A 55,401-nucleotide genomic window follows, 5' to 3' on the forward strand; every position below is an offset into this window, starting at 1 on the left:
TATGCCGGGGGATATTTATTACATCACAACACTGCTGCGGGTATGTGCCTGAAGAACCCGTGAAGCGGTCTGTGTCATGGTATCGTTGATTTCATCGAGCCAGTGATGAACCTGTTTTGCGGATAACTGCAGCGACGGGCAGTCCCGGTCCTTCTGGTTGTTCTCTTCCAGCAACAGCACCAGTTCGGTATCCAGCAGGGACTGGATCATATCAATCCACAGGCCGATTTGCTGATTCAGTGGTTTTCCGGCCGGAGAGGTGATGCAATAGCGGTTGAGCCGTTCACTCCCGGTATACTGAAAATCATCCCGCAGTGCCATCCGTTCTGCCAGCGTGGCGGTTTCAGGTGCGGGCAGCGGGGTACCGAGGCAGGTAAACGCATAACTGTCTTCCCTGGTAAACAGACTGTCATTCAGCCTGATCCGCTTTTCCTCATAATGCATCAGCATTTCGCGCAGCAGGGCGCTGACCGCAAAAAAGTGATCAGTTTTATGAAACTGGCTGCCGTTAAGATAAGGGGCACTCAGTTCCCGGCGCAGGGCCTGTTCATCTTCTTCGGGAGAGGAGATAAAACGTCTGCGGGATTTCTGTGTTTTGAACCAGCGGCGCCAGCGGTGGCGCGACAGATACAGCAGCAGACTGAGCAGCAGCAGATAATAAAGTGAGTCTAAAAGTTCGTCCTGCATAAGCGCCTTCCCAAGCAAAAATCAGAGTTCACGACGGATAAACGATACTGTTTCAGGATCGGCAATCCGCTGATAGTCCTTTGTGTTCAGAATAATGGAGCATTCCAGGCTGCCGGCATTAAAGGCCAGCTCACTGAAACGCTCAAATAACATCGGGTCGGCAACAAGACGGAGATCAGGGTGGAAGCTGAACGGCGGGATAGCACCGAACACACACTGTGTCAGTTCAGCTGTCTCTGCAGGGCTGGCGAGAGAGGCGCGGGTACCGCCGGTTTTTTTTGCCAGTGCCTGTAAATCCGCCTGCTGATCAGAAGGCAGAATCGCAAGGACATACTGACGGACACCGTTTCCCTTGACGTGACAAACCAGTGCTTTGGCGCCCTGGCCGTGGTGTGTGCCGCGCACTCTGGCGACTTCTTCGGTTTTCCCGGCGGAAGCATGATGTACCACGCTGTAGCGGGCATGATGTTCATCCAGCCGGGCTGTCAGTTTCTCAAAAATCGGGTTCATATCACTCACAGTCTCTGCATTTGTTGCCAATATCCTGCCTATTATAGAAGGTTAAGGCAACAAAAACAGCGGACAAAAAAGGATTTCCCCCGCTTTCGGATTAACGGTGACGGGAACGCAGTTTTTCAATAACAGCGGCCAGATCCAGATCGGCATCCTGGAGCAGCACCAGCAGGTGATAGAGCAGATCCGCAGATTCCGAGGTCAGTTCCGCTTTATCGCGGACAGTGGCGGCCAGTGCGGTTTCCACGCCTTCTTCACCCACCTTCTGCGCGATACGTTTGGTCCCGGCGGCATAAAGTTGTGCCGTGTAAGAGCTGTCAGGATCAGCGGTTTTGCGGGATTTTATGACAGATTCCAGTTCATACAGAAATCCCTGTGCAGTTTGTGCGGGAGCAAAACAGCTGTTGGTACCCTGATGGCAGGTCGGGCCGATCGGGGTGACCAGCGCGAGCAGTGTGTCGTTGTCGCAATCTTTAAACAGGTCTTCCAGGTTAAGGAAATGCCCGGACGATTCCCCTTTGGTCCACAGCCGCTGTTTGGTGCGGGAATAAAACGTCACGCGTTTTTCGCTGATCGTTTTGTCCAGTGCCCCGCGGTTCATGTAGCCCAGCATCAGCACATCACCGGAGACGGCGTGCTGTACAATAACCGGCAGCAGACCGCCGGTTTTCTGCCAGTCCAGTTGTGCGATTTCCTGTTCCGTGAGCATCGTGTGTTACTCCTGTATTCTGACAACGATCCCGTCGCGGGCAAGTCCGCGTTTCAGGTCGCCGATATTAATAATCTGTTTGTGGAAGACGGAGGCGGCAAGCGCGCCGTCCACACCGGCCTGTAAAAAGGCATCACGGAAGTGATCCGGATGACCGGCACCGCCCGAGGCAATCAGCGGTACCTGACACACTTCACGCACTTTTTTCAGTTGCTCCAGGTCATAACCGTTGCGCACGCCGTCCTGGTTCATCATATTGAGGACGATCTCCCCGGCGCCGCGCTGCTGCACTTCCTGCACCCAGCCGAGGGTATTTCGGGAGGTGGCGATGGTGCGTTTTTCATCACCGGTAAACTGATAGACCTGATAGTTTCCGCTTTCCGCATCGTGCCAGGTATCGATTCCGACGACAATGCACTGCACGCCGAAGCGGTCAGCCAGCCGGGTGATAAGTGACGGGTCACTCAGCGCCGGGGAGTTTACGGAGATTTTATCCGCCCCGAAACTGAGGATCGCGGCAGCATCTTCGGTACTGCGGATCCCGCCTGCCACACAGAACGGAATATCAATCACTTCCGCGACTTTGGCGACCCAGCTTTTATCCACCACACGGCCGTCAGAGGAGGCGGTGATATCGTAAAATACCAGCTCATCCGCGCCTTCTTCGGCATAACGGCGGGCGAGGGGAACGATGTCGCCGATGATTTCGTGATTACGGAACTGAACCCCCTTAACCACCTGTCCGTCACGGACGTCCAGGCAGGGAATTATGCGTTTTGCCAGCATGCGATAGCCTCCGGTAATGTCATTTTGCCGTCGAGCAGCGCCCGGCCGACGATCACGCCCGCCACACCGGTGGCAGTCAGCGGGGCGATATCGCTCAGCCCGCCGATACCGCCGGATGCCTGAAAGGCAATCTCCGGGAACGCGGCACAGATTTCCTGATAGAGCGCCACATTGGAGCCCGCCAGGGTACCGTCTTTTGAGATATCGGTACATAACACGTGGCGCAGTCCGGCAGAGGCGAAATCGCGGATCACGTCTTCGATGGTCTGCTCTGACTCTTCCTGCCAGCCGCTGACCGCCACCCGTTTTTTACCGTCTGCGCCGATGCGCACATCCAGCGCCAGCACGATGCGTTCTGCTCCCCAACGGGCAAACCAGCGTTTTACGTCTTCCGGGGATGTGATCGCCGTGGAGCCGACCACCACGCGGGCGGCACCGGCATCAAGCAGGGCAGCAACATCCTCTTCAGTACGGATCCCGCCGCCGATCTGTACCGGCACACTCACACCCGCCAGCAGTGTTTTCAGCAACGGGATCTGGCGTTTCGCCGGGTCTTTGGCACCGGTTAAATCGACGAGGTGCAGCAGTTGCGCCCCTTCGCGCTCATAAGCCTGTAAACGGCTGAGCGGATCCGCGCCGTAATCGCGCTGTTTTGCATAATCGCCCTGGTGAAGGCGCACTACCTGTCCGTCAATTAAATCCAGTGCGGGAATGATCATGACGATTTCATCTCCAGAAAATTTTTAATCAGTGTGATGCCGGTTTTGCCTGAACGCTCCGGGTGGAACTGCACGCCGTAAAAATTATCGCGGCAGAGAACGCTGCTGAATGCCTCACCGTACGTGGTGGCGGCAGCCGTGGCTTCACTGACGGGGCAGGCGTAACTGTGGACAAAGTAAAAATAGCTCTGCGGCGCGATATCACGGAACAGCGGCAGATCGGCAGTAAATTCCACGGTATTCCAGCCCATGTGCGGCACCGGCAGACCGTCCGGTGTCATTTTTTGTACCGGGGTATCGATCAGGCCGAGCAGATCAATATTGCCTTCTTCGCTGGTGGTGCCGAGCAGCTGCATGCCGAGGCAAATCCCCAGCACCGGCTGGGTCAGGGAACGGATGGTACTCACCAGCCCGCGCGCGGTCAGATTTTCCATTGCTGCCCCCGCTGTTCCGACCCCCGGCAGAAAGACTTTATCTGCCTGACGGATAAGGTCAGGGTCGGCGGTGACCAGCGGCTGATATCCCAGACGCTCAACCGCGTAGCGGACGGAGGCGATATTGGCACAGCCGGTATCGGTGATCACGATGCGCATCACAGCACCCCTTTTGAACTCGGCAGAACATTACCTTCCACGCGGATGGCCTGGCGCAGTGTCCGTCCGAACACTTTAAACAGGCTTTCGGCTCTGTGGTGATCGTTCTTCCCTTTGGTTTTCAGGTGTAACGTGCAGCCCATGGTGTAAGAGAGTGAGCGGAAGAAGTGCTCAATCATCTCAGTGCTCAGGTCACCGACACGCTGATATTTAAAATCGGCTTTGTATTCCAGGTGCGGACGACCGGAGATATCCAGGGCGCAGCGGGCAAGACATTCATCCATCGGCAGGGTAAAACCGAAACGGGTGATGCCGCGCTTATCACCGAGTGCCAGTTTCAGGGCTTCGCCCAGTGCCAGCCCGGTATCTTCCACGGAGTGGTGATCATCAATCACCAGGTCGCCGCTGACCTGAATATTGAGGCGGAAACCGCCATGGGTGGCAATCTGATCCAGCATGTGGTCGAAAAAGCCGACCCCGGTGCGGATGGTGCTGCCGCCTTCGCGGTCGAGCCATACTTCGGTGATAATATCGGTCTCTTTGGTTTTGCGCTCCACGCGGCTGTAGCGGTCACGGCGGGTCAGCTGCTCTGCGATACTGTTCCAGTCAGTGCCCGGCTGACCGTAACGCAGCCCGGTAATCCCCATGTTTTCCGCGAGCTGAATATCGGTTTCGCGATCGCCGATCACATAGCTGTTTTGCGTGTCGATCACGCCCGGCAGCAGGTATTTTTCCACCAGCGTGATTTTCGGTTTGCGGCAGTTGCAGTTATCCGCCGGTTTGTGCGGACAAATCAGCACCTCATCAAAGGTAATGCCCTGAGAGGTGAAAATCTGCATCATCAGCTGGTGCGGTGCCTCGAAATCCGCCTGCGGGAAGCTGTCAGTACCCAGTCCGTCCTGGTTGGTGACCATCACAAAGCGGTATCCGGCTTCTTTCAGCTTCAGCAGCGCGGGGATCACATCCGGCTCAAAAGCCAGTTTGTCTAATCTGTCCACCTGAAAGTCCACCGGGGGTTCGGTGATCAGGGTGCCGTCGCGGTCAATAAATAAAACGTTCTGTGTCATGGTATCCGTTGTCCTCAGATTATGGCATTTCAGGCGCAGCGATAGCGGCGATCACCCGCAGGCATTCTGCCCGGGTGCCGACAGTAATGCGCAGACAGTTTTCCAGCCCGCGTTGTTTGCGCTGGTCACGCAAAATAATTCCCTCATCCCACAGACTGCGAAAAACCCGTTCCGCATCACGGAAACGCACCAGAATGTAGTTGGTTTTGCTCGGGAAAACGGTTTCCGTCAGCGGCAGTTTTTGCAGTTCATCACACAGCATCTGCCGGTTGCGGCAGATTTCGCTGACGCGCGCCTGCATGACGGCAATGCCTTCCGGCAGCAGGGCTTCGGCAGCAATGGCAGCCACCGGGGATGACAGCGGATACGGTGCGATCACTTTCATCAGCACATTAATAATGTCCGCAGAGGCCAGAGTGAAGCCGCAGCGCAGTCCGGCGAGGGCAAACGCTTTGGAGAGCGTGCGCAGGATCACCAGGTTCGGGTATTCTTTCAGCCACGATGCCACGCTGAACTCCGGGCAGAACTCGATATACGCCTCATCGACCACAATCAGCGCCCGGTTATCCACGATATCAAACAGATAACGAAGATCCTGTTCGCGGATCGGGTTACCGGTCGGGTTGTTCGGGTGGCAAACATAAATCACTTTCACGCCGCTGAGACTGGCGGCAATGCTGTCCAGATCCAGCTGCCAGCCATCCAGTGACGGCACCACTTTCTGCGCGATACCAAAGGTTTCCGCGCTGACACTGTACATGCCGTAGGTCGGCGGGCAGAACAGCACCGCATCTTTGCCCGGCTCGCAGAAAGCGCGGATCAGTAATTCAATGCTTTCATCTGCGCCGCGTCCCGCGATAACCTGCTCCGGACTGACACCGGCGTAAGCCGCATAGCGGTTGATCACGTCCGCCGGCTGGCATTCCGGATAGCGGTTCAGGTTGCGATCCGTAAAGGTGAAATCCGGTGCCTGCGGGTATTCGTTGGCGTTCAGCCAGACATCCCCGTTACCGCCGAGGCGGCGTGCCGACTGATACGGTGTCAGTAATTGCACATTTTCGCGGGCCAGTGCCATCGCGCTGAATGGTTTGTTCATCCGTTGTTCTCCTCCGCTTTCAGGGCATTCATCCGCAGTGTCACGGCATTTTTGTGCGCGGTGAGCAGTTCCGCCGCCGCCAGGGTTTCAATCGCGTCTGCCAGACCGGATAACCCGGCCGGGGTCAGCTTCTGCACGGTCATCCGTTTCATAAAATCCGCCAGTCCGAGGCTGGAATAGGTCGAGGTATAACCGTAAGTCGGCAGGACGTGGTTGGTACCGGAGGCATAATCACCCGCCGATTCCGGCGACCAGTCACCGAGGAACACGGAACCGGCGCTGTTAATGGCAGGCAGCAGGGCATCCGGGTCGCGGGTCTGGATAATTAAGTGCTCCGGGCCGTACTGGTTGCTGATTGCCACACAGGTGTCCAGGTCGCGGGCAATAATAATGCGGCTGGCGGACAGGGCCTGACGGGCAATCTCTTTGCGTGATAATAATTCCAGCTGTGAATTGGTTTCCGCCACCACACGCTGTGCCATCCCTTCATCCGGGGTGACCAGCACCACCTGAGAATCCGGGCCGTGTTCGGCCTGGGAGAGCAGGTCGGCAGCGACAAAGGCCGGGTTGGCACCGCTGTCGGCGATCACCAGCACTTCGGAAGGTCCGGCAGGCATATCAATGGCAGCGCCGCCGATAGTCTGGCTGACCTGACGTTTTGCTTCGGTCACATAGGCATTACCCGGCCCGAAAATTTTGTCGGTGGCGGGAATGGTTTCTGTACCGAATGCCATCGCGGCAATTGCCTGGGCACCGCCGACCTGATAAATGGTTTCTACACCGCAAAGTTGTGCGGCATATAAAATTTCATCCGCCACCGGCGGCGGTGAGCAGAGGATGATCCGGCGGCAACCGGCGATTTTTGCCGGAACAGCCAGCATCAGGACAGTGGAAATCAGCGGCGCGCTGCCGCCCGGGATATACAGCCCGACACTGTCCACCGGACGGGTCACCAGCTGGCAGCTGACGCCGGGCTGGGTTTCCACATCAATCACATCGGGGATCTGCGCTTCGTGAAAGCGGGTGATATTGGCTTTCGCGGTTGCCATGGCGGACTTCAGCGAATCCGGCAGACGGTCAGCGGCGGCGGCAATCTCCGCCGCACTGATTTGCAGTTCTGTCACCTGTGTTTTGTCAAAGCGGGCACTCAGCGCGCGCAGGGCGTCATCACCGTTTTCACGTACGTCACAGATGATGTCACTGACCACGCGGCTGATATCACCGGATGCTGCCATCGCCGGGCGCATCAGGGCGTCCGTCTGCTGCTGTGTATCAAGGTTTTCCCAGCGGATTAAAGTATTAAAAGTCATTGCGGTCATTGTCATCACTCCATCATTTTTTCAATCGGCAGAACCAGAATGGAGCTGCAACCCAGGGCTTTCAGTTTTTCCATGGTTTCCCAGAACAGGGTTTCGCTGCTGACCATGTGCATTGCCACCAGATCCGGCTCACCGGCCAGCGGCAGCAGGGTCGGACGCTCTGCGCCCGGGAGCAGGGCGATCACGTCGTCCAGACGTTCTGACGGGGCGTGCATCATGATGTATTTGGATTCACGCGCCTGGATCACGCCCTGGATACGGGTCATCATTCTGTCGATAAGCTGTTGTTTGGCAGGCGGCATGTCACCGTCGCGCTGAATAAGGCAGGCTTTGGAGCGGTAAATCACTTCCACTTCGCGCAGACCGTTGGCTTCCAGCGTGGCACCGGTGGAGACCAGGTCACAGATAGCATCAGCCAGCCCGGCGCGCGGTGCCACTTCCACCGAGCCGTTAAGCAGACAGGATTTAAAGCGGATACCTTTCTGATCGAGATAACGTTTGAGCAGGAACGGGTAGGAGGTCGCGATACGGCTGTCCTGAAGACATTCCGCGCCGTTGTAGCTGAAATCCACCGGGGCGGCGAGCGAGAGGCGGCAGGTGCCGAAATCCAGGCGGCGCAGCGTAAAGTAGCGCGGGTTTTGTCCCTGTGCCTGACGGCTTAATAACTCTTCTTCCAGGACGTTTTCGCCGATGATACCGAGGTCAACCACGCCGTCCATCACCAGGCCGGGAATATCGTCATCACGGACCCGCAGGATATCAATCGGCATATTCTCCGCGTAAGCAATCAGGCGCTGCTGTTGTAAGTTGATTTTTATGCCGCAGCGCGCGAGCAACTCGCGGGAATCTTCACTTAAGCGACCTGACTTCTGAATGGCTATCCGTAAGCGCGTTTTATCTAACATTTTGATTATCCTTTAATTTTGTAATTCTTTAGGTACAAAAAAACCCCCGGAAAAAAGATTCTTCCGGGGGTTCTCTTTTAGCACGCATGCCACCGGAAGCTCTGAACGTCTTCCGGCACCAATCGCCTGAAAGACTAGTCAGGGTGATGGTGGTGGTGATGGCTGAACTGGATGCGTGTCATGATAATCTCTCGTCGTTTATCTGCTTGTTGCTATCACGGATAATGTTGTCATGATGGTGATAACGATGTTTATAAATTGCTTGTCTTTCAACCTATAGAACTCATCCGGACTTTGCAACTCTTTTTTGCAAAGAAAACATAAATTAAGATAATTATATGAAATAAAAGAAAAAATAAGCCACAGAGAGGTCATGCACGATGAAAACAGTTTCTATCGCGGGGCTGGGCTGGCTGGGAATGCCGCTGGCACTGCATCTTGCGGATATCGGTATCCGTGTCAAAGGCACCAAAACCACGCCGGACGGCACAGAGGCGGCAAGGATGTGCGGTATTGAGTGTTATATGCTGAATCTGACGCCGGAACCGGAATGTAATGCGGATGATCTGGATGAATTTTTGCAGACAGATATTCTGGTGATCACCCTGCCGGCATCAAGAACGGCGGGCGGCGGTTATTTGTATGTGAAGGCGGTGCAGAATCTGGTGGATCTGGCAGCGGCACGCGGTGTGTCACGGGTGATTTTTACCGGTTCAACAGCCGTTTACGGTAATCAGACCGGTAAGCTGACAGAAAACTCGCCGGTCGATCCGGTGACGGAATCGGGCAAAGCAATCGCGGAGATTGAGCACTGGCTGAATGAACTGCCGGGTGTGTCAGCGGATATTCTGCGTCTGGCCGGGCTGGTGGGGGAATCCCGTCATGCAGGGCGTTTCCTGGCGGGAAAAACGGCGGTGAAAGGGGCGAATCAGCCGGTCAATCTGGTACATCAGGATGATGTGATTGCAGCGATCCGCCTGCTGATCCAGCGTCCGCACGGCGGCCATCTGTATAACCTGTGTGCACCGCAGCATCCGTCACGGGCTGAATTTTATCCGGATATGTCCCGTCAGATTAATTTGCTGCCGCCGGTGTTCAGAGAAGAAGATATTACTGAAGGGAAAGAGATTGACGGCAGCCGCATCTGCCGGGAACTGGGCTTTGAGTATCAGTACCCTGATCCCGGCCGGATGCCGATGACGGAGTAAGTGTTAACTGACCGGCAGTGCCACGATATCGCGGTACGCCGGGCGGGTTTCAATCCGTGCAAACCAGCGCTCGATATGCGGGAAGTCCGGTCGGTCATGACACACTTCCCGCCACGGATAGAGCAGCGGTGCCAGTGCCATATCTGCGATACTGAACGTATCACCGGCGATATAATCACGCTGTGCAAGGTCGTCATTGAGCATGGCAATCAGACGGTTCAGGGATTGTTTCAGCTCCGCAACCCGCACCGGATCGCGCTGCTCTGCCGGAGTTCTGACCAGCAGTCCCATCATCGCTTTGATATACGGGAACAGACTGCCGTCTGACCAGTACATCCATTGTGCCGCCCTGGCGCGGAATTCCGCATTATGCGGCAGCAGTGTGCCGTCATCATACTTATCCGCCAGATAGCTGAGAATGGCATTGGATTCCCAGAGAATAAATTCACCGTCCTGATAGGTCGGAATGGTTTTATTCGGGTTCATGGCGAGGTATTCCGGGGTATCGAGGCCGCCGAACGGCCCGCCCGCATCTTTCTGCTGATAAGTCAGCCCCAGTTCAGTCAGACACCACAAGACTTTCTTGACGTTAGACGAGTTTTTTCTGCCCCAGACGGTTATCATAGTGACTCCTGTTGATAGATATGCGATGACGTGTGCGTATTGTCGGTTATTTTGTGTCATGAAGTGTAAATTTTTACACGAAATCCCCGTAACAGGAAGAATCGCGTTAAAGTGTCATTGGCTTACCATTCATGAAATGAATATAGTATTCATTATCACAGAGTTATCACTCTTATTTTTGTCACGTTGTACCGGGTTTAAAGAGGGAAGAGTAATGCAGACAGTAATCAGTTCACGGGTAACCGGTTTAATCGGCGGGCTTGCTTTCGGATTTTTAAGCATCGGCCACGCATTTGCGGAGGAAACACCGGTTGCACCGCAGGTGGATGCAAAAGCGTATGTGCTGATGGACTACAACAGCGGGAAAATCCTGGCATCCGCAAATGCGGATGAGCGCCTTGACCCGGCGTCACTGACAAAAATCATGAGCAGTTATGTGGTCGGACAGGCGATTAAAGCCGGAAAAGTGACACCGGATGATATCGTCACCGTCGGCATCAATGCCTGGGCAACCGGTAACCCGGTGCTGAAAGGCTCTTCCCTGATGTTCCTGAAACCGGATGACCGCGTAAAATTAATCGATCTGAACAAAGGTATGGTTATTCAGTCCGGCAATGACGCCAGTATTGCGCTGGCGGAATATGTGGCAGGCAGCCAGGAAACCTTTGTTTCGCAGATGAACAGTTACGCCAAACAGATTGGCCTGACAAATACCCATTTTAAAACGGTTCACGGGCTGGATTCCGAAGGGCAGTACAGTACCGCCAAAGACATGGCGCTGCTGACTCAGGCGCTGATCACCGATGTGCCGGATGAATATGTTATTCATAAAGAGAAAGAATTTACCTTCAATAAGATCCGTCAGCCGAACCGCAACCGCCTGCTGTGGAGCACTAATCTCAATGTGGACGGTGTGAAAACCGGGCATACCAGCGGTGCGGGGCATAATCTGGTGGCTTCCGCGACAGACGGCCCGATGCGTCTGATTTCTGTGGTGCTGGGCGTACCGAGTGACCGGGTCCGCTTTGCCGAAAGCGAAAAAATTCTCTCCTGGGGCTTCCGTTTCTTTGAAACTGTGGCACCGGTGAAAGCGGATACGCCGCTGACCACCGAGCGCGTTTGGTTCGGGGATATTTCAGAAGTGCCGCTGGGCGCGGAAAAAGACATTTATGTCACCATCCCGAAAGGCAAACTCAAAGATCTGAAAGCCACTTTTGAGCTGGACAGCACCACGCTGGAAGCGCCGCTGGCGAAAAACCAGGTGGTCGGGAAAATCAACTTTATCCTTGATGACAAAGTTGTTGAACAGCGCCCGCTGGTGGTTCAGCAGCAGGTTGAGGAAGCCGGTTTCTTCGGTCGCATCTGGGATTATATTGTCCGCTTCTTTGCCGGACTGTGGCATTCCGTCTTCGGTTAAGCCGCCTGTATTTATAAGGTTATTCCCCTTTCAGGCGGCAATTTATCATGTTGTCTGCTGAATTACCCTGTTGAAATCCGTATAAGATCCGATATTACATCCTGATATCGGATTTTTTTATAAAAAAGGACCGGTATTTTTACACACCGGCCAATAAAGGATTAAAGATATGGGGACAATTGTGTTTATCGCGCTGGTCATTGCCGCAGCCGGAATTGTGTGGATCCGGCGGGTATATCTCCGGATAAACTGCCTTCAGGCTCCGATCACCGAAGCTTATGCGGCGATTGACGGCATGCTGCATCAGCGGGCGGAGAGGATCGGTCAGCTGGTGGATATGACGGAAAAAGCAGGTATTCAGGATGCAACGCTGTTTTATTCCCGGCAGGATGCCTATCTGCGCTATACAGAGGCGGCGACACTGGATGAAAGTGTCAGTGCCGCAAATGATATCAGCAGTGTTTTTTATCATATTATGACGCTGACAGAGACATTTCCGGCACTGATTGCGGATCCGCAGTTTGTCCGCATTCAGCTGGGGATCTGTGATATTGAGGATGCCCTGAATCCGGGCATCCGCGCCTTTAATGAAGCGGTACTTCAGTACAATATTGCAGTTCAGCATTATCCGGACACCCTGGTGGCCGGGCTGTTCGGGTTCGGACCCAAAACACTTCTGCTGATGTCCTGATATGAAAAACCCCCGCAATCTGCATTGCGGGGGTTTTTTGACTGTCCGGGGACCGGGGTTAATCAGTCACACGGGATCACTTTGATTGCCAGGCCGCCCTGTGAGGTTTCGCGGTATTTGGCATTCATATCTTTACCGGTTTCATACATGGTTTCGATAACTTTATCGAGACAAACGCGCGGTTCGCTGACGCGGCGCAGCGCCATACGGGCGGCGTTGACCGACTGAACAGCGGCAATAGCGTTACGCTCGATACACGGTACCTGTACCTGCCCGGCGACCGGGTCACAGGTCAGGCCGAGGTTGTGTTCCATCGCGATCTCCGCCGCGATAAAGACCTGCATCGGGCTGCCGCCCAGCAGTTCGGTCAGACCGGCTGCCGCCATGGAACAGGCAACACCGACTTCACCCTGACAACCCACTTCCGCACCGGAAATAGAGGCGTTCATTTTGTACAGTGAACCGATCACGCTGGAGACCAGGAAATAGCGGGTATAGGCGTTTTCATTCACCGGACGGATGAATTTATCGTAATACGACAGCACTGCCGGGATGATCCCGCAGGCACCGTTGGTTGGTGCGGTAACAACACGGCCGCCGGCGGCGTTTTCTTCGTTAACGGCGAGGGCAAACATGTTGATCCAGTCAACAACCTGCATCGGGTCAGTGGAGGTGTTATCACTGGTGACCAGCTGACGGCGCAGTGCAGCGGCACGGCGTGGCACACGCAGCGGCCCCGGCAGCAGACCTTCGGTGTTTACACCGCGCTCAATACCGGCTTTCATCACGTCCCATACTGCCGCCAGGTGAGCAGAAAGCTCTTCTTTACTGCGCAGAGCCAGTTCGTTCTGCATCACCAGAGCCGACAGAGACAGGCCGGTTTCGTTACAGTGTTTTTGCAGATCAGCGGCATACTGATACGGATAAGGCACTTTGGTTTCGCTGTCCGCAGCCTGGCCAAAATGTTCCTCATCAACGATAAAGCCGCCGCCGACGGAGTAATAGGTTTTCTTGTACAGTAATTCATCACCGGCGAATGCGCTGATAGACATGCCGTTTTCATGCAGCGGCAGGTTTTCTTTATGGAAGTTCATCCCGTTATCGCGCGGGAAATCCACTTCATGGCGTTGGTTTGCCAGCAAAAGGCGTTCACGTTCTTCAACATCCCTGATAAAGCCCGGTATCGCGTCAATATCAACAGAATCCGGCAGGTTGCCCGCAAGACCCATAATGATGGCGATATCTGTCGCGTGACCTTTCCCTGTCAGAGACAGAGAGCCGTACACATCAACCTGAATGCGGGTGGTTTTTTCCAGCAGTCCGGCCGCGATAAGGTCATCAGCGAACTGTTTACCTGCTTTCATCGGACCGACGGTGTGAGAACTCGACGGACCAATACCAATTTTGAAGATGTCAAATACACTGACCATATTGCTCGCCCCCTATGTTAAGGCGTGGATTAATAGTGTCGTGAAGATTCACGAAGCCGTTACTTTTCAGTTCCGGCTGATTATTGTTGTTGCTGTTGCCCGCCGGAGAGGGCAACAGTCATTTATTTATTAACCAAAAAACAGCTGATACAGATTGTAGAACACCGCTGAAATTGCAATGAGACCCATCACAACCACAAACAGATTACTCAGGTGACCGGCATATTTGCGCATCGCAGGCACTTTGCGGATGGCATACATCGGCATGATAAACAGCAGCATAGCGATGATCGGGCCGCCCAGGGTTTCAATCATTCCCAGAATGCTCGGGTCTAATGTGGCAACAATCCAGGTGGTTACCAGCATAAACAGTGCAGTCAGTTTATTCAGTTTAGACGGTGCAATGCTTTTGCCTTTGGCGCGTAATGCTTTGTTAACCAGACCGTTAAAGCCTTCACGGGCGCCCAGGTAGTGACCCAGGAATGATTTGGTGATAGCAATAAACGCGATGAATGGTGCGATATAGGCAATCATCGGGTTCCGGAAGTGGTTAGCCAGGTAAGACAGAATAGAGATGTTCTGATCTTTCGCTTCCTGCAGGTTCTGCGGGGAGAGGCTCAGCACGCAGCTGAACACAAAGAACATCACAGTCAGTACCATCATAATGTGGGCGTAAGCCAGAATGCGGGAGCATTTTTTCTCCGCATTTTCGCCGTACTCTTCACGCTTGGCGACAGCAAAGGCAGAGATAATCGGGGAATGGTTAAAGGAGAACACCATTACCGGAATCGCCAGCCACAGTGTTATCAGCAGACCATGACCGGTGACACTGGCCGTATTGCTGTTAAAAGTGAGGGTATCGAATACCGCTGTACTCCAGTGCGGGATCAGATACAGCGCCAGTACCATCAGAACCGCCACAAACGGGAACACCAGCACGCTCATTGCTTTGACAATCGCGGCTTCACCGAAGCGGACAATACACATAATCCCGATAATCAGTACCAGGGAGAGAATAATGCGCGGCGGAGCCGTCATATGCATCTGGTTAACGATAAAGCTTTCCACGGTGTTGGTAATCGCCACACTGTAGACCAGCAGAATCGGGTAAATCGCAAAGAAATAGAGCAGGGTGATCAGACCACCGGCTCTGGAACCGAAATGCTCTTCCACCACTTCGGTAATATCTTCGCCCGGATTTTTACCGGACAGCACGAAGCGGCACATGCCGCGGTGTGCGAAAAAGGTCATCGGAAAGGCCAGCACGGCCATGATGATAAGCGGGATCAGCCCGCCGATACCGGCGTTAATCGGCAGAAACAGCACGCCTGCGCCGATAGCGGTACCGTACAGTCCGAGCATCCAGACAGTATCGGACTTACGCCATTTGCGATAATCATTGCTGGTGTCAGTCTTGCTGACCACAACCTGCGGTTGTGTTGTATCCATAGAAGTCTCCAAAATGTACAACAATAACAACAATTAAAATTTTGCACGCTGACCTGTGCATTTATTCGTCTCTGAAATAGGGTCTATGTACGTAACCAGATAAAAAATAAGTAAAGCTAAAAAGTCACCCGTAATTGCTTACCGGTAAAAATAATAAACAGCAGCGACCTGATATCTGTAATGGATAAATAAAGGTCTCTGCAGTCATTCATATTCAAAAGTACCTGAAATTGATAACTCTCTTTCTGATGGTGAAAATATACTGTTTTTCAGTGGAAAACACCGTGATCATAGTCTCAAATGCTATAAATCACAGTAAAACAGGCTCTGTTGCAAAATTTGATAAAATTGTTAACCCGGGTTTACGGAATGGGGCATGCCGAAACAACATATGACGTTAAATGCAGTTTAATAATGTCGTTATTTTTTATTTTTTATTTAAAAAAATTAATTTATTCATATATTAATAAATGTATCAGCTGCATAATACGATCTTGTTTCAGAATATAAGCAGGCTGGTTTTTTTCCGGATAAAAACCCTTTTACAAACAGGGTTTTTATTTCCAGTCGATTGTTTTAAATGAAAAAATATCGTTTAAATTCCGACGTTGATAATGCCGTGTATGTGACGAAAATCAGACAGTATAAAATATGGCGTTATATAATGAGTATATTGTCTGTACCGGATGATTAGAATAATTATTTTAATCGCGAATTAAGTAATCTGAGTGATACTGATGACAGATAAAACAGAAATGTTAAATAAATACCAGAATAATATTCTGCGGACAAAAATAGTACTGCCGCCAGTGAAAATGTGGTCTGAAAAAGAACAGCAGTACCGGCGATAATTAAGTCCGGATAAAAAAATACCGGCGCACAGGCCGGCATCGCATCAATATCAACAGAACCCGGCAGGCTACCCGCCGGAGAGGGCAACAGTCGTGTATTTATTAACCAAAAAACAGCTGGTACAGGTTATAAAATACCGCTGAAATGGCAATGAGACCGATCACAACCACAAACAGGTTGCTCAGGTGACCGGCATATTTGCGCATCGCAGGGACTTTGCGGATAGCGTACATCGGCATGATAAACAGCAGCATAGCGATGATCGGGCCGCCCAGGGTTTCAATCATCCCCAGAATGCTCGGGTCTAAGGTGGCAACAATCCAGGAGGTGACCAGCATAAACAGCGCAGTCAGTTTATTCAGCTTAGACGGTGCAATGCTTTTGCCCCTGGTGCGCAGTGCTTTGTTAACCAGACCGTTAAAGCCTTCACGGGCACCCATGTAGTGACCCAGAAATGCGTTGGTGATAGCAATAAACGCCACTAACGGCGCGATATAGGCAATCATCGGATTATGGAAGTAGTTCGCCAGGTAAGACAGAATAGAGATGTTCTGATCTTTTGCTTCCTGCAGGTTCTGCGGGGAGAGGCTCAGCACGCAACTGAATACAAAGAACATTACGGTCAGCACCATCATGATGTGAGCGCATGCCAGAATGCGTGAGCATTTTTTCTCTGCATTGTCGCCATATTCCTGACGTTTTGCGACACTGAATGCGGAAATAATCGGTGAATGGTTGAACGAAAATACCATCACCGGAATCGCCAGCCACAGGGTCACCATCAGACCGCGTCCGGTATCTCCGGCAGAGTGACTGCTGAAAGAGAACGTATCAAATATCGCGGTATTCCAGTGCGGTATCAGATACAGCGCCAGTACCATCAGAACCGCCACAAACGGGAACACCAGCACACTCATTGCTTTGACAATCGCGGCTTCACCGAAGCGGATAATACACATAATCCCCACAATCAGTACCAGTGACAGAATAATGCGCGGCGGAGCTGTCATATGCATCTGGTTAACGATAAAGCTTTCCACGGTGTTGGTGATAGCCACACTGTAAACCAGCAGGATCGGGTAAATCGCAAAGAAATAGAGCAGGGTGATAAGGTTCCCGGCTTTGGCGCCGAAATGCTCTTCCACCACTTCGGTAATATCTTCACCCGGATTTTTACCGGACAAGATAAAGCGGCACATACCGCGATGCGCGAAAAAGGTCATCGGGAAGGCCAGCAGAGCCATGATGATCAGCGGGAGCAGCCCGCCGATACCGGCATTAATCGGCAGAAACAGGATACCGGCCCCAATGGCTGTACCGTACAGTCCGAGCATCCAGACGGTATCGGATTTACGCCATTTGCGGTAATCATTGCTGGTGTCAGTTTTGCTGACCGCAACCTGCGGGTGTGTTGTTTCCATAGATGTCTCCAAAATTTGCAACAATAACAACGAAAAAATGCACGGTGAGCTGTGCACGAAATGTGTTTCTGAGGCAGGGTCTATGTACGCAACCGGATAAAAATAAGTAAAACGGGAAAATTACCTGTAATTGCTTACTGGTAAAAATAATAAACAGCGGTGGCCTGATATCTGCGGTGGATAAATAAAAGCCTTTGCATTAATTCATATTCAAAAGAATCCGAGATTGGTGATTGTCTTTTTGTATTGAAAATATACTATTTTATAGTGAAAAGCACTGTGATCTTCATCTCATTTGCTATAAATAACATTAAAACTGGTTGTGTTGCAATATTTAATAATGTTGTTAATCCGTTTTTACGGAATGGGGAATGCCAAAACAGCATGGTTGTTCAGATGTTCTGCAATAATGTTATTTTCACCTTTTTTTATTTAAACAAATTTATTTATTCAGATGTGAATTAGTATATATATTGCACAATACCACATTGTTACAAAACAGAGATAAACCGGGTTATCACCGAAAAAAAACCATTTAAGAAATGCGGTTTTCCACATTAATTATTGTTTTTTAAAGTTAAATTATTTTTTCGTTGAGTGTTCGGTGATTGAGGGGTATGCAGGAAATCCGGCAGCATAAAACAGGCATACATATAATAGCCACATTGTGTGTTCGGAATAATTAAAATAATTTTTTTAATCGCGAATTAAGTGGTCTGAGTGATATTGATGAAGGATAAAACAGAAATGTTAAATAAATACCTAAATAATATTCTGTGAACAAAAAATAATGCTGTCAGCAGCGAAAAGTGCGATTTAAAAAATCGCCGGTAATCGCCGTCATTAAACAGAGATAAAAAAATACCGGCACACCGGCCGGTATTTCAGAATTTATTTTTTGTACAGGTTATTCCTGCACCCAGCCTTTGCGGATAGGCATGGCAAAGCAGTGCCGGTAGAGCGCCTGCAACCGGTTTTGCAGTGCCGGACCGAACAGGCTCCAGATCAGCTCTGTCAGCGCACAGGAAATCAGTACCGTGATAAAGGCACCCAGCATATCCACCGGCCAGTGAACGCCGAGAAAAACCCGCGACCAGGCAACAATCAGTGCCGGGATCATCAGCAGCAATCCTGCACGGACATTGCACCAGAACAGGCAGCCCAGCGCGAAGGTAAACACAATAATGCCGTGATTGCTCGGGAACGAGGCAGTTGGTGCGTGATCAAGGAAACTGTGGCCGAACGGTTCGGCAAACGGACGGGCATGCGGCCAGAGTGCGCCGATAACCCAGGAGGCGGCAAAACCGATCAGCAGCGCAATGGCACTTTTGCAGACAGCGCGGCGGCGCCGGGCCATATTTTCAGGCGCTCCCCGCAGCCAGAGCCCTGCGGCAACAACCGGAAACAGCAGAACCAGATATTTTGCCGCAAACGTGGCGGCAATAATCATAGTATGAGACGTTTCCGGCGTGGCATTGAGCAGAAGAAAAAGCGAATGATTCAGATTTTCCAGCACAGCAGACTCCTTAAAAACACACCCGTATATATCCGGTAATAAAATGACGGGTCAGGGTAGCCGTCTTGTGCATCAAGGTAAAGTAAAAATATCTTGGTTAATCGTGCTATTACGTAACATTGCAGAAAACTGACAAAATCTGAAATAACAACAGGCGGGATAAACAGCAGGCAATAAAAAACCCGATAGTTAAAACCAAATTGGTGACTATCGGGCTTCCTCAATCTTGGGGATATTCAAAGAAAAGCAGTGGCACTTATTCAGACTGCGCCCCGGTAAGAAAGTTCGAAAAAAGATTCAAAAAAATGAAAATAATTTTTTGATGTTGAAAATCAGCGGGATAGAGAGGAATAAATAAGCCGCTTCCCGGGCGGGAAACGGCCGGATAGCTTAGCTGAACAGGCCGAGGTTGGCTTTTGCGTAAGCTTCGAAATCAGTGCAGCCGCCGATGTGCTTTTCATCGATAAAAATCTGAGGAACTGTTTCAACCGGTTTGCCGACAGTGACAGATAAATCTTCTTTGCTGATACCTTCAGCGTGAATATCAATATAGCGATAGTCGAAGTCATCACGCTCATTTTTCAGTTTTTCTGCGAGTTCTTTCGCACGAACGCAATAAGGACAACCCGGACGACCAAAAATAACGGTATACATGAAAAGCTCCTTCATTTATCAGTAACACCGGAAGTGGTGCTTTAATGGGATAAATTATGCCTGTATCATAACGGATAGAAAAGAATGTTGTGACGATTTGTGCGGTAGTCCGCACCAATGGTTCAGTGACTATCCGCAGTGCGGACATAAAGACAGAATCACAGAGGATTATATGACCAGAAAGCAGCCGCGACAAATGCGTTCATTAGGGGATATGCCGCGCCCGGTAATTATCTGTGAGGTCATCGGTGTGATATTACTGGTGCTGGTCTATCTGATGGTGAATGATTTTATTTCGCTGCCGGGCTTTATGAGCAGCAAAAATGCCCTGATGCTGATGACGTTTGCCGGTCTGGGGTGTCTGGTACCGGCGGCAATCAATATTGTCTGGCGGGCGATCAGCGCCATGCCGTCCGCAGGGATTGACAGCAAAAGCGGGGCGGACAAAAAGACCCGGCAGAATAAAAATGAAAAAAAGCAATAAAACGTTATTCCCCTTCACGTTTTTCAGCTAAGATCCGTTATTGGTCTGCGGGTGACGGTTTTCCCCGCTGTACTTTTGTTTTTCCGGTTAAAAGGCTTCAGGTTCATGATCATTCCCGATCTCACGATATTACGCACATGGCTGGATCAGCTGAAACTCTCCTGTTTTGAGTGTGATTCCTGCCGGGCACTGCATCTGCCGCATATGCAAAATGTGGACGGTGTGTTTGATGCCAAAATTGATATCCTTGACGATATGCTGGTGTTCTCGGCGCTGGCGGAAGTCCGCCCGACCGCGATTGTCCCGCTGATTGCCAATCTGAGCCAGATCAACGCCAGTTCGCTGCTGGTCAAAACCTTTATGGATATTCAGGATTCCGCCATGCCGAAGCTGGTGGTCTGTTACTCACTGCCGCTCAGTGCCGGGCTGACATTTGAGCAGTTCTCACTCGCCCTGCAACTGATGGAAGAGCAGGTCGGCGCAGTGATTTTTGAGCTGTTCAGTAACAATATGCTGTTTGATCCGAATGATGCGGAACCGGAAGATGAAGAAAACTTCCGCGCTGATTCTGTTCCTTCTCCGGTGATCCACTGATTATCCGCACCACTTTCGATATCCGGGACACCATCATGCATTGCCCTCAGTATTCCGCCGGCCGCTGCCGCTCCTGTCAGTGGCTTGAAAAACCCTATATTCAGCAGATTGATGATAAAGAGCAGGATCTCCGCGTGCTGCTCTCGCCGTTTGCTGTACAAAACCGGCTGCCGCCGGTCCGCAGCGCGGAAACCGCGTTCAGAAATAAAGCCAAGATGGTGGTCAGCGGCAGTGTGGAGCGCCCGGTGTTCGGGATCGTGACAGATAACGAACCGGTCGATTTATCGGATTGTCCGCTCTATCCGCCGCATTTTGCGGAAGTGTTTGCTGCGCTGAAACCCTTTATCGCCCGTGCCGGACTCACGCCGTACAATGTGGAACGCCGCCGGGGTGAACTGAAATTCCTGCTGCTGACCGAAAGTCGTGCCAGCGGTAAAATGATGCTGCGCTTTGTGCTGCGATCAGAGAAAAAAGTGGCACAGTTACAGGCGGCACTGCCGTATCTGCAGGCACAACTGCCGCAGTTATCGGTGATTTCCGCTAATATCCAGCCGGTCGCGATGGCAATTCTGGAAGGCGAGCAGGAAATTATTTTTACCCCGGATGAGGTGCTGGAAGAGACTTTCAACGGCATTCCGCTCTATATCCGTCCGCACAGCTTTTTCCAGACCAATCCGGCTGTTGCCGCACAGTTGTATCATACTGCCGGACAGTGGGTGCGTGAATTGGGTATCACCCGTTTATGGGATCTGTTTTGCGGCGCGGGGGGATTCGGCCTGCATTGTGCGGATAAATCCACACAGCTGACCGGGATTGAGATCAGCCCGGAGGCGATTGCCTGTGCCACCCGCTCGGCGGAAAAAATGGGACTGGAGAATGTCACCTTTCAGGCGCTGGATTCCGCGCAGTTTGCCCTTGCCAGATCCGCCGTACCGGAGCTGGTGCTGGTGAACCCGCCGCGCCGGGGGATCGGTAAAGCGTTGTGCGATTACCTGAATACCATGGCACCGGAGACGATTATCTATTCCAGCTGCAATGCGCAAAGCCTGGCACAGGACCTGGCGCATCTCACGCAGTATCAGCCGCAGCGCGTGCAGCTGTTTGATATGTTCCCGCATACCGCACATTATGAAGTGCTGGTGCTGCTGATCCGGAAATAATAATCAGAGAATAAAAAACGGGGCTGCAACGTGAATTGCAGCCCCGTTTTTGTATGAGCAGATCAGTTACGGTGTTCGAATGCCAGTGCGCGGCGTTCAATCAGACGCATCGCCAGCGTCAGCAGGCTGTTGACAACCAGATAGATAATCCCTGCGGCAATAAAGACATTCAGATCGTAATCCTGACCAAACAGGCGGCGGCTGTAACCCATCACTTCAAGCAATGAAATCGTCGTGGCCAGCGAGGTACTTTTGAAAATCAGCACCACTTCATTGGAATAGGACGATAATGCACGTTTAAAGGCATAGGGCAGGATAATCCGCATGGTCTGCTTCTGTGACATTCCCAGCGCCTGGCAGGATTGCCACTGACCCGGCGGGATCGCTTTCACCGCACCGTAGAACAGCAGCGTTGAATAGGCAGCACTGTTGAGCGCCAGTGTCACCATGGCACAGAGCCACGGGGAGGACATCAGTTCCCACAGCAGCGGGTAGTTTTTCAGCCCTTCAAACTGCGCGGGCCCGAAATAAATCAGGAAAAACTGTACCAGCAGCGGCGTCCCGGTAAACAGAGTGATATACCCTTTGACCAGTGGTGTGAGAACCCGTGGTTTGAGAGAGAGGATCAGTGTAAACAGGACTGACAGCAGAAACGCCGTAATCAGGGCAGTAAAAGTCAGTGACAGACTGACCGGCAGGCCCGGTAATACGGCAAGAATATAATCAAATATGCTCACTGGCCGCTCCGTTCAAAACGTGTGGTACGCAATTCAATACGTTTGAGGATGTACTGACTGACCAGCGTGATGGCGAGATAGATAAGTGCCACAATGCTGTACCAGGTGAAAGGTTCTTCAGTACGGCGGGCAATGCTTTGTGTCTGCAGCATCAGTTCGTTGATACCAATCAGGTACACCAGCGCGGTATCTTTCAGCAGAACCAGCCACTGGTTACCGAGTCCCGGCAGGGCGTGACGCCACATCTGCGGCATGACAAAGCGGAGGAAAATGGTGGTACGGCTCAGACCGAGTGCCTGACCGGCCTCGCGCTGTCCGTCCGGCACCGCTTTCAGCGCACCGCGCAGCGTTTGTGATGCATAGGCGGCATAGAGCAGAGACAGGGCGGTGATCCCGCTGAAGATCGGCACATACGGGCCGTTATCGATCTCAAGCGTCAGGGTGAAGAAACCCAGATTGATACCGTCGCTCAGTCGGAAAATCACTTCCTGCGTGCCGTAATAGACAAACAGAACCACCAGCAGCTCAGGTAAACCACGGATCAGCGTAACAAGACAGGTTCCGGCAAAGGCGACAGGTTTCCAGCGTACGGTTTCCCAGAGGGTAAACAGCATCGCAAGCACCAGACCAATCAGGAGTGCAGAAACAGCAAGGCCGACGGTTACCCCGGCGGCGCTTGCTAAAGAGAGAAAATCGTTCATTAAATTTTTATGTTATTACTCAAACCATTTCTTATAGAGGGTATCGTAAGTACCGTCCGCTTTGACCTCAGTAAGCGCCTTGTTGAGTTTGTCTTTCAGCTCGCTGTTGCCCTTGCGGACCGCAATAGCCAGACCGGTGCCGAAATATTCCGGATCGGTGACACGCTCACCCACGGTTTTCAGATTGTCGTTGCTCTTCAGCCATTCATTGATAACAGCTGTGTCACCGAATACGGCATCAATACGTCCGCCTTTCAGATCCAGCACCGCGTTCTGGTAGCTTTCATAAGGGACAATTTTCATGTCCTTAAACTGCTCCATCAGGTATTTCTGATGCGTGGTGCCGTTCTGGATACCAATCTGTTTCCCTTTGAGGCTGTCAATGCTATCAAATTTGCCCGCAACTGCAACGAAAACAGCAGAGTTATCATAATAGGTATTGGTGAAATCAACCTGCTTCTGACGCTCAGGTGTGACGTCAATCCCGGCCATCAGCGCATCAAAACGCTTGTATTTCAGGCTCGGGATCAGGCTGTCAAACGCCTGGTTGGTGAAGGTACATTCCGCATCGATTTTGGCACACATCGCCTGAGCCAGATCCACATCAAACCCGACGATTTCGTTTTTCTCATTCACGGTTTCAAACGGGGCATAACTCGCTTCTGTTGCGAAACGGATTTTTTCTTTTTCTGCCGCCGCTGCGGAGAAAGCAAACGCGCCGATTAATGCGGCAATAACCAGTTTTTTCATAGCAACATCCTATTTTTAATGTTCAGTGGCAGAAAATAATCAGTGTGACAGATAACCGGCAAATGCCTCTGTCTGCGGCGTGATAAAGCATTGGGCGCTGCCCTGTTCCACGATGCGGCCATTTTCCATATACACCACTTTACTGGCGGTTTTACGGGCGATATCCACTTCGTGAGTTACGATCACCTGGGTAATCCCGGTTTGTGACAGCTCTTTAATAATATCGACGACCTGAGAGGTAATCTCCGGGTCCAGTGCCGCTGTCGGTTCATCGAATAACAGTACCTGCGGTTCCATCATCAGGGCGCGGGCAATCGCCACACGCTGCTGCTGGCCGCCGGATAAATGCAGCGGGAAACGGTTTGCAAAATCGGTCAGACGCAGACGTGTCAGCAGTTTTTCCGCTTTCGCCTGAGCGGCTTCTCTGGTCAGACCCAGCACCCGGACCGGCGCTTCTGTCAGGTTATCCATGACGGTCAGATGCGGCCACAGGTTATACTGCTGAAACACCATACCCACGTTCTGACGCAGGGAACGGATCTCTTTGGCAGACGGCGCGGTGGTAAAATCAAAATGGTGATCCGCAATGGTCAGTTCACCGGAACGCGGCATTTCAAGCAGGTTCAGTGCCCGCAGCAGAGAACTCTTACCGGCACCGCTCGGCCCGAGCAGCACCATGGTTTCGCCCGCACCACATTCCAGGTTGATATCAAACAGCGCCTGATGCTGTCCGTAAAAGCAATTGATGTTTTTTAATTGAATACTCATGCTGTAATTCTGCATACTCAGTGACGTTGAGTGAATATTAACGCCGTAAGAATAAATATGCAATTATTTATGCATAAAAAACTACTGAAAAAGCAAACTAATGATTTTTACTGCGTGATTATGTTTTATCTGATGCCGGAACGACGTATGCTGCCGCCCGTTTGACGATGGTTTTCGCCATCCCTTTAAAGATGAATAAATGAGCAGGCATCATGGCGAACCAGTAAAGCAGCCCGCTGAATCCGGCGGGATGCCACCAGGCGCGCACATCCAGCGTCCGCTGGTGGCCGTGGTCGCGGATGGTAAAGGTCAGCCGTCCCAGCCCGGGGGCTTTCATGCCGAACAGCAGGGAAAGCTGCTGACGGGGTTTCACGGTGATCACTTTCCAGCCGTCGATTTTATCCCCCGGTGCGAGGGTATCGCGATCCGGGCGGCCGTAAGTGACTTTATTACCGCACAGGTCATCCAGACGGGCGCGGACTGACCACAGAATATTGGCATAAAAATAGCCGTCTTTGCCGCCAATCTGCTGCACAACGTGCCACAGGGCATCGGCGGAGGCGGAAGTATTCAGGGTAAAACCGGCCTGTTTGGGATAAAAACCGAAGCCCGGCCGCCAGCGGGCGCGGACTTCCGGGTCATAACCCCAGTCTTCATTATCCACGGCATCCGCTTCATCTTTAAGGGTTTTGCGCACGGCATCATCAAAACTGAGCAGCGTTTGCGGGATCAGCGCCTGAAGCGGCTTTCCGTCGCCGGGCAGATCATATTTCAGACCCATAATCAGCTCTTTGGCAATACCTTCCGGCACCGTGGTGATCAGCCGCAGAAAGTGGACTGAAATCAGCCGCAGCGGGATCGGCAGCGGGAGCATCAGCCGTTTTTTGCCGCTGATGGTAATAAAATGGCGGAACATTTCCAGATAACTGAGGTAATCCGGCCCCGTGGCATCAAAACGGCGGTTTTCGGTTGCCGGGCGGGAGAGCAGGCCGGTCAGGTAATTCAGCAGGTTTTCCAGGGCAATAGGCGAGGATTTTGAGCGCGCCCAGCGCGGCGGGGTCAGGATCGGCAGGTTGTACACCATGTCGCGCATGATCTCAAATGCCGCTGAGCCGGGGCCGACAATAATGGCAGCGCGGATCTCGGTGACCGGTACGCGGCTGTCCGCGAGGATTTCGCCTGTCAGTTTGCGGGCAGCGAGATGCGGGGAATCACTGTCTTTGTGCTGCATGGCGCTCAGGTAAATCACTTCCCGCACTGCGGATTTATTCAGCATCTCCTGCACGTTTTCCGCCGCCAGGCGTTCCCGTGCCAGTAAGTCCGCCTCATCCGTCATGCTGTGGACGAGGTAATACACCACATCAATATCCTGAAACAGGGTTTCCAGGGTAGATTTATCATACAGATCCGCATAGCAGCAGCGGGTATTTTCCCAGCCCTGTGCCTGCATCCATTCCACGCGGCGGGCGGCGGCAGTGACCTGATGACCGGCAGCAATCAGCTGCGGGATAAGATTTTGTCCGACATAACCGCTGGCACCCAGCACTAAAATCCGTTGTTGTGGCATACGTTTTCACTCTTCAGGTAAACAGGGCTATCAGCACCGGGGCAAACAGACTGAGGACAAAGCCGTGCACAATCGCGGCCGGGACAATCGACACACCGCCGCTGCGCTGCAATACCGGCAGGGTAAAGTCCATCGTGGTGGCACCGCCGAGGCCGAGTGCGGCAGCGCGGTGGCGGTTGATCAGCAGCGGGATCAGCATAATCGCGGCAATCTCCCGCGCCAGGTCGTTAAAGAAGCCGACACTGCCGAGCACCGGGCCGAAAGCGTCGGTCAGCAGAATACCGGACAGCGAATACCAGCCGAAGCCGGAGGAGAGCGCCATCCCGGTTTTAACCGGCAGCCCGGCAATCAGTGCCGCGAGTGCGCCGCCGAGCAGTGAGGTAACCACCACAATCAGCGAGACCAGCATACCACGGCGGTTGATCAGGATCTGGCGCAGTGTCATGCCGCTGTTGCGCAGCTGGATCCCGACGAGAAACAGCAGGAAGATCAGCGCGTATTCACTGGCGGCACCGGCAAAGGCGAGAAACGGCCAGCCGAATAACCCGGTGGCAAAGCCAACCAGCAGCACACCACACAGTTGCAGGGATTCCAGCACCATATGCAGGCGGGAAGGCGGTTTTTGCTGTTTGTGAGCCGGCATCTGCCACGGGTATTTTTTACCGTATAAAAACAGTCCGGCGAGGTTACAGCCCAGCACCATCACGGAAAAGGTCAGCGTGTACTGCACTATCACCAGCAGATTTGCTCCGAGGTTTTCCACCAGCGCCAGGCTTATCCCCATCAGAAACAGAATCACGTACACCATCGCGCTCAGACTGCGGCCGATGATTTTTTTCAGTGCCGTGCTGCTGACCGGGATGAGATAACCCGCAATAAGCGGGGCGAGAATAATTAATAACCCTGAATACATGTGTGTCGTTTCCGTAAAATAATACTGCCTTTACTTATGTTCGTGTCAGTCTCTGGTTAAAAAGCAGACGATTATAGCGGCATTCTCACCAGAATTGCTACGTATCCCTCTGTTTTTGTGTTTAGTATAAGTCAAAACCGTTTTTATTTATTACATTGTGATAATACTTTATTGTGATCATTAGTGTGACAGTATTGTCATAAAACAGGCGGTATCCGGCAAACAGTGAGGGAACTATGATTCTGGAAAGAGTGGAAATTCTGGGTTTTCGCGGTATTAACCGCCTGTCATTACCACTGACCGGCAATACGGTTCTGATCGGTGAAAACGCCTGGGGGAAATCCAGCCTGCTGGATGCCCTGACGCTGACGCTGTCACCGCAGGCGCTGAATGCGAAATTTGTCCTGAGTGATTTTTATCACGCTGCCGACAGCGAAGCCGGGCCTGTCCGCCATCTGCAGATTGTCCTGACATTCCGTGAAACCCGGCCCGGACGCTCCCGCTCCCGCCGTTTCCGTGAACTGGCGCCGCTGTGGCGCACCAACGGGGATGAGTATCTGCGGATCAACTACCGTGTCAGCGCGGATCTGGCGGATGACAACACCATTACCAGTCAGCGCACCTTTCTGGATGAGGCGGGCGAGCCGCTGCTGCCGGCGGAAACCGATAAGTTTATCAGCGAAATTATCCGCCTCTATCCGGTACTGCGTCTGCGCGATGCCCGCTTTATGCGCGGTCTGAAAAAAAATGTGCCCGATTGTGAGGAAGAGGAATATGATCTCCGCACACAAACGGAGACCTTCAACAACCGGATGGCGGATCTGACCCGTGCCCTGGTGAGCAACCCGCAGACACTCTCCAATGATGATTTGCAGGATGGCCTTGAGGCCATGAAACAGCTGCTCAGCCACTACTTTGCCGAGCAGGGGGAGTATCTGCTCGATCGCCGCAAAGCCAAACGGCTGAATATCGAACCGCGCCAGCGGGCGTGGCAGGCGCTGGAAGGGATTAACCGTGTGGTGGCCGGCCCCAATCAGCGCAATGTGCGGCTGATTATCCTCGGCATGTTTGCCGCGCTGCTCCAGTCCAACAGCGGTCTGAAGCTCGACCCCTATGCCCGTCCGATCATTATCGTTGAAGACCCGGAAACCCGCCTGCATCCGATCATGTTGTCGGTGGCGTGGGGTCTGCTCAATCTGTTTTCCTTACAGCGTATTACCACCACCAATTCCGGCGAATTGCTCTCACTGGTACCGATTCATGATATCTGCCGCCTGGTGCGGGAATCCACCCGTGTTGCCGCTTACCGGCTGGGAGAAAATCATCTGTCGCCGGAAGAGCTGCGGCGTATCTCATTCCACATCCGCTTTAACCGCCCGTCCGCATTGTTTGCCCGCTGCTGGCTGCTGGTGGAGGGAGAGACGGAAATCTGGCTGATGAACGACCTGGCAAAACAGTGCAATTATTTCTTTGAGACAGAGGGCATCAAGGTGATTGAGTTTGCCCAGTGCGGTCTTAAACCTTTGTTAAAGTTTGCCAACAAAATGGGTATAGAATGGCATACGCTGGTTGACGGCGACGAAGCCGGTAAGAAATACGCAGCTACCGCCGCTCATTTCTCATCGGGGCTCAATGATGTCGAGCAGGACAGACTGACCCGTCTGCCCGCGCCGGATATGGAGCACTTTTTATATCGCGAGGGGTTCAGCCGCCTGTATCACCAGGTCGCGGATATTCCGGAAAATATAAAAATGCCGGCCCGCCGGGTCATAACCAAAGCGATTCACCGCACCTCAAAACCGGATCTGGCGATTGCGATTGCCAACAATGCGGCGAGCCGGGGTGTGGATTCTATCCCGCTGTTGCTGCGCCGGATGTTCTCCCGCGTGGCATGGCTCGCCAGAGGGCGCGCTAACTGAGGAACAAGGTGTTAATGAAAGCAGTTTCAACGAAAAAAATAGTGACCGCCGGCATTCTGATTATTCTGATCGCCGGCGGTTTCTGGTTCTTCACCCGCGAAGACGCGCCGGTCAGCTATATGACAGCGGATGTGCAGCGCGGCACACTCGAAAAGAAAGTGATGGCCACCGGCAAGCTGGATGCACTGCAGAAAGTGGATGTCGGTGCGCAGGTCAACGGACAGTTGCAGACCCTGAATGTCAAAGAGGGAGACTTTGTTAAGAAAGGGGATCTGCTGGCGGTTATCGACCCGGTCAAAGCACAGAACGTGGTGATTGAGGCTGAGCAGACGGTCAGTGAAATCAAAGCACGGCTGAAGCAGGCAGAGGCGGAGTATGCCTTTGCACAGGCGACCTATCAGCGGCGGCTGGCACTGGCAAAAACACAGGTTATCTCAAAACAGGATGTGGATGAGGCGCGGCGCAATATGGATGTGCAGCGTGCGGCGATTGACACCTACAAAGCCCAGGTGGCACGTAATCAGGCCACACTCGATACCGCCCGCAATGATTTGCAGTACACCAATATCCGTGCGCCGATGGACGGCGTGGTGACGGAGCTGAAAACCTTACAGGGCCAGACAGTGATTGCCATGCAGCAGGCGCCGACCATCCTTTCCCTGGCGGATCTCGATACCATGCTGGTGAATGCGGAAGTCTCCGAGGCAGATGTGGTGTATCTGAAACCCGGCCAGAAAGCCACGTTCAGCGTGCTGGGCGCGCCGGACAAATCCTTCAGCGGTGTGATCACCGATATTCTGCCGAAACCGCAGAAAATCAATGACGCTATTTTCTATTATGCCCGTTTTGAAGTCCCGAACCCGCAGCATGTGCTGAAACTGGACATGACCGCCCAGGTCACTATCGCGCTGGAAAACCGTGAAAATGTGCTGAAAATCCCGCTGGCGGCACTGGGTAAAGAGATTTCCCCGACCGAATACGAAGTGCAGGTGCTGGTGAATGGTCAGCCGGAAACCCGTCAGGTGACACTCGGCACCCGTAATGATGTGGAGGCTGAGGTGACAAAAGGCCTGACGGAGCATGAGAAAGTGGTGACCGGGATTGATGACGGCACAGCAGGATAATTCATGAGCGCATTATTAGAATTGCGGAATATTTACCGCCGTTATCCTTCCGGTGACAGCAGTGTCACGGTGCTGGATGATGTCTCGCTGACTATCAGTGCCGGGGAAATGGTGGCGATTATCGGTCAGTCCGGTTCCGGTAAATCCACGCTGATGAATATCCTCGGCTGCCTGGACACGCCGAGCGGCGGGCACTATTTTGTTGCCGGGAAAAACACAGCAGAGCTGAGCGGTGATGAACTGGCAGCGCTGCGCCGTGAACATTTCGGCTTTATTTTCCAGCGTTACCATCTGTTATCCCATCTCAGTGCTGAGCAAAATGTGGAAATGCCCGCTATCTATGCCGGACTGAGTGCCCGTGAGCGCCGTGAACGGGCCACAGCGCTGTTGCAGCGCCTGGGTCTGGGGGAGCGGCTGATTTACCGGCCGGGACAGCTCTCCGGCGGACAGCAGCAGCGTGTCAGTATCGCCCGCGCCCTGATGAACGGCGGGGAAGTGATCCTCGCGGATGAACCGACAGGCGCACTCGACAGCCAGTCGGGCAAAGAGGTGATGGCTATTCTGCGCCAGCTCTGTGATGCAGGGCATACGGTGATTATCGTCACCCATGACCCGTCTATTGCCGCACAGGCGGCGCGGATCATTGAAATCAAAGACGGACATATCCTCAGCGACAGCGGATCAGTCATTAATCCGCAGGCGAAAGCCCTGGCCGCGAAACCACCGCTGAAAAGCAGTGCGTTCAGCCGCTTCATAGGCCGCTTTAATGAAGCGCTGCTGATGGCCTGGCGGGCCATGGTGGTCAACAAGATGCGGACACTGCTCACCATGCTGGGCATTATTATCGGGATTGCCTCCGTGGTGACCATTCTGGTGATCGGGGATGCCGCCAAAGCGCTGGTGCTGTCGGATATCAAATCCATCGGCACCAACACCATTTTTGTCTATCCCGGCAAAGACTTCGGCAGTGATCCGGGGCAGGATCAGCAATCCCTGAAACCCGGCGATGTGGATGTGATCCGCCAGCAGCCGTATGTCTATGCGGCGTCAGCGGAAATAGAGAACGGCGCGCGTCTGCGCAGAGGCAATCTCGACTCCGCAGCCCGTGTCACCGGGATCGGGCCGGACTTTTTCACCGTGTATGACATGCGTTTCGGTGAAGGGCGGGCGTTCTCTCCGGAGATGTATGAACGCCGTTCTCAGGTTGTCATCATCGATATGAATACCAAACGCAAGCTCTTTCCGCATCAGAATAATGTGGTCGGGGAAATGCTGCTGGTGGGCAACATGCCTGCAACGGTGGTCGGTGTGATTGCAGATCGCAAATCTATGTTCGGTAACTCGAAAACCTTACAGGTCTGGATGCCGTACACCACCCTGACCGGGCGGCTGATGCAGCGCAACTATCTGGATATGATCTCCGTGCGTATCCGTGACGGTTACAACACCAAAAATGCGGAAGAACAGCTGGTGCGGCTGATGACGCTGCGCCACGGCAAAAAAGATACCTTCACCTACAACCTCGACAGCATTGTGAAAACCGTGGATAAAACCACGACCACCATGCAGCTCTTCCTGACCCTGGTGGCGGTGATTTCGCTGGTGGTGGGCGGTATCGGGGTGATGAACATCATGCTGGTCAGTGTGACGGAACGTACCCGTGAAATCGGCATCCGTATGGCGGTCGGTGCGCGGGCGGGAGATGTCATGCAGCAGTTTCTGATTGAGGCGGTGCTGGTGTGTCTGATGGGCGGGGCTATCGGTCTGGGGCTTTCTTATTCCATTGCCTTTGCCGCCAAAATGGCACTGCCGGACTGGGAATTTGTCTTCCGCCCTGCGGCAATTATCAGCGCAGTGCTCTGTTCGACCGCGATCGGGATCGTCTTCGGCTTTCTGCCTGCCAGAAATGCGGCTAAACTTGATCCTATTGATGCACTGGCGCGGGAATAGCCGCGCACAGTCTGAAAATACGAATACGTCGCGGAATGACGATTGACATTACCGCGACGATCCGCATAATTTTGTTAAATACCGTGTTACGGCGCTGTGGTGTCGTCATCTTCAGTAACCGGAATAATCACACTGACGTGATGCCCTTTTGGTCCCTGAATGGTGTCATAATTCACTTTCTGACCCGCCTTCAGCGTGCGGTAGCCGTCCATCTGAATCGTCGAATAGTGTACAAAAATATCGTCGCCACCATCCGACGGGCAGATAAACCCGAAACCCTTGGCGTTGTTGAACCACTTAACAGTACCTGTTTCCATACTGTTACAACCCTCATCTGTCAAACGATTGAAAAATGCTGCACAATGCACCATATGATCCATAATACTCAGTAACGAGGTATCAGTAGTATATGGATATATTGGTTACGTTGTACATTATTTATACTCTATTGAATTAGAGGGCAACGTCAAGCCTTTGTTTACAGCAACACTGTATTGACCTGTAAAGTCTGATACAGATAACGCTGAGTATTGATACGCCTGATCAGGCGTTCGTTTTCTATAACCGGAATAGCAATGAGTCACTATCAATCTGAATCACAAACGGATGTCACACTCAGGGAAAAAGCGCTGCAGAAGATACAGCCACCGTCAATGTACAAGGTGGTTTTGAACAACGACGACTATACCCCTATGGACTTTGTGGTTGAAGTTTTGCAAAAGTTCTTTTCTTATAATGTTGATCGTGCGACGCAGATTATGCTCGATATCCATTATCAGGGAAAAGGGATCTGCGGGGTATTTACCGCTGAAATCGCTGAAATGAAAACAACACTGGTCAACACGTACGCGAAAGACAACGATCATCCGTTGCTGTGTACACTCGAGAAGGTATAAGAATACACTTTGTTTCTCTGAATGGAGGTGCCTATGCTCAATCAAGAATTAGAGCTCAGTCTGAATATCGCCTTTGCCAAAGCAAGGGACAACCGGCATGAATTTATGACCGTAGAGCACCTGCTGCTGGCGTTATTAGGTAACAAATCAGCCCGTGAGGCGCTGGAAGCCTGCCGCGTTAACCTGGCCATTCTGCGCCAGGAACTTGAGCATTTTATTGAACAGACCACACCGCTGCTGCCGGAGGGTGATGATCGCGAAACCCAGCCGACACTCAGTTTCCAGCGCGTGTTACAGCGTGCGGTCTTCCATGTTCAGTCATCCGGACGCAATGAAGTCAACGGTGCGAATGTGCTGGTGGCCATTTTCAGCGAGCAGGAGTCCCAGGGGGCTTATCTGCTGCGCAAGCATGATGTCAGCCGTCTGGATATTGTGAATTTCATCTCTCACGGCACCACCAAAGGTGAGGATGAAAACGAGAGCGGTCCGTCCTTTGATGAACCGTCACAGTCTGCCGCCGAAGAGAGTACCGGCGGCGAGGACAGCCTGGATAATTTCACCACCAACCTTAATGACCTGGCACGCAAAGGCCAGATTGATCCGCTGATTGGCCGTCAGGCGGAGCTGGAGCGCACCATTCAGGTGCTGTGCCGCCGCCGTAAGAATAACCCGCTGTTTGTCGGGGAATCCGGGGTCGGTAAAACCGCGATTGCGGAAGGGCTCGCCTGGCGTATCGAACAGGATGATGTGCCGGAAGTGATCAAAGGCTATACCATTTTTTCTCTGGATATCGGCTCACTGCTGGCCGGTACCAAATACCGCGGTGATTTCGAGAAGCGTTTTAAAGCGCTGCTGAAAGTGCTGGAAAAAAACGAGAAAAGCATTTTGTTTATTGATGAAATTCACACCATCATTGGTGCCGGTGCGGCATCCGGTGGTCAGGTGGATGCGGCAAACCTGATTAAACCGTTATTATCTAACGGGAAAATCCGGGTGATAGGCTCTACGACCTATCAGGAATTCAGCAATATCTTTGACAAAGATAAAGCGCTGACCCGCCGTTTCCAGAAAATTGATATCAATGAACCGACTGCCGATGAAACCGTGCGCATCATTAACGGCCTGAAAGCCAAATATGAGGCACACCATGATGTGCGTTATACCGCAAAAGCCATTCAGGCAGCCGTGGATCTGTCGGTGAAATACATCACTGACCGTCATCTGCCGGATAAAGCGATTGATGTTATCGATGAGGCCGGGGCAAGAACCCGTCTGATGCCGCTGAGCCGCCGCAAGAAAACCATCGGTGTCGGCGAAATTGAGGCGATTGTGGCGCGGATCGCGCGTATCCCGGAAAAAACCGTGTCCAGCAGTGATAAAGATCTGCTGCGTAACCTCGACAGCCGCCTGAAAATGCTGGTCTTCGGCCAGGATCCGGCGATTGACGCCCTGACGGAATCCATCAAAATGAGCCGTGCGGGTCTGGGGAATGAGCAGAAGCCGATAGGTGCCTTCCTGCTGGCAGGGCCGACCGGGGTCGGGAAAACCGAAGTCACTGTGCAGCTGTCCAAAGCAATGGGGATCAAACTGCTGCGTTTTGATATGTCCGAGTACATGGAGCGTCACACCGTCAGTCGTCTGATTGGTGCGCCTCCGGGCTATGTCGGGTTTGATCAGGGCGGGCTGCTGACGGATGCGGTTATCAAACATCCGTATTCAGTGGTTCTGCTGGATGAAATCGAAAAAGCGCACCCGGATGTTTTTAACCTGTTACTGCAGGTGATGGATAACGGGACGCTGACCGATAATAACGGGCGCAAAGCGGATTTCCGTAATGTGATCCTGGTGATGACCACCAACGCCGGTGTGCGTGAAACCCAGCGTAAATCCATCGGGTTTACCGAGCAGGACAACAGCACTGACGCGATGGCGGAAATCAAACGGGTGTTCACACCGGAGTTCCGTAACCGTCTGGACGGCATTGTCTGGTTTAATGCCCTGTCGCAGCCGATTATCGCCCAGGTGGTCGACAAATTTATTGTTGAACTCCAGGCGCAGCTGGATGCGAAAGGCGTTTCCATTGAAGTGTCTGCCCGTGCCCGCACATGGCTGGCAGAAAAAGGCTATGACCCGGCAATGGGCGCACGTCCGATGGCCCGTGTGATTCAGGATAAACTGAAAAAACCGCTGGCGAACGAATTACTGTTCGGTGAGCTGGTGAACGGCGGTTCGGTGATTATCGATCTTGATAAGAAGAAAGATGAACTGACTTACCGTTTCAGTGCCCTGAAAGAGAAATCCGGTGACCCGGTAGCCTGATGAAAACGATCACCACAGGACACGCACGTCAGTGCGTTGCCTGTGGTGTCTTTTTATGAGGCGTGGCCTGCAGGGATCAGCGGCTACGGAAGACGATACGGCCTTTGCTCAGGTCATATGGGGTCAGTTCTACTGTAACCTTGTCGCCTGTCAGGATGCGGATATAGTTTTTACGCATTTTACCGGAGATATGTGCAGTCACAACGTGTCCGTTTTCCAGTTCCACACGGAACATCGTGTTCGGCAGTGTATCTAACACAGTGCCTTGCATTTCAATATTGTCTTCTTTGGCCATCTAATCCTCTAATGTTAATAACCAGTATTTTCAAACCGCAAGATAATGCCGAAAAACCGGGATTATGTAAAGGAATGATATTTTTTAAGCGCCGTATCTGAAACATAAAACGGGCTGAAACATACCATTTCCTGTTGGTTTACAGCGATTTTATAAAAAAGGCGGCAGCTGTGACGGCACCGGACGTGCTAATGTCTGCGGTTGCCAGCATGACTGCGGTAAATGATTATCGCGCAGCTGATAAAGCTGACGGATAAACGTCCGCCGCGGAATTTCCCGCGCACCCAGGGATTCGGTGTAATGATTCAGTATCTGACAATCAAACATTGCGCCGCCGTGGCCGGTAAAGTGGGTGAAAAATGTCATAAAAGCGATTTTTGACCCGTTGCTGACACGGCTGAACATTGATTCCCCGCAGAACAGTGACCCCGTGTTCAGGCCGTACAGCCCGCCGACCAGCGCGTCATCATCCCACACTTCGGCGGAATGAGCACGTCCTGCCTGATGCAGCCGGATATACGCGGCAACAATATCGTCCCCTATCCAGGTGCCCTCATCCCGCTCGGTACAGGCCCTGATGACCTGTTCAAAGGCATGATTAAGTGTCACCCGGTAAGGGTGTTTTTTCAGAATTTTGTGCAGTGAACGGCTGACATGTACCTCAGCCGGGTATAATACCGCCCGCGGATCCGGTGACCACCACAGAATGGGTTCGCCGGGGGAATACCAGGGGAAAATACCTTCCCGGTAGGCAAGCAGCAACCGGGCCGGGCAGAGATCCCCGCCGGTCGCCAGCAGTCCGTCCGGGTCGGTCAGCGCGTGTTCAACCGGCGGAAAGAGAAGTTCCTCATCCAGCTGATAAAACGGCATCGGATCCTCCGCTCATGACCGGCATACGGTTCACAAACTGATAATAACGGCCTCTGCGGGCCAGCAGCGCATCGTGAGAGCCTTGTTCGGCTATCTGCCCGCCATCCATCACGCACAGCGTGTCCATGTGTTCCAGGCCCTGTAAACGGTGGGTGATGATAAGCATGGTCCGGTCACGGCCGATATCCCGCAGCAGGGCGAGAATATGCTGTTCGGTATCCGCATCCAGCCCTTCTGTCGGCTCATCGAGCAGCAGGAACGGCGCATTGTGCAGCAGGGCGCGGGCGATGCCGAGACGGCGCTGTTCACCGCCGGAGAGCAGACGACCGCCTTCGCCGATCCAGGCATTCAGCCCCTGGTCGTTATCCAGCAGATTTTCCAGCCCGACCTGAGCCAGTACCGCATTAAGCTGCGCATCGGTTGCGTCGTTATTCCCGATCCGCAGATTGCCGCGCAGTGTGTTATTGAACACATGAATACGTTGCGGAACCACTGCCATCAGTGACCGGAGGGTGCTTTCATCATAAGCGGCAACCGGCTGATCATTCAGGCGGATTTCACCTTCACTGACATCCCACGCCCGGGTCAGCAGCTGCAATAAGGTGGATTTCCCGCAGCCGGTTTTTCCCAGCAGGGCGAGATGCTCACCGGCACGCAGTGTCAGGGAGATATTTTTCAGCACCGGCAGCGGTTGTCCCGGATAGGTAAACCCGACACCGCTGAGGCTGACACTGACCTGTGCGGATGCCGCCGGACCACTGGCCGGGAAAGCAACTTCCGGTTTGGTGTCCACTATCTGCGATACACGCTCTGCGGAGGTCATCACCTGGCCGAGATGCTGGAAAGCCACCGCCACCGGGCCTAATGCTTCAAATGCTGCCAGGGCGCAGAAGACAAACAGGGCGATAATGGCACCGCTCTCACGGTACGGCCAGCTGACCCCGGAAGCCATCCACAGCATCAGCGCAACGGCAAACCCGGTCGCCAGAATAATAATCGCCTGGGAAAGCCCGGTCAGCCCGGCCTGGCGCTGCTGCTGTATCAGCCAGCGCTGCTCTGTTTCTGCCAGCTGGGAGCGGAAACGGGACTGCGCACCAAAAATAGTCAGTTCTGCCTGTCCCTGCAATGCGCTGGTCAGCAGGGTGCGGTATTGCGCCCGCAGTGTGGTCAGCTGTACGCCGATGGGCTTACCGGTGTAATAGAACACCACCGGCAGGGCAAACAGCAGGAAGGTCATAAACCCGCCCAGCGCATACGCAAGTGTCAGATCCAGAAAACCGAGCCCGAAGGTCAGAACCGCAATTACCACCAGCGCGGCGGCGATCGGTGAAATCACCCGCAGATAGAGGTGATCCAGTGTTTCCACATCCCCGACCAGGCGGTTGAGCAGTTCTCCCTGACGGAAGCGGGCAATACCGCCCGGTGTCAGCGGCAGGATTTTCTCAAAGGCAAACACCCGCAGATGTTTCAGCACACGGAAGGTCGCGCTGTGACTGACCAGCCGCTCAGCATAGCGTCCGGCGGTGCGGGATATAGCGGCACCGCGCACCCCGGCGGCAGGCAGCATATAGTTAAAAAAGGCAATGCCCGGCACACCGGCAATGGCGGTACCGGCGAGGAACCAGCCGGACAGCGTCAGCAGCCCGATACTGGCGAGCAGGGTGGCAATCGCCAGCAGGATCCCGAGCGTCAGTAAAAACCAGTGGCGGCGGTAGAGGGCTAAAAACGGCAGTAAAACACGCATGATTACAGATCCCCCGTCCGGTGTGACAGCAGCTGTGCAAAGGCACCCTGCTGCTGTTGCAGAGCAGCATAGCTGCCCTGTTCAATAATCAGACCTTTATCCATCACCCAGACCTCATCGTAGTCACGGGTTTCTTCCAGCAGGTGCGTCACCAGCAGGGTGGTTTGCTGATGTGCCGCCTCATTCAGGGCATGCATCACACGCTCTTCACTGTGGGCATCCAGGCTGGCGGACGGCTCATCCAGCAGCAGCAGATGGCACGGATTGAGCAGGGCGCGTGCCACCGCAATCCGCTGTGCCTGGCCGACAGAAAGCCGTGCGGCATTATCGCCGACCACGGTATTGACCCCGTCAGGCAGCGAATCAATAAAGTCGGTCACATAGGCTTTTTCCATCACCGCCGTAATTTCCTCAGAAGAGGCATCCGGGCGGCTCAGGCGGATATTGTCCAGAATGGTCTGTTCCGGCAGATGCGGGTTTTGACCCACCCAGCTCAGCTGTGCCCGCCAGCTTTCCGGACTGATATCGCGCAGCTCCTGCTGATTGATCCGGATACTGCCTTCATACGGCAGAAAACCCAGCAGCAGATTGAGCAGTGAGCTTTTCCCGGCACCGCTCTGACCGACAAGCGCGATACGCTGCCCGGCATTCAGGGTGAAATTCAGCGGCCCGGCCAGTTTTTCCCCTGACGGGGCAAAAATCACCAGATCGGTTGCGGTGACGGCAATTTGCTCTGCCGCTGCCAGCGGTTCTGTGCCCGGCAGTTCGTCATCATTGTTCTCTGCGGATAACAGCGTAAACAGGGATTCCGCTGCCCCCACCGCCTGGGCTTTGGCGTGGTAATAAGTCCCCAGGTCGCGCAGCGGCTGGAAAAACTCCGGCGCGAGGATCAGGGCAATAAACCCGGCAAACAGTGTGACACCCATGCCGTAGCTGCCGAAATTCAGTTCACCGAGATAGGAAAAACCAAAATAGACTGCGACGACGGCAATCGAGATCGCGGCGAAAAATTCCAGCACAGCGGAGGAGAGGAACGCCATGCGCAGCACTTCCATGGTACGTGAGCGGAAATCCTCGGTGGCATCATCAATCTGTTTCACTTCCTCACGACCACGGTGGAAGAAGCGGATGGTTTCCAGCCCGCGCAGACGGTCGAGAAAATCACCGCTCAGACGGCTTAATGCCAGGAAGTTACGGCGGTTGGCATCAGCGGCACCCAGGCCGACCAGCGCCATAAAAACCGGTATCAGCGGCGCTGTCACCAGCAGAATCAGGGCTGCCGTCCAGTTGATCGGGAACAGGGTGATCAGAATCATCAGCGGAATAGTGGCGGACAGGGTCATCTGCGGCAGATAGCGGGAATAGTAATCCTGCATATCATCAATCTGCTCGAGAATAATCGTCGCCCAGCTGCCTGCCGGTTTACCTTTCACCCGCACCGGGCCGAGCTGTTCCAGTTTATCCAGCACGGTCCGGCGGATATCCAGTCTCACCACCTGCCCGCAGATAAACCCGACCCGTTCGCGGATCGCAGCGACAACCGCGCGGGCAATAAACAGTATGACCAGTACAGTGAACGGGGTGAGGAGCTGTTCGCGGGGCGTATGCTCCATAATGAGGGACTGAAGGAGAACAGCGAGGCACCAGGCCTGGCCGATAATCAGTAAACCGCTGAGCACACCCAGCAACATCGAGAGGCGCAACCATCGCCGTGCCGGTGCCGCCTGAAGTTTTAACCAGCGGACGAGTTCTGACTGTCTTGATTTATCCATTTTTTCTGTATGCAGGTGATAAGTAAAAATTTGGCTGAAATCAGCAGGATAATGCCATGGTACACGAAAAGGCGCTACAGATATAGCGCCCTGAAAATGCTGGATTATTTGTTGTCTGCAAGGCTGTCGAGATAGCGCTCGGCATCCAGTGCGGCCATGCAGCCGGTTCCCGCAGACGTGATCGCCTGACGGTAGATATGATCCATCACATCCCCGGCGGCAAACACACCCGGAACGGATGTCTGGGTTGCATTGCCGTGCGTGCCGGACTGAACACGGATATAGCCGTTTTCCAGATCCAGATGCCCCTCAAAAATACCGGTATTCGGGCTGTGGCCGATGGCGATAAAGCAGCCCATCACCGGCAGCTCTTCGGTTGCGTCACTTTGGGTGTCACGCAGACGGACCGCGGTCACACCCATCTGATCGCCGAGTACTTCATCCAGTGTGCGGTCAGTGTGCAGAATGATATTGCCGTTCTGAACTTTATCCATCAGACGGTTGATAAGGATTTTTTCAGCGCGGAAGCTGTCACGGCGGTGGATCAGATGCACTTCTGATGCGATATTGGAGAGATACAGCGCTTCTTCCACAGCGGTATTACCGCCGCCGACGACCGCGACTTTCTGGTTGCGGTAGAAAAAGCCGTCACAGGTGGCACAGGCGGACACACCACGGCCTTTGAAAGCGTCTTCTGACGGCAGGCCGATATAACGGGCTGATGCGCCGGTGGCGATAATCAGTGCGTCGCAGGTATAGGTATTTTCGCCGGTCAGGGTAAACGGGCGTTTGCTGAAATCCACTTTCGTAATGTAGTCATTAACGATTTCAGTCTCAAATTTTTCAGCGTGTGCCTGCATACGTTCCATCAGACCCGGCCCGGTCAGACCTTCCGGGTCTCCCGGCCAGTTTTCCACGTCAGTGGTGGTGGTTAACTGACCACCGACTTCCACCCCGGTAATCAGCACCGGGTTTAAATTCGCCCGTGCCGCATAAACCGCAGCGGTATATCCGGCAGGGCCGGAACCCAGAATAATTAATTTACTGTGTCGGGTTGCGTTCATGAACACCTCATTAACAGAATGGCAAAAAAGCGTGTACAGGATTGTAGGAGAAACCAAGGGGTAAAAAAAGGAATAAAAACGGCAGAGCACAAAATTGAAATGAGCCGGAAATGAGTCAGTTTTCAGGCGATTGTACGAGAAAGTGATTATTCAGAAGATTCCTAAGTTGTTTGAATATCACACCAAAAGCGCGTCCTGTTTGTCAGCGAAACGTTTTTCTGCCATTTTCTTCAACAGGTTGTTCTGATTTTTGTTCATTTGCTTTGACAATCGGCTGCGCATTTGCGAAAACATCTGTGTAAGAGATTTTTATCCGTCAGGTTAATACCTCCTGTTATACAGGTGATGTGTTTGTCCTGCTGACGAAGCATGGTAATTTCAGCTTACGATGAGAGCGATAATAATCTGAATGTTCCGGTAAACTGGCGCCGGTTGCGTATTTTTATAATCAGAAATGCAAAGAATTGGCCTGAAAACATGTTTTCCGATACTGATTTTGTTTTGTCAGGCAAGGAAAGTGTTATGGGTGTGGGAAAATAGTAAATAAGAGAGATAACGAGATGATTGATAACAAAAAGCGTCCGGGTAAAGATCTTGACAGAATTGACAGGAATATTCTTAACGAATTGCAGAAAGATGGCCGTATCTCCAACGTCGAACTCTCCAAGCGTGTGGGCCTGTCCCCGACTCCGTGTCTGGAACGTGTGCGCCGTTTAGAGCGTCAGGGCTTTATCACCGGGTACACCGCACTGCTGAATCCGCACTATCTGGATGCCTCCCTGCTGGTATTCGTGGAAATTACCCTTAACCGCGGGGCACCGGATGTGTTTGAACAGTTCAACACTGCCGTGCAGAAGCTGGAAGAGATTCAGGAATGTCACCTGGTTTCCGGTGATTTTGACTACCTGTTGAAAACTCGTGTGCCGGACATGTCTGCTTACCGCAAACTGCTGGGTGAAACTCTTCTGCGTCTGCCGGGCGTGAACGACACCCGTACTTACGTGGTGATGGAAGAGGTCAAACAAAGTAACCGTCTGGTCATCAAGACCCGTTAATTTGTTTCCTGCGTCATGTGCAAAACGGGATAAATCAGGTACACTCCTGTTTATGCATACAGTTTCAACGCTGAGCTACCCTCAGCGTTGTTCCGTTTTACTGACAGGAAAAAACCGGACGTTGCGTCAGGAAATGACATGAGCCAGGAATATACCGAAGACAAACACATTAAATTCAGAAGAATCAGCAGCGGGCGCCGGTTGCTGGAAGCCATCCTTATTGTGATCGGGTTGTGCGCCGTCTTTCTGCTGGTTGCGCTTTTATCGTTTAATCCGTCAGACCCGAGCTGGTCCCAGACCAACTGGCATGAGCCGGTGAAAAATCTGGCCGGCAGTATCGGCGCCTGGTTTGCGGATATTCTCTTTTCCGCCTTTGGCATACTGGCTTACACCGTTCCCCCGCTGATGATTCTGGGGTGCTGGTCCGCCTTCCGCAGTAATGAAAATAAAGATTACGTAGACTTTTTCTCACTCTCGATGCGTATCATCGGGGGACTGACACTTATCCTCTCATCCTGCGCTCTTGCATCCCTGAATGTGGATGACATGCAGAACTTTGCTGCGGGCGGGGTGATCGGCAGTTTATTCAGCTCGGCACTGATGCCGTGGTTTAATGCGCTGGGTGCGACTCTCGCGCTGCTCAGTCTGTGGGCTATCGGCCTGATGCTGCTGACCGGCTGGTCGTGGATTACCATTGCCGAAAAAACCGGCGCGGCCGTGCTTTCGCCGATTACTTTCCTCACCAATCACTCCCGTGACCGTTATGACGATCAGTATTACGACGAACGTGAATATGACGACGAGGGCGGGTATTACGACGATGAAGAAACGGATACGCAGGCCGGGCACAGCAGCATACCGCAGACAGCTGCTGCCGCAGCGGTACTGACTGCTGTTGTCCCGGGCAGTGAAGCGCAGACTCAGACAGCACAGTATCGTGAATACGATGATGCGGACGATGTGCTGTTATCCGCACCGAATGCGGCGGAACTGGCACAACAGGCACATTATGAGAGTCCGGCGGATAACAGCGATCCGTTGCTGACCCCGGTACATAATCTCTCAGTATCTCCGGAAACCGCCGCTGAAGCGGTGGTGCCTGCGGTACCGCAAATTGCCGCACAGGAGCAGACAGTACAGGAACATACTGCCCCGGTGGCGGACGAACCTGAACATTACCGTTTTGATGTTCCGGATGCTTACCGGACAACGCTTGATCTGAATGCCCCGATCAGTGTGCCGGATATTCAGCCTGAACCTGAACCGGCAGCGCCGCAACGGGAAAATCCGTTTGCGGGAAGTGGCCGCACGGAACCGGTCTTTACGTTCGATTTGCCTGATTTACCGGATACCGGTGATAACGGCAGCGCACATCTGAGCTCTGCAGCGGCAGCAACCGCAGCAGCGGCTTTCGGTACGGCACAGGTTAAACAGGGACTCGGGCCTGAACTGCCGCGCCCGAATCCGGTACGCCTCCCGACACGGCGCGAGCTTTACGGTATCCGCATTCCGTCTCAGCGCGACGCGGAACTTGAGCGTCTGCGCCGTGAGCAGGATGAATTTGCGCAGCAGCATCAGCCGGAACAACCGGCAGCACAGTCAGAGCCGGATGAAGACGACGTATTACAGGCGCGTCTGCGTGATGAATTTATGACACAGCAGCGTGACCGCTACGGTAATGATGCGGACATATCTCCGGCGGCAGAACCGGAGGCAGCGACAGAACCGGAAATCATCACCGGCACATCTTCCGCCTTTATCCCGGCGGCATCGGCTTATCAGGCGCCGGTCAGTCATCACTCCTTTGCATCTGCACCGGCGGCGGATATTCATCCTGCGGCAGAAGAAGGGGATGAAGAGGAGCGGGAATCTCAGCGTCTTCAGGCGCAGTTTATGCAGATGCAGCAACAGCGCTACAACGGACAGGCTGACGCGATTTTATCTGATCTGGCCGAACTGAAAGCCTTCTCTCCGGTGGAGGATCTGGTGGATCCGGAACCGGCAGAGCCGCTGTTTATCCCGACACCGGTCACCGCCCCTGTCGCAGAACCGGCGCCGGTACAGTACGCTGAGCCTGTTGCCGCACCACCGCAGAATGCGGCACCGGTCACTTCACAGGAAGCTCAGTTACAAAAACAGATGGAAGAGAGCCTGTTCCATCCGTTTCTGGTCCGTAATGATCAGCCGCTGCCGAAATCAACCACGCCGATGCCGTCTCTGGATCTGCTGGCCTCACCGCCGGATACCATCGAGCCGGTGGATGAATTCGCTATGGAACAGACCGCCCGTCTGATTGAAGCGCGCCTGAATGACTTCCGCATCAAAGCCCGTGTGGTCGGCTATGAACCGGGGCCGGTGATCACCCGTTTTGAGCTGGATCTGGCCCCCGGCGTGAAAGCCTCGCGCATTTCTAACCTGTCCCGTGACCTGGCGCGTTCACTCTCCACGGTTGCGGTGCGCGTAGTGGAAGTTATCCCGGGCAAGCCGTATGTGGGGCTCGAACTGCCGAACGAAAAACGTCAGACCGTCTATCTGCGTGAAGTGCTGGACTGTGACGAATTCCGCGATACGCCATCACCGCTCTCGGTGGTGCTGGGGAAAGATATCTCCGGTCAGCCGGTGGTAGCGGATCTGGGTAAAATGCCGCATCTGCTGGTGGCCGGTACAACGGGCTCAGGGAAATCAGTCGGCGTCAACGCCATGATTATCAGTATCCTGTATAAAGCGAAGCCGGAAGAGGTCCGCTTTATCATGATCGACCCGAAAATGCTGGAACTCTCGGTTTATGAAGGTATTCCGCACTTGCTGACTCAGGTGGTGACCGACATGAAAGACGCCGCCAATGCCCTCGGCTGGTGTGTGGCGGAAATGGAACGGCGCTATAAACTTATGTCCGCACTCGGGGTGCGTAACCTCGCGGGATATAACGAAAAAATCCTGATGGCGGAATCCATGGGACGGCCGATTCCGGATCCGTTCTGGAAACCGACCGACAGCATGGAAATAACGCACCCGGTTCTGAAAAAAGAGCCGTATATTGTGGTCATGGTGGATGAATTTGCTGACCTGATGATGACCGCCGGTAAAAAAGTGGAAGAGCACATCGCCCGTCTGGCACAGAAAGCCCGTGCGGCGGGGATCCACCTTGTGCTGGCGACACAGCGTCCGTCAGTGGATGTGATCACCGGCCTGATTAAAGCCAACATCCCGACCCGTATCGCCTTTACGGTATCCAGTAAGATTGACTCCCGGACTATTCTCGACCAGGGCGGCGCGGAATCGCTGCTGGGGAACGGGGACATGCTCTATCTGCCGCAGGGTGCCAATGCGCCGCTGCGTGTTCACGGCGCGTTTGTCCGTGACCAGGAAGTCCATGATGTGGTCAATGACTGGAAAGCGCGCGGTCGTCCGGAATATATCGATAACATCACCCGTGGTGGTGAGGACGGCGAAGGCGGCAGTTCTGTCAGCGGGGAAGATCTGGATCCGCTGTTCGATCAGGCGGTACAATTCGTCACAGAAAAACAGCGTGTGTCGATTTCCGGTGTCCAGCGTCAGTTCCGTATCGGTTATAACCGCGCGGCGCGGATCGTGGAAGAAATGGAAGAACAAGGCATTGTCAGCGAACCGGGCCATAACGGCAACCGCGAAGTGCTGGCGCCGTCCTCAAATAACTTTTAATGACGCCGCTGCCTGCAAAGGCGGCGTCTGATTTATCCGAACGCATCATCAGGAATGCATATATGAAAAAGGTGTTTATCACAGCCTGCCTGCTGGCAGGTGCCGCAGTCAGTGCCGCACACGCAGATACCCGCAGTGATCTTCAGTCACGTCTGGGAAAAGTGAACAGTTTCCATGCGAATTTCGCACAGACCGTCACTGATGCTGACGGCGCACTGGTTCAGGAAGGAACAGGGGATTTATGGGTGAAACGCCCGAACCTGTTCAACTGGCAGATGAGCGCGCCGGATGAAAGCGTACTGGTCTCTGACGGCAAAACACTGTGGTTCTATAACCCGTTTGTTGAGCAGGTCACCGCCACCTGGCTGAAAGATGCCACACAAAATACACCGTTTATGCTGATCACCCGTAACGACCCGGCTGACTGGCAGCAGTACATGGTGAGTCAGCGCGGCGACAGCTTTGAGCTGAAACCGAAAACCAGCAACGGCAATCTGAAATTATTTACTATCACGGTAACTCCGGACGGTATTATTCAGCAGTTTGCCGCCGTTGAGCAGGATGGCCAGAAAAGCAGCTATCAGCTCAAAGGGCAGCAGAGTACTGATGTGAATATGAGCAAATTCACCTTTACACCGCCGAAGGGGGTTACGCTGGACGATCAGCGTCAATGAGGCGTCAGTGACTAACTTTTCTCTCGATTTTTCGCAAAACGATTACCAGCCTCTGGCCGCCAGAATGCGGCCGGGGACACTGGAACAGTACATCGGACAGACTCACCTGCTGGCAGAGGGCAAACCGCTGCCGCGGGCTATCCGCGCCGGACAGCTCCACTCCATGATCCTGTGGGGGCCGCCGGGCACCGGGAAAACCACCCTGGCGGAAGTGATCGGCCACTATGCGGATGCGGATATCGAGCGACTGTCGGCGGTGACCTCCGGAGTAAAAGAGATCCGTGAAGCTATCGAGCGGGCGCGTCAGAACCGCAATCTGGGGCGCCGCACCATTCTGTTTGTGGATGAGGTACACCGCTTCAATAAAAGCCAGCAGGATGCATTTCTGCCGCATATTGAGGATGGTACTGTTACCTTTATCGGTGCCACCACCGAAAACCCGTCATTTGAACTTAATTCAGCCCTGTTATCCCGCGCCCGTGTTTATCTGCTCAAATCGCTGTCACCGGAAGATATCGAAGCGGTTCTGATTCAGGCGCTGAATGATTCTGAGCGCGGTCTGGGCGGACAAAATATCGTGCTGCCGGATGAAACCCGTAAACTGCTGGCGGAACTGGTCGCCGGTGATGCCCGCCGTTCGCTGAATGTGCTGGAAATGATGGCGGATATGGCTGAAACCGGCGCTGACGGCAAACGTATTCTGACCACTGAACTGCTGAAAGAAGTCAGCGGGGAACGCAGCGCCCGTTTTGATAACAAAGGCGATCGCTACTACGACCTGATTTCCGCGCTGCACAAATCTGTGCGCGGCTCGGCACCGGATGCCGCACTCTACTGGTATGCCAGGATTATCACCGCAGGCGGTGACCCGCTCTATGTTGCGCGTCGTCTGCTGGCGATTGCATCGGAAGATGTCGGTAATGCCGATCCGCGTGCCATGCAGGTCGCGATTTCCGCCTGGGACTGCTTTACCCGGGTGGGACCGGCGGAAGGTGAGCGGGCGATTGCTCAGGCGATTGTTTACCTCGCCTGCGCACCGAAAAGTAATGCCGTTTACACCGCCTTCAAAGCGGCGATGCGTGACGCAAAAGAAGGGCGGGATTATGACGTGCCGGCGCATCTGCGTAACGCGCCGACCAAACTGATGAAAGAAATGGGGCTCGGCAAAGAGTACCGTTACGCGCATGATGAAACGAATGCGTATGCCGCCGGGGAAGTCTATTTTCCGCCTGAAATGCGCGATACCCGCTACTATTTTCCGGCAAACCGGGGCATGGAAGGTAAAATCGGCGAGAAACTCGCCTGGCTTGCTGAGCAGGATCAAAATAGCCCGATAAAACGCTACCGTTAACGCCGCTGTTGCGGTAAGGTGTGAAACAGATGACACTCCCGTTATAACAACAAGCACAGGAATAGCATGCTCGATCCAAATTTACTGCGTAATGAGCTGGACGCGGTTGCCGAAAAACTTGCTCGCAGGGGTTTTACCCTGGATGTGGACACGCTGCGCACTCTTGAAGAGCGCCGCAAGGTTTTACAAGTTGAAACTGAAACTCTGCAGGCTGAACGCAACTCCCGATCGAAGTCCATTGGTGAAGCGAAAGCCCGCGGTGAAGACATTGAAGCAGTGCGCCGTGAAGTGAACCTGTTAGGGGAAAAACTGGATACGGCCAAAGCTGCGCTGGATGAAGTGCAGGCTGAGTTACGTACCATTGCCCTGAATATTCCTAACCTGCCGGCAGACGAAGTGCCGTTTGGTAAAGATGACAGCGATAACCCTGAAGTCAGCCGCTGGGGCACACCAAAGCAGTATGATTTTGAAGTGCGTGATCACGTTTCACTCGGTGAAATGACCGATGGCCTGGATTTCCCGGCTGCCGTCAAACTGACCGGTGCGCGTTTTGTTGTGATGAAAGGCCAGATTGCCCGCCTGCACCGCGCTATCGCACAGTTCATGCTGGATCTGCACACTGAACAGCACGGCTATCAGGAAATCTATGTACCGTATCTGGTCAATCAGGATACGCTGTACGGTACCGGCCAGTTACCGAAATTTGCCGGTGACCTGTTCCATACCAAACCGCTGGAAGAAGAAGCGGAAACCAGCAGCTACGCGCTGATCCCGACAGCTGAAGTGCCCGTCACTAACCTGGTCCGTGATGAAATTCTGGATGAAGCGGATCTGCCGTTGCGTATGACCGCTCATACACCGTGCTTCCGTTCCGAAGCCGGTTCGTATGGACGTGATACCCGTGGTCTGATCCGTATGCATCAGTTTGACAAAGTTGAGCTGGTTCAGATTGTGCATCCGGAAAAATCCATGGAAGCACTGGAAGAACTGACCGGTCACGCTGAGAAAGTATTACAGCTGCTGAACCTGCCATACCGTAAAGTGCTGCTGTGCACCGGCGATATGGGCTTCGGTTCCCGTAAAACCTATGACCTCGAAGTCTGGGTTCCGGCGCAGAATACTTACCGCGAAATCTCATCCTGCTCTAACTGCTGGGATTTCCAGGCGCGTCGTATGCAGGCACGTTTCCGTGGTAAAGAGGATAAAAAACCACAGCTGGTTCATACCCTGAACGGCTCCGGTCTGGCTGTCGGCCGTACCCTGGTGGCTATCATGGAAAACTATCAGCAGGCTGATGGTCGTATCGAGATTCCGGAAGTATTACGTCCGTATATGAAAGGTCTGACACATATCGGCTGATTGCCGGTCTGTTGTTACTGATCTGATAAAAATCCCGCCGGTGAAAACCTGCGGGATTTTTTTGTCTGTATTTTACCGATCACAGTGTGCTGAATTTTTTACTTTCAAAGATATTACGGGTGGCTTCGAAATGCTCGCGGCGTGGTGAGGTCAAGTGAGAATCCCAGCGCGGATTAAACAGAATATAATAGCCGTGCTGATGCAATATGTGTAAAAGCTGTTTCAGCCCGTCCTTATTTTCTGCCGTGACGATCTGAGGAAGATCACCTATTTGTTCCGGCAAAAAGAAAGTGGCGGGAAAATTATCATCCAGTTCAGAATACGGGTTTGCCGCATCCATGCCGTGATGAACAACGTCACAGCCCGGTTTACAGTTCAGTGCGGTGTTGATCTTCGGTATCAGATCTGCAATGCGTTGTGAACTATTACCATAACCCGGATGTTCCAGTGCCAGTAACTCTTTACGGATAGCATCCTGAGCAGATGCACGGCGTAAAATCTCTTTCGGGGGTAATGAAACCGGGGTTTTCATCCCTTCTGCTACTGTGGCACTGCGGAAGAACGGCTTTTTTGGGGTGTCTGATGAAAGCAGATATGCACGCTGGCGTATATGTTCTTCCGGACTGATACTTTTTATTCTGAGTGTATCCTGTATGCCATGATCCTCCATCCGGTGTGAAACAATCATCAGGTCATAATCTGCAGTCAGTGGCTTGTTAACCTCCGGAGAATATAACACCTGTACCGGGTTTTTATTGTTTTCAGGAAAAATGGTGTACAAATTATCACCGGAAGTCTTGGCAGTATAGCGGATAGGCTGCTCCGGGGTACCTGAAGATACAGACAGTGTATAAGTGACTTTTCCTGTCTCATCACCGCAGAGTGGTGGCTGGCATTCACTGATCAGCTTCATCTCAATCAATTCTCTGATACGTTGTGTGGTGATAACCAAATCACCGGGCTCGGCATATTTTCCCCTGATACATTGCTGTATCTCTTCATTCATCCGGCTGATTTTACCGGTATTATCACCCGGTTTATTGCCCGGTTTATTACCCATCTTGCTAAGATGCTGTTCAACCGGAATAAACCCTGCCATTGGCCCGAGATTAGCGCTTTTACCTTTAATATGAAAATTTTTGGTCGGATAACCGGCATTGATAAGACCTGTCGCGGCGCGTTCAACCGGCCGGAAGCTGACAACCAGCTTTTCTTTTTCTGCAAAAGCCAGAAGCGGTGTGAGATGTTTTTCAGCAATACCGCTGTGGTGAAGAATTCCTGCCTGATCGGTGATCAGAAAAGGGCATTCTTTTTTTGTTTCAGCTGCAGGCTGATGAGGCGTATCCGGTGTACAGACAGATACCGGTGAGGGGAGTGACGGAGTGATTCGCGGAATAAGTATTATCCCTGATATAAAACGATAAGGATAAAAAAATGACAGAAAAAAAGTGCCAGAAAACAACCGGAAACAGAGGTGAAAAGATATAATATCCGACCATATTTTCTGTATCTGGTACCACTCTGAGATTATCGGTAAACAATATTCAGATCTGATATTGTATTCGCGGTACCATACCGCTCACTCTTCGGATATTATTACGGAAAACGATATGTTTTAAAAAACAAGGATGGAAAACAGACAGAAAAGGTAAAAAATGACCTGATACGGCATTGCCGTGAATATTTGAGTGAGGCAGGAACCAGAGCGGCGATTTATCCTGCGTTGTCAGAGATCTGACAGCACACCGGGGTGTGCTGTTAATAACAAAAGGGTGGTGACTTAATACATCACTTTGTGACCATAGCTTTCCAGGATGGTTTTCACTTTTTCCATGGTCTCTTTTGACGGCGGCTTCACACCATCAAGTTTGTATTCTTCATTCATCGCCGTCCACTTGTGCTTTCCTAATTCATGGTAAGGCAGCAGTTCAATCTTCTCGATATTCTTCATATCTTTGGTGAAATCACCGAGAAGGTGGGCGGAATGCTCATCATCAGACCAGCCCGGCACGACAACATAGCGCACCCAGGTTTTCTGATTCCGTTCAGCAAGATAACGGGCGAACTGTAATGTGCGGTGATTGGATACGCCGACCAAATTCTGGTGGATGCTGTCATCGAGTTGTTTTAAATCCAGCATAACCAAATCGGTCACTTCCATCAGCTCGTCAATGACCGGGTCATAACGGCGGACAAAACCATTGGTATCCAGGCAGGTGTGAATACCTTCTTTTTTACACTCACGGAACCAGTCACGCACGAACTCAGCCTGCAGTATCGCTTCACCACCGGATGCTGTCACACCGCCGCCGGATGCATTCATAAAGTGGCGGTATGTGACCGCTTCTTTCATTAACTCGTCGACAGTGACTTCCTGACCGTCATGCAGATCCCATGTATCGCGGTTATGGCAATACAGGCAACGCATCAGACAGCCCTGGAAAAAGACGATAAAACGAATGCCCGGGCCGTCAACGGTCCCGCAGGATTCAAATGAGTGAATACGACCTAATACTGACATGACAGGATTACTCCAAAACTGACCAGTTATAATAAAGGCCCCGAAACAGAGGGGCCTTTTAGTTTAAGTTATTTTAATAAGACAGCAAATGGTTACCGCACAAATTACATGGATTTTGTGAATGTACGGGTAATAACGTCTTTCTGCTGTTCTTTAGTCAGTGAGTTGAAACGAACTGCGTAGCCTGAAACACGGATAGTCAGCTGAGGATATTTCTCAGGATTTTCCATTGCTTCTAACAGCATTTCACGGTTCATTACGTTCACGTTCAGGTGCTGACCACCTTCGATGCTTGATTCGTGGTGGAAGTAACCATCCATCAGGCCTGCCAGGTTAGTACGACGAACATCGTCATCTTTACCTAATGCGTTTGGTACGATAGAGAAGGTGTAAGAAATACCATCTTTCGCGTAAGCAAACGGCAGTTTGGCAACGGAAGTCAGAGAGGCAACAGCACCTTTCTGGTCACGGCCGTGCATAGGGTTAGCACCTGGTCCGAACGGAGCGCCTGCGCGACGGCCGTCCGGGGTGTTACCGGTTTTCTTACCATACACAACGTTAGACGTGATGGTCAGAATTGACTGTGTAGGAACCGCGTTACGGTACATGTGGTGTTTCTGAATTTTCTTCATGAAACGTTCAACGATATCACATGCGATGTCATCAACACGGGAGTCGTTGTTACCGAACTGCGGATATTCGCCTTCGATTTCGAAGTCAACAGCCAGACCGCTTTCGTCACGAACCGGTTTAACTTTCGCGTATTTGATTGCAGACAGGGAGTCAGCTGCAACAGACAGACCTGCGATACCACATGCCATTGTACGATATACGTCACGGTCATGCAGAGCCATCAGCGCTGCTTCGTAGCTGTATTTGTCGTGCATGTAGTGGATGCAGTTCAGCGCGGTGACATAGTTAGTTGCCAGCCAGTCCATGAAGTGATCCAGGCGATCCATAACCAGATCGTAATCCAGAACGTCTGCTTTGATTGCTTCAGTTTTAGGACCAACCTGGATTTTCAGTTTTTCGTCAACACCGCCGTTGATTGCATACAGCAGGGTTTTAGCCATGTTTGCACGGGCACCGAAGAACTGCATTTGTTTACCGACAACCATCGGGCTCACGCAGCATGCGATTGCGTAGTCATCGTTATCAAAGTCAGGACGCATCAGGTCATCGTTCTCATACTGTACAGAAGAGGTATCGATAGACACTTTAGCCGCATAACGTTTGAAGTTCAGAGGCAGTTTTTCAGACCACAGGATGGTCATGTTTGGTTCCGGTGAAGGACCCATGGTGTACAGGGTGTTCAGGAAACGGAAACTGTTTTTGGTGACCAGAGTACGGCCGTCGGTACCCATACCTGCCAGAGATTCTGTTGCCCAGATTGGGTCACCGGAGAACAGTTCATCATACTCAGGGGTACGCAGGAAGCGGACCATACGCAGTTTCATGATCAGGTGGTCAACGATTTCCTGAGCTTCAACTTCAGTGATTTTGCCTTGTTCCAGGTCACGCTGGATGTAAATGTCCAGGAATGTGGAAACACGGCCGAAGGACATTGCAGCACCGTTCTGAGACTTAACCGCAGCCAGGTAGCCGAAGTAAGTCCACTGTGCAGCTTCCTGTGCGTTAGTTGCAGGACCGGAGATATCCAGACCGTATTTGGCAGCCATTTCTTTCATCTGGCCTAATGCACGGTGCTGTTCTGAAATTTCTTCGCGCAGCTGGATAGTTTCACGCAGATCTTCGCCGCTTTCTAATTTAGCCTGCAGAGAAGTGAACTGGGCGAATTTGTCTTTCATCAGGAAGTCGATACCGTACACAGCAACGCGACGGTAGTCACCGATGATACGACCACGGCCGTATGCGTCAGGCAGACCGGTCAGAACACCGGATTTACGGCAGCGGATGATGTCCGGAGTATAAACGTCGAACACACCCTGGTTGTGAGTTTTACGGTATTCGGTGAAGATTTTTTCGACTTCAGGGTTCATTTCGCGGCCGTAGGCTTTGCATGAACCTTCGATCATACGGATACCACCGAACGGCAGCATTGCACGTTTCAGCGGTTTTTCAGTCTGCAGACCAACAACTTTTTCTAAATCTTTGTTGATGTAACCGGCATCGTGAGAAGTGATAGTAGACGGCAGATCAGTGTCAAAATCGACAGGAGCATGGGTGCTGTTTTCGATTTTGATGCCTTCCATGACAGAAGTCCACAGAGCAGTTGTTGCCTCTGTAGCACCTGCTAAGAAAGACTCATCGCCTTCATATGGGGTGTAGTTTTTCTGGATAAAGTCACGGACGTTAACTTCCTGTGACCAGTCACCCAGATTAAAGCCTTGCCATGCTGAAGCGAATTTTTCATTTAATTCTGACATGATACTTTACCTTTTAACAATGGAACTTAGAAATTCAGTCGTGATAAACAGAGATTAATGCTTCTGGTCACCGCGTAAATGAATCAGCCAATAAGTCAGACCTACTAAAACTGCACCACCAATAATGTTGCCGATGGTGACCGGAATCAGGTTGTTAATCACAAAATCAGAAACTGTCAGTGACGGAAACTGTTCAGGCGACGAACCAACCATAGTCCAGAATTCAGAAGGTGCAAAATTTTTAATCATAATCCCCATCGGGATCATAAACATATTGGCGATACTGTGCTCAAATCCGCTGGCAACAAACATACCGATAGGAAAGACCAGGACTAACAGTTTATCGGTCAGACTACGGCCGGCGTAGCTCATCCATACCGCCAGACAAACCATTAAGTTTGCCAGAATCCCGAGACAGACGGCTTCAGTAAAGGTGTGATGAAGCTTATGATCCGCTGTTTGCAGGATATTTAATCCCCACAGCCCGTTGGCTGCCATATACTGTCCGGCGAACCAGATAAGGGCGACAAAGAAGAGGGCGCCGATCAGGTTACCGAAATACACGCGGGTCCAGTTTGCAAACATCTGTCCCCAGGTGATACGCCCGGTGGCTTTTGCCACGCTGGTTAATACGGTGGAGGTGAATAGGTCAGCCCCGCAAACCACAACCAGCATCAGACCGAGCGAGAAACATAAACCACCGATAAGTTTAGCGATACCAAAAGGCACTATGCCTGCGGTACCGGTGGTGGCGGTAATATAAAAGACAAAACCTACTGAGATGAAAATTCCTGCCATAAATGCAGATAAGTATGTGATGTGAGGGGCTTTCGTTGCTTTATAGACACCCACATCGTCTGCAACATGTGCCATAGCGGCAGGAGATAATAAATTAAAAAGTGCGTCAGTTTTCATAATGCTAACTGTCTCTTGATTCCAAATAATTATAGCACGCAATGATAGTAGCAAAGGGTGAAAAAATTAAACTTGATGTGGATCATAAAGGCGTTCAAGAGAATCGTCAAATACCCTGAGAAAAGTTGAAAAATCAATGTAAGTTTATGTATATAAAAGAAAAAAAATTTTTTAA

The 55,401-nt window shown here is 52.5% G+C and carries 49 protein-coding genes and 1 other annotated feature; of the genes, 16 read left to right on the forward strand and 33 right to left on the reverse strand.

The window, feature by feature from the left end; all coding sequences use genetic code 11:
- Positions 1–18: 18 nt before the first annotated feature.
- The 11 genes from U868_RS0112600 to hisL form a co-directional block, all read right to left on the reverse strand.
- Positions 19–687 carry a hypothetical protein gene (locus tag U868_RS0112600; RefSeq protein ID WP_025153606.1) on the reverse strand — a complete coding sequence of 223 codons (669 nt, stop codon included), beginning with the start codon at positions 685–687 and terminating at the stop codon, positions 19–21.
- 21 nt (positions 688–708) lie between these two features.
- Positions 709–1,197 (reverse strand): YbaK/prolyl-tRNA synthetase associated domain-containing protein, encoded by a 489-nt coding sequence (locus U868_RS0112605; RefSeq protein WP_029991122.1) that lies wholly within the window; start codon positions 1,195–1,197, stop codon positions 709–711.
- Positions 1,198–1,297: 100 nt separating this feature from the next.
- On the reverse strand, positions 1,298–1,909 hold the full coding sequence (gene hisIE / locus U868_RS0112610) for a bifunctional phosphoribosyl-AMP cyclohydrolase/phosphoribosyl-ATP diphosphatase HisIE (RefSeq protein ID WP_025153608.1): 612 nt from the start codon (positions 1,907–1,909) through the stop codon (positions 1,298–1,300).
- 6 nt (positions 1,910–1,915) lie between these two features.
- Positions 1,916–2,695, reverse strand: coding sequence for an imidazole glycerol phosphate synthase subunit HisF (hisF, locus tag U868_RS0112615; protein WP_025153609.1), 780 nt, complete (start codon positions 2,693–2,695; stop codon positions 1,916–1,918).
- Positions 2,677–3,414, reverse strand: coding sequence for a 1-(5-phosphoribosyl)-5-[(5-phosphoribosylamino)methylideneamino]imidazole-4-carboxamide isomerase (hisA, locus tag U868_RS0112620; RefSeq protein ID WP_025153610.1), 738 nt, complete (start codon positions 3,412–3,414; stop codon positions 2,677–2,679). Before hisA ends, hisF begins: the two co-directional genes overlap by 19 nt.
- Entirely contained in the window at positions 3,411–4,007 is a 597-nt protein-coding gene (gene hisH / locus U868_RS0112625) for an imidazole glycerol phosphate synthase subunit HisH (RefSeq protein WP_025153611.1), read from the reverse strand. The genes hisA and hisH overlap by 4 nt, the downstream gene beginning before the upstream one ends.
- Complete coding sequence (gene hisB, locus U868_RS0112630; protein WP_025153612.1) at positions 4,007–5,074, reverse strand: bifunctional histidinol-phosphatase/imidazoleglycerol-phosphate dehydratase HisB; 1,068 nt, start codon at positions 5,072–5,074, stop codon at positions 4,007–4,009. The genes hisH and hisB overlap by 1 nt, the downstream gene beginning before the upstream one ends.
- A 19-nt stretch (positions 5,075–5,093) precedes the next feature.
- Positions 5,094–6,170, reverse strand: a complete 1,077-nt coding sequence (hisC, locus tag U868_RS0112635; protein WP_025153613.1) for a histidinol-phosphate transaminase — start codon at positions 6,168–6,170, stop codon at positions 5,094–5,096.
- Entirely contained in the window at positions 6,167–7,480 is a 1,314-nt protein-coding gene (gene hisD / locus U868_RS0112640) for a histidinol dehydrogenase (RefSeq protein ID WP_025153614.1), read from the reverse strand. The genes hisC and hisD overlap by 4 nt, the downstream gene beginning before the upstream one ends.
- Positions 7,481–7,494: 14 nt before the next feature.
- On the reverse strand, positions 7,495–8,394 hold the full coding sequence (hisG, locus tag U868_RS0112645; protein ID WP_025153615.1) for an ATP phosphoribosyltransferase: 900 nt from the start codon (positions 8,392–8,394) through the stop codon (positions 7,495–7,497).
- Positions 8,395–8,428: 34 nt separating this feature from the next.
- Positions 8,429–8,553: a sequence feature (His leader region), on the reverse strand.
- Positions 8,529–8,576, reverse strand: coding sequence for a his operon leader peptide (gene hisL, locus U868_RS25325; RefSeq protein ID WP_101495319.1), 48 nt, complete (start codon positions 8,574–8,576; stop codon positions 8,529–8,531). (Overlaps the previous feature by 25 nt.)
- A 198-nt stretch (positions 8,577–8,774) precedes the next feature.
- Between hisL and U868_RS0112650 the strand changes: the two genes are divergently transcribed.
- Complete coding sequence (locus U868_RS0112650) at positions 8,775–9,602, forward strand: SDR family oxidoreductase (protein WP_025153616.1); 828 nt, start codon at positions 8,775–8,777, stop codon at positions 9,600–9,602.
- Between the two features lie 3 nt (positions 9,603–9,605).
- On the opposite strand, the gene U868_RS0112655 is transcribed toward U868_RS0112650, so the two are convergent.
- A complete protein-coding gene (locus tag U868_RS0112655) occupies positions 9,606–10,226 on the reverse strand; it encodes a glutathione S-transferase family protein (RefSeq protein ID WP_025153617.1) in 621 nt (206 codons plus the stop codon).
- 214 nt (positions 10,227–10,440) lie between these two features.
- On the opposite strand from U868_RS0112655, the gene U868_RS0112660 reads away from it, so the two are divergent.
- Together U868_RS0112660 and U868_RS0112665 are read left to right on the forward strand one after the other, a co-directional pair.
- Entirely contained in the window at positions 10,441–11,643 is a 1,203-nt protein-coding gene (locus U868_RS0112660) for a serine hydrolase (protein ID WP_025153618.1), read from the forward strand.
- A 169-nt stretch (positions 11,644–11,812) separates the two neighbouring features.
- Positions 11,813–12,334 (forward strand): LemA family protein, encoded by a 522-nt coding sequence (locus U868_RS0112665; RefSeq protein ID WP_025153619.1) that lies wholly within the window; start codon positions 11,813–11,815, stop codon positions 12,332–12,334.
- Positions 12,335–12,396: 62 nt separating this feature from the next.
- Here the strand turns inward: U868_RS0112665 and U868_RS0112670 are convergent, their stop codons facing one another.
- The 5 genes from U868_RS0112670 to U868_RS0112700 all read right to left on the reverse strand — a co-directional run bounded on the left by U868_RS0112670 (position 12,397) and on the right by U868_RS0112700 (position 19,656).
- Positions 12,397–13,764, reverse strand: coding sequence for an L-serine ammonia-lyase (locus U868_RS0112670; protein WP_025153620.1), 1,368 nt, complete (start codon positions 13,762–13,764; stop codon positions 12,397–12,399).
- Between the two features lie 129 nt (positions 13,765–13,893).
- Complete coding sequence (locus U868_RS0112675) at positions 13,894–15,213, reverse strand: HAAAP family serine/threonine permease (RefSeq protein WP_025153621.1); 1,320 nt, start codon at positions 15,211–15,213, stop codon at positions 13,894–13,896.
- Positions 15,214–16,166: 953 nt separating this feature from the next.
- Entirely contained in the window at positions 16,167–17,486 is a 1,320-nt protein-coding gene (locus tag U868_RS0112685; protein WP_025153623.1) for an HAAAP family serine/threonine permease, read from the reverse strand.
- Positions 17,487–18,393: 907 nt separating this feature from the next.
- Positions 18,394–19,002, reverse strand: coding sequence for an undecaprenyl-diphosphate phosphatase (gene ybjG, locus U868_RS0112695; protein WP_025153624.1), 609 nt, complete (start codon positions 19,000–19,002; stop codon positions 18,394–18,396).
- A 390-nt stretch (positions 19,003–19,392) separates the two neighbouring features.
- Positions 19,393–19,656, reverse strand: coding sequence for a GrxA family glutaredoxin (locus U868_RS0112700; protein ID WP_004235784.1), 264 nt, complete (start codon positions 19,654–19,656; stop codon positions 19,393–19,395).
- Positions 19,657–19,828: 172 nt separating this feature from the next.
- Here U868_RS0112700 and U868_RS0112705 point away from each other — a divergent pair, with 172 nt between their 5' ends.
- The 3 genes from U868_RS0112705 to rlmC all read left to right on the forward strand — a co-directional run bounded on the left by U868_RS0112705 (position 19,829) and on the right by rlmC (position 21,894).
- The gene (locus tag U868_RS0112705) at positions 19,829–20,140 is read left to right on the forward strand and encodes a YbjC family protein (RefSeq protein ID WP_025153625.1); all 312 of its coding nucleotides are present in this window, start codon (positions 19,829–19,831) and stop codon (positions 20,138–20,140) included.
- 105 nt (positions 20,141–20,245) lie between these two features.
- Positions 20,246–20,734, forward strand: a complete 489-nt coding sequence (locus U868_RS0112710; protein ID WP_025153626.1) for a YbjN domain-containing protein — start codon at positions 20,246–20,248, stop codon at positions 20,732–20,734.
- Positions 20,735–20,769: 35 nt separating this feature from the next.
- Entirely contained in the window at positions 20,770–21,894 is a 1,125-nt protein-coding gene (gene rlmC, locus U868_RS0112715; protein ID WP_025153627.1) for a 23S rRNA (uracil(747)-C(5))-methyltransferase RlmC, read from the forward strand.
- 62 nt (positions 21,895–21,956) lie between these two features.
- Here the strand turns inward: rlmC and artM are convergent, their stop codons facing one another.
- From artM to U868_RS0112745, 6 genes are all read right to left on the reverse strand, one after another.
- Positions 21,957–22,625: an arginine ABC transporter permease ArtM gene (gene artM, locus U868_RS0112720; protein WP_025153628.1), complete on the reverse strand. Its 669-nt coding sequence runs from the start codon at positions 22,623–22,625 to the stop codon at positions 21,957–21,959.
- 2 nt (positions 22,626–22,627) lie between these two features.
- Positions 22,628–23,332, reverse strand: coding sequence for an arginine ABC transporter permease ArtQ (gene artQ / locus U868_RS0112725; RefSeq protein ID WP_025153629.1), 705 nt, complete (start codon positions 23,330–23,332; stop codon positions 22,628–22,630).
- 15 nt (positions 23,333–23,347) lie between these two features.
- Positions 23,348–24,082, reverse strand: a complete 735-nt coding sequence (artJ, locus tag U868_RS0112730) for an arginine ABC transporter substrate-binding protein (protein WP_025153630.1) — start codon at positions 24,080–24,082, stop codon at positions 23,348–23,350.
- A 39-nt stretch (positions 24,083–24,121) separates the two neighbouring features.
- Positions 24,122–24,850, reverse strand: coding sequence for an arginine ABC transporter ATP-binding protein ArtP (gene artP, locus U868_RS0112735; protein WP_025153631.1), 729 nt, complete (start codon positions 24,848–24,850; stop codon positions 24,122–24,124).
- Positions 24,851–24,968: 118 nt separating this feature from the next.
- The gene (locus U868_RS0112740; protein ID WP_025153632.1) at positions 24,969–26,417 is read right to left on the reverse strand and encodes a DUF2867 domain-containing protein; all 1,449 of its coding nucleotides are present in this window, start codon (positions 26,415–26,417) and stop codon (positions 24,969–24,971) included.
- A 13-nt stretch (positions 26,418–26,430) separates the two neighbouring features.
- Positions 26,431–27,330 carry a lysine exporter LysO family protein gene (locus tag U868_RS0112745; RefSeq protein ID WP_025153633.1) on the reverse strand — a complete coding sequence of 300 codons (900 nt, stop codon included), beginning with the start codon at positions 27,328–27,330 and terminating at the stop codon, positions 26,431–26,433.
- A gap of 236 nt (positions 27,331–27,566) precedes the next feature.
- Here U868_RS0112745 and U868_RS0112750 point away from each other — a divergent pair, with 236 nt between their 5' ends.
- From U868_RS0112750 to macB, 3 genes are read left to right on the forward strand one after another with little or no spacing between them, the layout of a single operon-like run.
- On the forward strand, positions 27,567–29,249 hold the full coding sequence (locus tag U868_RS0112750; RefSeq protein WP_025153634.1) for an ATP-dependent nuclease: 1,683 nt from the start codon (positions 27,567–27,569) through the stop codon (positions 29,247–29,249).
- 14 nt (positions 29,250–29,263) lie between these two features.
- The gene (gene macA / locus U868_RS0112755) at positions 29,264–30,373 is read left to right on the forward strand and encodes a macrolide transporter subunit MacA (RefSeq protein WP_025153635.1); all 1,110 of its coding nucleotides are present in this window, start codon (positions 29,264–29,266) and stop codon (positions 30,371–30,373) included.
- Positions 30,374–30,376: 3 nt separating this feature from the next.
- Complete coding sequence (gene macB, locus U868_RS0112760; RefSeq protein ID WP_025153636.1) at positions 30,377–32,323, forward strand: macrolide ABC transporter ATP-binding protein/permease MacB; 1,947 nt, start codon at positions 30,377–30,379, stop codon at positions 32,321–32,323.
- 86 nt (positions 32,324–32,409) lie between these two features.
- Here macB and cspD read toward each other — a convergent pair whose 3' ends face one another.
- Positions 32,410–32,640 carry a cold shock domain-containing protein CspD gene (cspD, locus tag U868_RS0112765; protein ID WP_004235798.1) on the reverse strand — a complete coding sequence of 77 codons (231 nt, stop codon included), beginning with the start codon at positions 32,638–32,640 and terminating at the stop codon, positions 32,410–32,412.
- A 258-nt stretch (positions 32,641–32,898) separates the two neighbouring features.
- Between cspD and clpS the strand changes: the two genes are divergently transcribed.
- Both clpS and clpA read left to right on the forward strand, forming a co-directional pair.
- A complete protein-coding gene (clpS, locus tag U868_RS0112770) occupies positions 32,899–33,219 on the forward strand; it encodes an ATP-dependent Clp protease adapter ClpS (RefSeq protein WP_015422570.1) in 321 nt (106 codons plus the stop codon).
- Positions 33,220–33,252: 33 nt separating this feature from the next.
- Positions 33,253–35,538, forward strand: a complete 2,286-nt coding sequence (gene clpA / locus U868_RS0112775; protein WP_025153637.1) for an ATP-dependent Clp protease ATP-binding subunit ClpA — start codon at positions 33,253–33,255, stop codon at positions 35,536–35,538.
- Positions 35,539–35,614: 76 nt separating this feature from the next.
- Here clpA and infA read toward each other — a convergent pair whose 3' ends face one another.
- The 5 genes from infA to trxB all read right to left on the reverse strand — a co-directional run bounded on the left by infA (position 35,615) and on the right by trxB (position 41,283).
- A complete protein-coding gene (gene infA / locus U868_RS0112780) occupies positions 35,615–35,833 on the reverse strand; it encodes a translation initiation factor IF-1 (protein ID WP_002211347.1) in 219 nt (72 codons plus the stop codon).
- 150 nt (positions 35,834–35,983) lie between these two features.
- Positions 35,984–36,703, reverse strand: coding sequence for a leucyl/phenylalanyl-tRNA--protein transferase (gene aat, locus U868_RS0112785; protein ID WP_025153638.1), 720 nt, complete (start codon positions 36,701–36,703; stop codon positions 35,984–35,986).
- Positions 36,681–38,447 carry a heme ABC transporter ATP-binding protein/permease CydC gene (gene cydC, locus U868_RS0112790; RefSeq protein ID WP_025153639.1) on the reverse strand — a complete coding sequence of 589 codons (1,767 nt, stop codon included), beginning with the start codon at positions 38,445–38,447 and terminating at the stop codon, positions 36,681–36,683. The genes aat and cydC overlap by 23 nt, the downstream gene beginning before the upstream one ends.
- 2 nt (positions 38,448–38,449) lie before the next feature.
- Entirely contained in the window at positions 38,450–40,219 is a 1,770-nt protein-coding gene (gene cydD / locus U868_RS0112795) for a heme ABC transporter permease/ATP-binding protein CydD (protein ID WP_025153640.1), read from the reverse strand.
- A 104-nt stretch (positions 40,220–40,323) separates the two neighbouring features.
- Positions 40,324–41,283 (reverse strand): thioredoxin-disulfide reductase, encoded by a 960-nt coding sequence (trxB, locus tag U868_RS0112800; protein WP_025153641.1) that lies wholly within the window; start codon positions 41,281–41,283, stop codon positions 40,324–40,326.
- Between the two features lie 560 nt (positions 41,284–41,843).
- On the opposite strand from trxB, the gene lrp reads away from it, so the two are divergent.
- The 5 genes from lrp (at position 41,844) to serS (ending at position 49,403) form a co-directional block, all read left to right on the forward strand.
- Positions 41,844–42,338, forward strand: a complete 495-nt coding sequence (lrp, locus tag U868_RS0112815) for a leucine-responsive transcriptional regulator Lrp (RefSeq protein WP_004235807.1) — start codon at positions 41,844–41,846, stop codon at positions 42,336–42,338.
- A 138-nt stretch (positions 42,339–42,476) separates the two neighbouring features.
- Positions 42,477–46,019 carry a DNA translocase FtsK gene (locus U868_RS0112820; protein WP_025153642.1) on the forward strand — a complete coding sequence of 1,181 codons (3,543 nt, stop codon included), beginning with the start codon at positions 42,477–42,479 and terminating at the stop codon, positions 46,017–46,019.
- A 62-nt stretch (positions 46,020–46,081) separates the two neighbouring features.
- Positions 46,082–46,693, forward strand: a complete 612-nt coding sequence (lolA, locus tag U868_RS0112825) for an outer membrane lipoprotein chaperone LolA (RefSeq protein WP_025153643.1) — start codon at positions 46,082–46,084, stop codon at positions 46,691–46,693.
- 7 nt (positions 46,694–46,700) lie between these two features.
- Complete coding sequence (locus U868_RS0112830) at positions 46,701–48,044, forward strand: replication-associated recombination protein A (RefSeq protein WP_036411838.1); 1,344 nt, start codon at positions 46,701–46,703, stop codon at positions 48,042–48,044.
- 66 nt (positions 48,045–48,110) lie between these two features.
- Positions 48,111–49,403 carry a serine--tRNA ligase gene (serS, locus tag U868_RS0112835; protein WP_025153645.1) on the forward strand — a complete coding sequence of 431 codons (1,293 nt, stop codon included), beginning with the start codon at positions 48,111–48,113 and terminating at the stop codon, positions 49,401–49,403.
- A 79-nt stretch (positions 49,404–49,482) separates the two neighbouring features.
- Here the strand turns inward: serS and U868_RS0112840 are convergent, their stop codons facing one another.
- The 4 genes from U868_RS0112840 to focA form a co-directional block, all read right to left on the reverse strand.
- Entirely contained in the window at positions 49,483–50,865 is a 1,383-nt protein-coding gene (locus U868_RS0112840; protein WP_025153646.1) for an anthrax toxin-like adenylyl cyclase domain-containing protein, read from the reverse strand.
- A gap of 318 nt (positions 50,866–51,183) precedes the next feature.
- Positions 51,184–51,924: a pyruvate formate lyase 1-activating protein gene (gene pflA / locus U868_RS0112845; protein ID WP_025153647.1), complete on the reverse strand. Its 741-nt coding sequence runs from the start codon at positions 51,922–51,924 to the stop codon at positions 51,184–51,186.
- 104 nt (positions 51,925–52,028) lie between these two features.
- The gene (gene pflB, locus U868_RS0112850; protein WP_025153648.1) at positions 52,029–54,311 is read right to left on the reverse strand and encodes a formate C-acetyltransferase; all 2,283 of its coding nucleotides are present in this window, start codon (positions 54,309–54,311) and stop codon (positions 52,029–52,031) included.
- Between the two features lie 54 nt (positions 54,312–54,365).
- Entirely contained in the window at positions 54,366–55,226 is an 861-nt protein-coding gene (gene focA / locus U868_RS0112855) for a formate transporter FocA (protein WP_025153649.1), read from the reverse strand.
- Positions 55,227–55,401 lie beyond the last annotated feature (175 nt).

This window comes from Morganella morganii H1r (genome assembly GCF_000633515.1).
Classification (GTDB): Bacteria; Pseudomonadota; Gammaproteobacteria; order Enterobacterales; family Enterobacteriaceae; genus Morganella; species Morganella morganii_B.

Coding starts and splice junctions, on each gene's coding strand:
- lrp (WP_004235807.1), top strand. CDS start 41,844: ATGATTGATAACAAAAAGCGTCCGGGTAAAGATCTTGACAGAATTGAC.
- lolA (WP_025153643.1), top strand. CDS start 46,082: ATGAAAAAGGTGTTTATCACAGCCTGCCTGCTGGCAGGTGCCGCAGTC.
- U868_RS0112750 (WP_025153634.1), top strand. CDS start 27,567: ATGATTCTGGAAAGAGTGGAAATTCTGGGTTTTCGCGGTATTAACCGC.
- U868_RS0112605 (WP_029991122.1), bottom strand. CDS start 1,197: ATGAACCCGATTTTTGAGAAACTGACAGCCCGGCTGGATGAACATCAT.
- U868_RS0112665 (WP_025153619.1), top strand. CDS start 11,813: ATGGGGACAATTGTGTTTATCGCGCTGGTCATTGCCGCAGCCGGAATT.
- U868_RS0112820 (WP_025153642.1), top strand. CDS start 42,477: ATGAGCCAGGAATATACCGAAGACAAACACATTAAATTCAGAAGAATC.
- hisF (WP_025153609.1), bottom strand. CDS start 2,695: ATGCTGGCAAAACGCATAATTCCCTGCCTGGACGTCCGTGACGGACAG.
- U868_RS0112710 (WP_025153626.1), top strand. CDS start 20,246: ATGATCATTCCCGATCTCACGATATTACGCACATGGCTGGATCAGCTG.
- serS (WP_025153645.1), top strand. CDS start 48,111: ATGCTCGATCCAAATTTACTGCGTAATGAGCTGGACGCGGTTGCCGAA.
- artP (WP_025153631.1), bottom strand. CDS start 24,850: ATGAGTATTCAATTAAAAAACATCAATTGCTTTTACGGACAGCATCAG.
- U868_RS0112675 (WP_025153621.1), bottom strand. CDS start 15,213: ATGGATACAACACAACCGCAGGTTGTGGTCAGCAAGACTGACACCAGC.
- hisH (WP_025153611.1), bottom strand. CDS start 4,007: ATGCGCATCGTGATCACCGATACCGGCTGTGCCAATATCGCCTCCGTC.
- U868_RS0112705 (WP_025153625.1), top strand. CDS start 19,829: ATGACCAGAAAGCAGCCGCGACAAATGCGTTCATTAGGGGATATGCCG.
- U868_RS0112660 (WP_025153618.1), top strand. CDS start 10,441: ATGCAGACAGTAATCAGTTCACGGGTAACCGGTTTAATCGGCGGGCTT.
- macA (WP_025153635.1), top strand. CDS start 29,264: ATGAAAGCAGTTTCAACGAAAAAAATAGTGACCGCCGGCATTCTGATT.
- U868_RS0112655 (WP_025153617.1), bottom strand. CDS start 10,226: ATGATAACCGTCTGGGGCAGAAAAAACTCGTCTAACGTCAAGAAAGTC.
- focA (WP_025153649.1), bottom strand. CDS start 55,226: ATGAAAACTGACGCACTTTTTAATTTATTATCTCCTGCCGCTATGGCA.
- aat (WP_025153638.1), bottom strand. CDS start 36,703: ATGCCGTTTTATCAGCTGGATGAGGAACTTCTCTTTCCGCCGGTTGAA.
- hisIE (WP_025153608.1), bottom strand. CDS start 1,909: ATGCTCACGGAACAGGAAATCGCACAACTGGACTGGCAGAAAACCGGC.
- macB (WP_025153636.1), top strand. CDS start 30,377: ATGAGCGCATTATTAGAATTGCGGAATATTTACCGCCGTTATCCTTCC.
- U868_RS0112650 (WP_025153616.1), top strand. CDS start 8,775: ATGAAAACAGTTTCTATCGCGGGGCTGGGCTGGCTGGGAATGCCGCTG.
- cspD (WP_004235798.1), bottom strand. CDS start 32,640: ATGGAAACAGGTACTGTTAAGTGGTTCAACAACGCCAAGGGTTTCGGG.
- pflA (WP_025153647.1), bottom strand. CDS start 51,924: ATGTCAGTATTAGGTCGTATTCACTCATTTGAATCCTGCGGGACCGTT.
- hisC (WP_025153613.1), bottom strand. CDS start 6,170: ATGAACAAACCATTCAGCGCGATGGCACTGGCCCGCGAAAATGTGCAA.
- U868_RS0112600 (WP_025153606.1), bottom strand. CDS start 687: ATGCAGGACGAACTTTTAGACTCACTTTATTATCTGCTGCTGCTCAGT.
- hisD (WP_025153614.1), bottom strand. CDS start 7,480: ATGACTTTTAATACTTTAATCCGCTGGGAAAACCTTGATACACAGCAG.
- cydC (WP_025153639.1), bottom strand. CDS start 38,447: ATGCGTGTTTTACTGCCGTTTTTAGCCCTCTACCGCCGCCACTGGTTT.
- hisG (WP_025153615.1), bottom strand. CDS start 8,394: ATGTTAGATAAAACGCGCTTACGGATAGCCATTCAGAAGTCAGGTCGC.
- artQ (WP_025153629.1), bottom strand. CDS start 23,332: ATGAACGATTTTCTCTCTTTAGCAAGCGCCGCCGGGGTAACCGTCGGC.
- infA (WP_002211347.1), bottom strand. CDS start 35,833: ATGGCCAAAGAAGACAATATTGAAATGCAAGGCACTGTGTTAGATACA.
- rlmC (WP_025153627.1), top strand. CDS start 20,770: ATGCATTGCCCTCAGTATTCCGCCGGCCGCTGCCGCTCCTGTCAGTGG.
- clpA (WP_025153637.1), top strand. CDS start 33,253: ATGCTCAATCAAGAATTAGAGCTCAGTCTGAATATCGCCTTTGCCAAA.
- clpS (WP_015422570.1), top strand. CDS start 32,899: ATGAGTCACTATCAATCTGAATCACAAACGGATGTCACACTCAGGGAA.
- U868_RS0112670 (WP_025153620.1), bottom strand. CDS start 13,764: ATGGTCAGTGTATTTGACATCTTCAAAATTGGTATTGGTCCGTCGAGT.
- artJ (WP_025153630.1), bottom strand. CDS start 24,082: ATGAAAAAACTGGTTATTGCCGCATTAATCGGCGCGTTTGCTTTCTCC.
- trxB (WP_025153641.1), bottom strand. CDS start 41,283: ATGAACGCAACCCGACACAGTAAATTAATTATTCTGGGTTCCGGCCCT.
- U868_RS0112700 (WP_004235784.1), bottom strand. CDS start 19,656: ATGTATACCGTTATTTTTGGTCGTCCGGGTTGTCCTTATTGCGTTCGT.
- hisA (WP_025153610.1), bottom strand. CDS start 3,414: ATGATCATTCCCGCACTGGATTTAATTGACGGACAGGTAGTGCGCCTT.
- U868_RS0112685 (WP_025153623.1), bottom strand. CDS start 17,486: ATGGAAACAACACACCCGCAGGTTGCGGTCAGCAAAACTGACACCAGC.
- cydD (WP_025153640.1), bottom strand. CDS start 40,219: ATGGATAAATCAAGACAGTCAGAACTCGTCCGCTGGTTAAAACTTCAG.
- U868_RS0112745 (WP_025153633.1), bottom strand. CDS start 27,330: ATGTATTCAGGGTTATTAATTATTCTCGCCCCGCTTATTGCGGGTTAT.
- U868_RS0112740 (WP_025153632.1), bottom strand. CDS start 26,417: ATGCCACAACAACGGATTTTAGTGCTGGGTGCCAGCGGTTATGTCGGA.
- hisB (WP_025153612.1), bottom strand. CDS start 5,074: ATGACACAGAACGTTTTATTTATTGACCGCGACGGCACCCTGATCACC.
- pflB (WP_025153648.1), bottom strand. CDS start 54,311: ATGTCAGAATTAAATGAAAAATTCGCTTCAGCATGGCAAGGCTTTAAT.